This window comes from Massilia aurea (assembly GCF_040790145.1).
GTDB classification, from domain to species: domain Bacteria; phylum Pseudomonadota; class Gammaproteobacteria; order Burkholderiales; family Burkholderiaceae_D; genus Telluria; species Telluria aurea_C.
In genome coordinates, this window is sequence record NZ_JBFMMP010000001.1 from 1 (window position 1) to 56,376 (window position 56,376).

52 protein-coding genes, 1 tRNA gene and 1 pseudogene (1 of these 54 only partly in view) are annotated in these 56,376 nt (G+C 64.7%); 31 read left to right on the forward strand and 23 right to left on the reverse strand.

The features are described from left to right. Window positions 1–138: pseudogene (locus AB2N08_RS00005) on the forward strand (transposase); the annotation flags it as partial. 234 nt (window positions 139–372) lie between these two features. Here AB2N08_RS00005 and paoC read toward each other — a convergent pair. From paoC to AB2N08_RS00025, 4 genes are all read right to left on the reverse strand, one after another. Next, window positions 373–2,580, reverse strand: coding sequence for an aldehyde oxidoreductase molybdenum-binding subunit PaoC (gene paoC, locus AB2N08_RS00010; protein WP_367608577.1), 2,208 nt, complete (start codon window positions 2,578–2,580; stop codon window positions 373–375). A 3-nt stretch (window positions 2,581–2,583) separates the two neighbouring features. Then, complete coding sequence (locus AB2N08_RS00015) at window positions 2,584–3,537, reverse strand: FAD binding domain-containing protein (RefSeq protein WP_367608578.1); 954 nt, start codon at window positions 3,535–3,537, stop codon at window positions 2,584–2,586. Beyond that, window positions 3,534–4,181, reverse strand: a complete 648-nt coding sequence (gene paoA / locus AB2N08_RS00020; protein WP_367608579.1) for an aldehyde dehydrogenase iron-sulfur subunit PaoA — start codon at window positions 4,179–4,181, stop codon at window positions 3,534–3,536. Before paoA ends, AB2N08_RS00015 begins: the two co-directional genes overlap by 4 nt. A 312-nt stretch (window positions 4,182–4,493) precedes the next feature. After that, window positions 4,494–4,883, reverse strand: coding sequence for a winged helix-turn-helix transcriptional regulator (locus AB2N08_RS00025; protein ID WP_367608580.1), 390 nt, complete (start codon window positions 4,881–4,883; stop codon window positions 4,494–4,496). Between the two features lie 155 nt (window positions 4,884–5,038). Between AB2N08_RS00025 and AB2N08_RS00030 the strand changes: the two genes are divergently transcribed. The 19 genes from AB2N08_RS00030 (at window position 5,039) to AB2N08_RS00120 (ending at window position 26,077) form a co-directional block, all read left to right on the forward strand. Then, window positions 5,039–5,800: an SDR family oxidoreductase gene (locus AB2N08_RS00030; protein ID WP_367608581.1), complete on the forward strand. Its 762-nt coding sequence runs from the start codon at window positions 5,039–5,041 to the stop codon at window positions 5,798–5,800. 126 nt (window positions 5,801–5,926) lie between these two features. After that, window positions 5,927–6,011: transfer RNA gene (locus AB2N08_RS00035), tRNA-Leu, on the forward strand. 159 nt (window positions 6,012–6,170) lie between these two features. After that, the gene (locus AB2N08_RS00040; RefSeq protein ID WP_367608582.1) at window positions 6,171–6,962 is read left to right on the forward strand and encodes a hypothetical protein; all 792 of its coding nucleotides are present in this window, start codon (window positions 6,171–6,173) and stop codon (window positions 6,960–6,962) included. 31 nt (window positions 6,963–6,993) lie between these two features. Beyond that, a complete protein-coding gene (locus AB2N08_RS00045) occupies window positions 6,994–9,234 on the forward strand; it encodes a penicillin acylase family protein (RefSeq protein ID WP_367608583.1) in 2,241 nt (746 codons plus the stop codon). A 91-nt stretch (window positions 9,235–9,325) separates the two neighbouring features. Then, window positions 9,326–9,877, forward strand: a complete 552-nt coding sequence (locus tag AB2N08_RS00050; protein WP_367608584.1) for a thymidine kinase — start codon at window positions 9,326–9,328, stop codon at window positions 9,875–9,877. A 4-nt stretch (window positions 9,878–9,881) separates the two neighbouring features. Further along, complete coding sequence (locus AB2N08_RS00055) at window positions 9,882–10,472, forward strand: hypothetical protein (protein ID WP_367608585.1); 591 nt, start codon at window positions 9,882–9,884, stop codon at window positions 10,470–10,472. Window positions 10,473–10,653: 181 nt separating this feature from the next. Continuing rightward, window positions 10,654–13,014 (forward strand): carboxy terminal-processing peptidase, encoded by a 2,361-nt coding sequence (locus AB2N08_RS00060; RefSeq protein WP_367608586.1) that lies wholly within the window; start codon window positions 10,654–10,656, stop codon window positions 13,012–13,014. Window positions 13,015–13,373: 359 nt separating this feature from the next. After that, a complete protein-coding gene (locus AB2N08_RS00065) occupies window positions 13,374–14,159 on the forward strand; it encodes a PEP-CTERM sorting domain-containing protein (protein WP_367608587.1) in 786 nt (261 codons plus the stop codon). A gap of 282 nt (window positions 14,160–14,441) precedes the next feature. Further along, window positions 14,442–16,145, forward strand: a complete 1,704-nt coding sequence (locus AB2N08_RS00070) for a GspE/PulE family protein (RefSeq protein WP_367608588.1) — start codon at window positions 14,442–14,444, stop codon at window positions 16,143–16,145. Window positions 16,146–16,156: 11 nt separating this feature from the next. Then, window positions 16,157–17,395, forward strand: a complete 1,239-nt coding sequence (locus AB2N08_RS00075) for a type II secretion system F family protein (RefSeq protein ID WP_367608589.1) — start codon at window positions 16,157–16,159, stop codon at window positions 17,393–17,395. A 194-nt stretch (window positions 17,396–17,589) separates the two neighbouring features. Then, window positions 17,590–18,048 (forward strand): type II secretion system protein, encoded by a 459-nt coding sequence (locus AB2N08_RS00080; RefSeq protein ID WP_367608590.1) that lies wholly within the window; start codon window positions 17,590–17,592, stop codon window positions 18,046–18,048. Between the two features lie 219 nt (window positions 18,049–18,267). Beyond that, complete coding sequence (locus tag AB2N08_RS00085) at window positions 18,268–19,200, forward strand: agglutinin biogenesis protein MshI (protein ID WP_367608591.1); 933 nt, start codon at window positions 18,268–18,270, stop codon at window positions 19,198–19,200. Continuing rightward, a complete protein-coding gene (locus AB2N08_RS00090) occupies window positions 19,197–19,844 on the forward strand; it encodes a hypothetical protein (RefSeq protein WP_367608592.1) in 648 nt (215 codons plus the stop codon). The genes AB2N08_RS00085 and AB2N08_RS00090 overlap by 4 nt, the downstream gene beginning before the upstream one ends. Beyond that, entirely contained in the window at window positions 19,841–20,551 is a 711-nt protein-coding gene (locus AB2N08_RS00095; protein ID WP_367608593.1) for a hypothetical protein, read from the forward strand. The genes AB2N08_RS00090 and AB2N08_RS00095 overlap by 4 nt, the downstream gene beginning before the upstream one ends. Further along, the gene (locus AB2N08_RS00100; protein WP_367608594.1) at window positions 20,536–20,898 is read left to right on the forward strand and encodes a hypothetical protein; all 363 of its coding nucleotides are present in this window, start codon (window positions 20,536–20,538) and stop codon (window positions 20,896–20,898) included. Before AB2N08_RS00095 ends, AB2N08_RS00100 begins: the two co-directional genes overlap by 16 nt. 21 nt (window positions 20,899–20,919) lie before the next feature. Further along, on the forward strand, window positions 20,920–22,734 hold the full coding sequence (gene mshL / locus AB2N08_RS00105; RefSeq protein WP_367608595.1) for a pilus (MSHA type) biogenesis protein MshL: 1,815 nt from the start codon (window positions 20,920–20,922) through the stop codon (window positions 22,732–22,734). Further along, entirely contained in the window at window positions 22,734–23,624 is an 891-nt protein-coding gene (locus AB2N08_RS00110) for an ExeA family protein (RefSeq protein ID WP_367608596.1), read from the forward strand. The genes mshL and AB2N08_RS00110 overlap by 1 nt, the downstream gene beginning before the upstream one ends. Then, window positions 23,621–24,637, forward strand: coding sequence for a tetratricopeptide repeat protein (locus AB2N08_RS00115; protein WP_367608597.1), 1,017 nt, complete (start codon window positions 23,621–23,623; stop codon window positions 24,635–24,637). Before AB2N08_RS00110 ends, AB2N08_RS00115 begins: the two co-directional genes overlap by 4 nt. A gap of 108 nt (window positions 24,638–24,745) precedes the next feature. Beyond that, the gene (locus AB2N08_RS00120) at window positions 24,746–26,077 is read left to right on the forward strand and encodes a hemolysin family protein (protein ID WP_367608598.1); all 1,332 of its coding nucleotides are present in this window, start codon (window positions 24,746–24,748) and stop codon (window positions 26,075–26,077) included. Between the two features lie 7 nt (window positions 26,078–26,084). Here the strand turns inward: AB2N08_RS00120 and AB2N08_RS00125 are convergent, their stop codons facing one another. Beyond that, window positions 26,085–27,242: a pyridoxal phosphate-dependent aminotransferase gene (locus AB2N08_RS00125; protein WP_367608599.1), complete on the reverse strand. Its 1,158-nt coding sequence runs from the start codon at window positions 27,240–27,242 to the stop codon at window positions 26,085–26,087. A 29-nt stretch (window positions 27,243–27,271) separates the two neighbouring features. Next, the gene (locus AB2N08_RS00130; RefSeq protein ID WP_367608600.1) at window positions 27,272–27,727 is read right to left on the reverse strand and encodes a putative toxin-antitoxin system toxin component, PIN family; all 456 of its coding nucleotides are present in this window, start codon (window positions 27,725–27,727) and stop codon (window positions 27,272–27,274) included. Window positions 27,728–27,763: 36 nt separating this feature from the next. Here AB2N08_RS00130 and yaaA point away from each other — a divergent pair, with 36 nt between their 5' ends. Continuing rightward, window positions 27,764–28,534, forward strand: coding sequence for a peroxide stress protein YaaA (yaaA, locus tag AB2N08_RS00135; protein ID WP_367608601.1), 771 nt, complete (start codon window positions 27,764–27,766; stop codon window positions 28,532–28,534). A 73-nt stretch (window positions 28,535–28,607) separates the two neighbouring features. Here yaaA and AB2N08_RS00140 read toward each other — a convergent pair whose 3' ends face one another. After that, window positions 28,608–29,447: an outer membrane protein assembly factor BamD gene (locus AB2N08_RS00140; RefSeq protein WP_367608602.1), complete on the reverse strand. Its 840-nt coding sequence runs from the start codon at window positions 29,445–29,447 to the stop codon at window positions 28,608–28,610. 65 nt (window positions 29,448–29,512) lie between these two features. Here AB2N08_RS00140 and AB2N08_RS00145 point away from each other — a divergent pair, with 65 nt between their 5' ends. Together AB2N08_RS00145 and pgeF are read left to right on the forward strand one after the other, a co-directional pair. Then, complete coding sequence (locus AB2N08_RS00145; protein WP_367608603.1) at window positions 29,513–30,610, forward strand: RluA family pseudouridine synthase; 1,098 nt, start codon at window positions 29,513–29,515, stop codon at window positions 30,608–30,610. Beyond that, window positions 30,607–31,392 (forward strand): peptidoglycan editing factor PgeF, encoded by a 786-nt coding sequence (pgeF, locus tag AB2N08_RS00150; protein ID WP_367608604.1) that lies wholly within the window; start codon window positions 30,607–30,609, stop codon window positions 31,390–31,392. Before AB2N08_RS00145 ends, pgeF begins: the two co-directional genes overlap by 4 nt. A 23-nt stretch (window positions 31,393–31,415) precedes the next feature. Here the strand turns inward: pgeF and AB2N08_RS00155 are convergent, their stop codons facing one another. Beyond that, the gene (locus AB2N08_RS00155) at window positions 31,416–31,667 is read right to left on the reverse strand and encodes a hypothetical protein (protein WP_367608605.1); all 252 of its coding nucleotides are present in this window, start codon (window positions 31,665–31,667) and stop codon (window positions 31,416–31,418) included. A gap of 48 nt (window positions 31,668–31,715) precedes the next feature. Between AB2N08_RS00155 and phaC the strand changes: the two genes are divergently transcribed. From phaC to AB2N08_RS00175, 4 genes are all read left to right on the forward strand, one after another. Continuing rightward, window positions 31,716–33,458, forward strand: coding sequence for a class I poly(R)-hydroxyalkanoic acid synthase (gene phaC / locus AB2N08_RS00160; protein ID WP_367608606.1), 1,743 nt, complete (start codon window positions 31,716–31,718; stop codon window positions 33,456–33,458). Window positions 33,459–33,662: 204 nt separating this feature from the next. Beyond that, a complete protein-coding gene (phaR, locus tag AB2N08_RS00165; RefSeq protein WP_367608607.1) occupies window positions 33,663–34,229 on the forward strand; it encodes a polyhydroxyalkanoate synthesis repressor PhaR in 567 nt (188 codons plus the stop codon). A gap of 250 nt (window positions 34,230–34,479) precedes the next feature. Further along, window positions 34,480–35,841 carry a 30S ribosomal protein S12 methylthiotransferase RimO gene (gene rimO / locus AB2N08_RS00170; protein ID WP_367609424.1) on the forward strand — a complete coding sequence of 454 codons (1,362 nt, stop codon included), beginning with the start codon at window positions 34,480–34,482 and terminating at the stop codon, window positions 35,839–35,841. Between the two features lie 4 nt (window positions 35,842–35,845). Next, window positions 35,846–37,006, forward strand: coding sequence for a cystathionine beta-lyase (locus tag AB2N08_RS00175; RefSeq protein ID WP_367608608.1), 1,161 nt, complete (start codon window positions 35,846–35,848; stop codon window positions 37,004–37,006). A gap of 29 nt (window positions 37,007–37,035) precedes the next feature. Here AB2N08_RS00175 and AB2N08_RS00180 read toward each other — a convergent pair whose 3' ends face one another. Both AB2N08_RS00180 and trxC read right to left on the reverse strand, forming a co-directional pair. Further along, a complete protein-coding gene (locus tag AB2N08_RS00180) occupies window positions 37,036–37,398 on the reverse strand; it encodes a DUF4870 family protein (RefSeq protein ID WP_367608609.1) in 363 nt (120 codons plus the stop codon). A 77-nt stretch (window positions 37,399–37,475) separates the two neighbouring features. Next, window positions 37,476–37,916, reverse strand: a complete 441-nt coding sequence (gene trxC, locus AB2N08_RS00185) for a thioredoxin TrxC (RefSeq protein WP_367608610.1) — start codon at window positions 37,914–37,916, stop codon at window positions 37,476–37,478. Between the two features lie 130 nt (window positions 37,917–38,046). Here trxC and AB2N08_RS00190 point away from each other — a divergent pair, with 130 nt between their 5' ends. Then, window positions 38,047–38,853 (forward strand): DUF72 domain-containing protein, encoded by an 807-nt coding sequence (locus AB2N08_RS00190; protein WP_367608611.1) that lies wholly within the window; start codon window positions 38,047–38,049, stop codon window positions 38,851–38,853. Next, window positions 38,850–39,275: a hypothetical protein gene (locus tag AB2N08_RS00195; protein ID WP_367608612.1), complete on the forward strand. Its 426-nt coding sequence runs from the start codon at window positions 38,850–38,852 to the stop codon at window positions 39,273–39,275. The genes AB2N08_RS00190 and AB2N08_RS00195 overlap by 4 nt, the downstream gene beginning before the upstream one ends. A 32-nt stretch (window positions 39,276–39,307) precedes the next feature. Here AB2N08_RS00195 and AB2N08_RS00200 read toward each other — a convergent pair whose 3' ends face one another. The 4 genes from AB2N08_RS00200 to mfd form a co-directional block, all read right to left on the reverse strand. Next, the gene (locus AB2N08_RS00200; protein WP_367608613.1) at window positions 39,308–39,769 is read right to left on the reverse strand and encodes a hypothetical protein; all 462 of its coding nucleotides are present in this window, start codon (window positions 39,767–39,769) and stop codon (window positions 39,308–39,310) included. Window positions 39,770–39,872: 103 nt separating this feature from the next. Further along, window positions 39,873–41,150, reverse strand: a complete 1,278-nt coding sequence (locus tag AB2N08_RS00205; protein ID WP_367608614.1) for a GDSL-type esterase/lipase family protein — start codon at window positions 41,148–41,150, stop codon at window positions 39,873–39,875. 148 nt (window positions 41,151–41,298) lie between these two features. Beyond that, window positions 41,299–42,147, reverse strand: coding sequence for a phosphoserine phosphatase SerB (serB, locus tag AB2N08_RS00210; protein WP_367608615.1), 849 nt, complete (start codon window positions 42,145–42,147; stop codon window positions 41,299–41,301). A 3-nt stretch (window positions 42,148–42,150) separates the two neighbouring features. After that, window positions 42,151–45,597 (reverse strand): transcription-repair coupling factor, encoded by a 3,447-nt coding sequence (gene mfd, locus AB2N08_RS00215; RefSeq protein WP_367608616.1) that lies wholly within the window; start codon window positions 45,595–45,597, stop codon window positions 42,151–42,153. Between the two features lie 151 nt (window positions 45,598–45,748). On the opposite strand from mfd, the gene AB2N08_RS00220 reads away from it, so the two are divergent. Next, the gene (locus AB2N08_RS00220) at window positions 45,749–47,071 is read left to right on the forward strand and encodes a GDSL-type esterase/lipase family protein (RefSeq protein ID WP_367608617.1); all 1,323 of its coding nucleotides are present in this window, start codon (window positions 45,749–45,751) and stop codon (window positions 47,069–47,071) included. Here AB2N08_RS00220 and AB2N08_RS00225 read toward each other — a convergent pair. From AB2N08_RS00225 to AB2N08_RS00255, 7 genes are all read right to left on the reverse strand, one after another. Then, complete coding sequence (locus AB2N08_RS00225; RefSeq protein WP_367608618.1) at window positions 47,068–48,033, reverse strand: 5'-nucleotidase; 966 nt, start codon at window positions 48,031–48,033, stop codon at window positions 47,068–47,070. The two genes, AB2N08_RS00220 and AB2N08_RS00225, sit on opposite strands and share 4 nt — an antisense overlap. Next, the gene (locus AB2N08_RS00230) at window positions 48,034–49,053 is read right to left on the reverse strand and encodes an HDOD domain-containing protein (RefSeq protein ID WP_367608619.1); all 1,020 of its coding nucleotides are present in this window, start codon (window positions 49,051–49,053) and stop codon (window positions 48,034–48,036) included. 102 nt (window positions 49,054–49,155) lie between these two features. Further along, entirely contained in the window at window positions 49,156–49,410 is a 255-nt protein-coding gene (locus AB2N08_RS00235; protein WP_367608620.1) for a hypothetical protein, read from the reverse strand. A gap of 117 nt (window positions 49,411–49,527) precedes the next feature. Next, entirely contained in the window at window positions 49,528–49,791 is a 264-nt protein-coding gene (locus tag AB2N08_RS00240; RefSeq protein ID WP_367608621.1) for a hypothetical protein, read from the reverse strand. 104 nt (window positions 49,792–49,895) lie between these two features. Further along, window positions 49,896–51,674, reverse strand: a complete 1,779-nt coding sequence (locus AB2N08_RS00245) for a putative bifunctional diguanylate cyclase/phosphodiesterase (RefSeq protein ID WP_367608622.1) — start codon at window positions 51,672–51,674, stop codon at window positions 49,896–49,898. Further along, a complete protein-coding gene (locus AB2N08_RS00250) occupies window positions 51,664–53,016 on the reverse strand; it encodes a sensor domain-containing diguanylate cyclase (RefSeq protein WP_367608623.1) in 1,353 nt (450 codons plus the stop codon). Before AB2N08_RS00250 ends, AB2N08_RS00245 begins: the two co-directional genes overlap by 11 nt. Then, window positions 53,013–53,396, reverse strand: a complete 384-nt coding sequence (locus AB2N08_RS00255; protein ID WP_367608624.1) for a phosphonate transporter — start codon at window positions 53,394–53,396, stop codon at window positions 53,013–53,015. The genes AB2N08_RS00250 and AB2N08_RS00255 overlap by 4 nt, the downstream gene beginning before the upstream one ends. 193 nt (window positions 53,397–53,589) lie before the next feature. Here AB2N08_RS00255 and AB2N08_RS00260 point away from each other — a divergent pair, with 193 nt between their 5' ends. Beyond that, the gene (locus AB2N08_RS00260) at window positions 53,590–54,813 is read left to right on the forward strand and encodes an AMP-binding protein (protein WP_367608625.1); all 1,224 of its coding nucleotides are present in this window, start codon (window positions 53,590–53,592) and stop codon (window positions 54,811–54,813) included. Between the two features lie 14 nt (window positions 54,814–54,827). Here the strand turns inward: AB2N08_RS00260 and AB2N08_RS00265 are convergent, their stop codons facing one another. After that, window positions 54,828–55,187, reverse strand: a complete 360-nt coding sequence (locus tag AB2N08_RS00265; RefSeq protein ID WP_367608626.1) for a DUF1428 domain-containing protein — start codon at window positions 55,185–55,187, stop codon at window positions 54,828–54,830. 108 nt (window positions 55,188–55,295) lie between these two features. After that, on the reverse strand, window positions 55,296–56,376 hold the end of the coding sequence (locus AB2N08_RS00270; protein WP_367609425.1) for a penicillin-binding protein 1A. The gene runs 1,337 nt beyond the window's last position; the window shows 1,081 of its 2,418 coding nt (coding positions 1,338–2,418); its start codon lies beyond the right edge, outside the window; it ends in the stop codon at window positions 55,296–55,298.

Genomic DNA, 56,376 nt, shown 5'->3' on the forward strand with positions numbered 1-56,376 from the left:
GGTACAAGGAACGCTGGGGAATCGAGCTGTTCTTCAAATGGATCAAGCAACATCTGAAGATCAAACAGTTCTTGGGAAGGTCAGAAAACGCCGTCCGAATCCAGATCTTGACTGCCCTGATCACCTATCTGCTGGTGACGATCATGCATCATTCAAACAAGGTCACAACATCGCTGTGGGACTTCTTTTGCCTGATCCGTGCCACCATTTTTCAGCGCCCGGAAATCGAAGCCAACGCGCTACGAAGTCGACAGAATAGACAGGCCGAGATCAAAAATCAGGGATGTCTATTCTGATGCGACAGTCAACAAGATTATTCCGGACAGCAGTGCGCCTTCGCGGGAACGACGTCTTGGGGCTAGCTGATTACCTTCAAGCCGACAACGGCATCTTCTCGATCAGCTTGTCGAGCGTGATCGGATACTCACGCACGCGCACGCCGGTCGCGTTGTAGATCGCGTTGGCCACGGCCGCTGCCACACCGCACAGACCCAGCTCGCCAATGCCTTTGGCCTTCATCGGTGACGAGATCTCGTCTTCCTCCTTGAGGAAGATGACCTCTTGATGCGGCACGTCGGCGTGTACCGGCACCTCGTAGGTGGCCAGATCGTGGTTGGCGAAGAAGCCATGGCGCTTGTCGACCACCAGGTGCTCCATCAGTGCGCCGCCGATACCCATCGTCATGCCGCCGATGACCTGGCTGCGGGCCTGCATCGGGTTCAGGATGCGGCCGGCCGCGCACACGGCCAGCATGCGCCGCACGCGGGTTTCACCCGTGACCGAGTCCACCGCGACTTCGACGAAGTGCGCGCCGAAGGTCGACAGCTGGTTCTTCTTGTCCAGGCCACCGGTGAATTCAATGGTGTCCTCACCGACCAGCTCACCACCGGCGGCGGCCTTGGCCAGCGGCTGGCTGTTGCCGCCCACGCGCACGGTGCCGTCGACGAATTCGGCATCGGCTTCGGTCACGCCCAGCTTGGCCGCCACCTGCTCGCGCAGCTTGACGCAGGCCGCGTACACGCCCGACGTCGCGCTGTTGGCGCCCCATTGGCCGCCCGAACCGGAGGACGCCGGGAAGTCGGAGTCGCCCAGGCGCACGTCGATGCGATCAAGCGGCACGCCCAGCATTTCGGCGGTGGTCTGCGCGATAATGGTGTAGCTGCCTGTGCCGATGTCGGTCATGTCGGTCTCCACCGTCACGCGCCCATCGCTCCCCAGCTTGACGCGCGCGCCCGATTTCATCACCGGGCTGTTGCGGAAAGCGGCAGCCACGCCGTGACCGATCAGCCAGCGGCCTTCGCGGACCTGGCCTGGTTTCGGATTGCGCTTGGCCCAGCCGAATTTGTCGGCGCCCATGCGCATGCACTCGATGAAGCGGCGCTCGGAAAACTTGCGGATCGGCTTTTCCGGATCGACCTTGGTGTCGTTGAGGATGCGGAACTGGACCGGGTCCATGTTCAGCTTTTCGGCCATCTCGTCCATTGCGATTTCCAGCGCCATCATGCCGGGCGCTTCGCCCGGCGCGCGCATCGCATTGCCTTCAGGAAGATCGAGCTCGGCCACGCGGGTGGCCGTCATGCGGTCGGCGCCCGCGTACAACAGGCGCGTTTGCGCGGTCGAGACCTCGGCGCTGCCTTTTGGCAGGTTGCCGTTCCAGGTTTCATGGCCGATGGCCATGATGCGCCCGTCACGACCGGCGCCGATGCGGATGCGCTGGATCGTCGCTGGACGGTGGGTAGTGTTATTGAAAATCATATTACGCTGCAGCGCCACTTTCACCGGCCGCTTGGCCGCACGCGCACCCAGTGCCGCCAGCAGCGCATCGGCGCGCAGGAACAGCTTCGAGCCGAAACCGCCGCCGACATACGGCGAGATCACGCGCACTTTCTCTTTCGGGATGCCCAGCGTCTTGGACAGGTCGCCACGGCACCAGGCGATCATCTGGTTCGACGTGTAGACCGTCACCTTGTCGCCTTCCCAGAAAGCAGTGGAGGCGTGCGGCTCCATCATCGCGTGCGACTGGTCGGGTGTCTTGTAGGTGGCGTCGAGCTTGACCGGCGAGGTCTCGAAGCCGCGCGCGAAGTTGCCCGTCTTGGTATCCGGCGGATCCGATTCGCCTTCCGGCTTGACGGCATTGGCTTTCTCGGCGGCCAGGTCGAAGCGGCCCTTCTGGACCGTGTAGTTGACCTTGACCAGGCCGGCGGCGGCGCGCGCCTGCTCGAACGTCTCGGCCACCACCAGCGCGACGGCCTGGTGATAGTGCTGGATGTTCGGGCCGGCCAGCAGGTGGGCGACGTTCATGTCGCCCTTGCCCAGCTTGCCTGCGTTGGCGGCGGTGACCACGGCCAGCACGCCCGGCGCGCGGCGCGCGGCCTCGGTGTCGATCGATGCGATGCGGCCCTTGGCGATGCCGGAACCGACGACGAAGCCGTGGGCGGCGTTCGGCACTTCCTTGTGGTGCTCGTAGGCGTACGGCGCATTGCCGGTGGTCTTGAGCGCGCCGTCGATGCGCTTGAGCGGTTGACCGACATAGCGCAGGCGGTCGATCGGATTGGTGGTTGCGGGAGTAATGAATTTCATGGCTTAAGCTTTCTTCGCGTCTTGTATTGCTGCGGCCAAAATACGGTGCACCAGGGGAACCTTGAATGCATTGTCTTCGGTAGTGCGCGCGCCGGCCATCAGGCGATCGGCGACGGCCTTGGCGCCGGCGCCCATCTGCTGCTCGGCCGCTTCGACGCGCCATGGCTTGTGCGCCACGCCGCCGACGGCCACGCGACCGCTGCCGTCAGGCAGGATCACGGTGGCGACCGATACCAGTGCGAAGGCGTATGACGCCCGGTCACGCACTTTCTTGTAGGCGTGCACGCCGCCCAGCGGCTTTGGCAGCGTGACCGAGGTGATCAGTTCACCTGGCTCAAGCACCGTTTCGATGTGCGGGGTGTTGCCCGGCAGGCGGTGGAAGTCGGCGATCGGGATGCTGCGCATGCTGCCATCGGCGCGGACGGTCTCGACTTCGGCGTCCAGCAGGCGCATGGCAATGGCCATGTCGCTCGGATGCGTCGCGATGCAGGCGTCGCTCGTGCCGACCACGGCGTGATGGCGCGTGAAGCCGCCAATGGCCGCGCAACCGCTGCCCGGCTGGCGCTTGTTGCACTGTTGCGCGGTGTCGTAGAAGTACGGGCAGCGGGTGCGCTGCAGCAGATTGCCCGACGTGGTTGCCTTGTTGCGCAACTGGGTCGAGGCGCCGGCCAGCAGCGCGCGCGAGAGCACGGCGTAATCCTTGCGCACGCGCGCGTCCGATGCCAGGTCGGTGTTGCGCACGAGGGCGCCGATGCGCAGGCCGCCATTGGCGGTGGGCTCGATCTTGTCGAAACCCAGGCCGTTGACGTCGATCAGGGCGCCAGGCGTTTCGATCTCGAGCTTCATCAGGTCGAGCAGGTTGGTGCCGCCGGCGATAAAGCGCGAGCCCGGGGTACGGGAGACGAGCTGGGCTGCTTGTGCGGGCGTGGTGGCGCGCTGGTAAGTAAAGACCTTCATGCTTTGACCCCTCCGACTTCCTTGATCGCGTCAATGATGTTGGAGTAGGCGCCACATCGACAGATATTGCCGCTCATGCGCTCGCGGATTTCTTCCACGGTCAGTTGTGGCTTTGCATTGAGGTCGCCCGTGACGTGGCTCGGGATGCCGGCGCGAATTTCTTCGATCACCGACACGCTCGCACAGATCTGACCGGGCGTACAGTAGCCGCACTGGTAGCCGTCGTGCTTGACGAACGCGGCCTGCATCGGGTGCATCTTGTCCGGCGTGCCGAGGCCTTCGATGGTGGTGATCTTCGCGCCATCGTGCATCACGGCCAGCGACAGGCACGAGTTGATGCGGCGGCCATCCAGGATGATGGTGCAGGCGCCGCACTGGCCCTGGTCGCAGCCTTTTTTCGAGCCAGTCAGGTGCAGGTGTTCGCGCAGGGCATCGAGCAGCGTGGTGCGGGTGTCGAGCTCGAGCGTGACATCCTTGCCGTTGACGTTGAAGGTGACACCGGCCTTGACCGGTTCCGGATTGGCCGCCGGGGCGTTGGCGGCTGGTTGCGCGTTCGCGCCAGGCATCGCCACGGCGGATGCCGACACTGCGCCGGCAATCAATACATCGCGCCGGGACAGCTTGATTTCCCTGAATTGTTCCATGCTTGGAGGTTCTTTCTATACAGTACGTTGTTCGTGCGGGAGATCAGTGTCAATACGACAGCGCCGCCCGTGCGAAAAAGAGATAACGAGATGATTGAATTGATTTTATGTCAGCTCGGAGGAAGGCCGCGCTCCCTTGAAACTTGAAGGACTTTGGTGATCGTGACAGGCGGTCAGCGCGTAATGACAGCCGAGAGGATGCGCGGCGGGGCCGGCATAATCGATCGATCGGCGCGCGAAGCCCGAGTTGGCAAAGTATACAGCCTGACGGCGAGAGGCGTACGACAGCGACCTTTTTCAGTCCGCCGTTCGCTACGCCTTCAGTGCGCGCAGTGCCGGTTCATGCTGCTCAGCCCATAGCCACAAGCTGCAGAACGCAGCGCACAGACTCGTTCCCATGTCTGTCAGTTCGTATTCCACACGTGGAGGCACTTCCGCGTAGACCGTCCGTAGCACCAGTCCGTCCGCTTCCAGTTGCCTGAGCGTTTTGGTCAGCATGCGCTGGCTGATCGATCCGACCAGTTCGCCGACGCGCGTGAACCGCTGCCTGCCTTCTTGATGCAATACTTCGAGAACGCACATCGTCCATTTGTCGGCGATGCGGCCGAGGACGTCTAGAACGAGTGCATCGAGCTCAGGGCGAGGTTGCCGGGATGCGTCGTCCGCCTGGTCCGGTTCGAATATCACACGTCGTTGCGCCATCCTGGCCATCCTGTTTGTCCTGTTGGTTACCGATCGGTTCGTACCACACAAAAACGTGCCTACTTCCTGTATGAGAGTAGTAGGGTAGGCTAGCACATGTCTCCGGCGAATTGTCACTGGAAACTTGACCGAACCTGCTCATCAAAAGGAATACCATGAACACTTCTGGAAACACGATACTCATCACTGGCGGCGGTTCGGGCATTGGTCGCGCGCTGGCCGAAGCATTTCATCGTCGCGGTAATCAAGTGATCATCGCGGGGCGTCGCCAGGAGGCGCTCGATGACGTTGCCGGGGCCAACCCGGGCATCGTCACCGCCGTGCTGGACGTGACGAACGCAGCGGACATCGATCGCTTTTCGCAGCACATCGCGCGCGCGCACCCAGTCCTGAATGTCGTCATTCACAATGCCGGCATCATGCGCCCCGAAGACTGGACCGCCCACGCAGTCGATACCGCGACGGCGCATGCCACCATCGCAACGAACCTGCTTGCGCCGATCCTGCTGACGGCTGGATTGCTGCCCTTGCTGCGCCAGCAAGCGCAATCGACGATCGTGACCGTGTCATCGGGCCTGGCATTCGTACCGCTGGCCGCCACCCCGACGTATAGCGCGACCAAGGCGGCGATGCACTCATTCAGCGAATCGCTGCGCCATCAGTTAAAAGGCAGCAATGTCGATGTCATCGAAATCGCACCGCCGTACGTGCAGACAGAGCTGATGGGTGCACACCAGGCCGGCGATCCGCACGCGATGCCGCTCGCGGCGTTCATCGACGAGGTTCTCCAGATCCTCGAGACGCAGCCGGATGCCGAAGAAGTGCTGGTACAACGTGTACACCCACTGCGCTTTGTCGCTGAACAGGGCGAGGCCGGCTACAAGGAATTCTTCGGGACACTCAACGGCAAACGGTGATCGGCAAGCGGCGTTCCTGCAGCACGTCAGCTGACTGGACAGACAACTCAGTCAGCTGCTCGGTCTTCAGGCGCACGCTGCTGCCACTAGCACCCGAGTTGCTCCACGTAGTACAATCGCCGCGGCGCGGGCATGGCGAAATTGGTAGACGCATCAGACTTAAAATCTGCCGCCGTGAGGCGTGCCGGTTCAATTCCGGCTGCCCGCACCACGAATTATCTAGAGTCCCCCACTGCGCTCTTCGCCCCGCCATCCATGCAGGGCACGCGCAGGGCAGCGGCCTTGTCCGGATGGTGTAGCATGCCATCCGGCACCTCAACTACGGCGCTGCATCACGATCGCCCCCCCGTACGACAAGCAAGGACCCGAATTGAATATCACGATCAACGACGAATTGCGTTCTTTCGTCGATCCACTCAGCCCGATCGAACAAGCCGCGCTCGAGCGCAGCCTGCTCGCCGAAGGTTGCCGCGACGCGCTCGTGCTCTGGCGCGATACGCTGATCGACGGCCACAACCGCTACGACCTGTGCCAGAAGCATGGCATTCCGTTCCGCACCGTCCACAACAACAACTTCGAATCGATCGAGGACGTCATGCTGTGGATGATCGACAACCACCTGGCGCGCCGCAGCGTGTCGGACTTCCAGCGCGGCGTGCTGGCGCTCAAGAAAAAAGAGATCGTCTCGGCCCGCGTGGTCGAGCGGCCGGCGGAAGAAGAAGGCGAGACTGACGCGCCACTCGATCCTGCCTCGCCACCGTGGAACACACGGGAAGACGTCGCCCGCGCCGCGCGCGTCTCGAGCAACACCATCAGCCAGATCGAGCGCATCCAGAAAGCGGCGACGCCCGAGCTGCGCGAAGCCGTGCGCGCCGGCACCATCTCGATCAATGCCGCCGCCAACGTGGCGCAGTTGCCCGAGTCGGCGCAGATCGCGGCCGTGGCCGGCGGCCGCAAGGAGCTGCAGCAGGCCGCGCGCCAGGTGCGCGAGCAGAAGAGCGCAGCTCGCCCGCGCAAGGAGAAGGAACCGGTCGACCCGGCCGATGAGCTGGCCATGCTGCGCAGCGAACGCGCGGCGCTGAAAGACCGCCTGGCCACGCTGCTGACCGAAAACGAACGCCTCAAGCAACGTCTCGTCAACGCCGGTCTCGGCGAAGACTGAACTTAACCCAGCCCCGAAGGAGCCAGCCCAGATGCCCACGTCACGTTCGTTCACGCCGGCATTGCTCGGCTTGCTCCTGATCGCCGCCGCCGCGCCGTCGTTCGCCGTCGCGCCCAAGAAAACGCCGGTCACGGCGTCCAGCGTACAAGCTGCGCCGAGCGCGGCGACGGTGGCGCGCTGGAAGGCGGCGGCCGAGCGCGTGACGATCATGCGCGACAAATGGGGCATCCCGCACGTGTTCGGGCGCACTGACGCCGACACCGTGTTCGGCACGCTGTACGCGCAGGCCGAGGATGACTTCAACCGGATCGAGCTCAATTACATCAACGCGATGGGGCGCCTGGCCGAGGTCGAGGGCGAGGCCGAGATCTGGCGCGACCTGCGCATGAAGCTGTATGTCCAGCCGGCCGCGATGCAGGCCCGCTACGCTGCCAGTCCTGCCTGGCTGCAGAACCTGATGAAGGCCTTTGCCGATGGCCTGAACTATTACCTGTACACCCACCCCGAGGTCAAGCCGAAGCTGCTGACCCACTTCGAGCCGTGGATGGCGCTTACCTTCAGCGAAGGCAGCATCGGCGGCGATATCGAGTCGATCGAGCTGGCCGACCTGGAAGCGTTCTATGGCAAGCGGCCGGTGGTCGCGCAGCTGGACAAGCTCAAGGGGTTTGCCCCCGAACCGCGCGGCTCGAACGGCTTTGCCATCGCGCCGAAACTGAGCGCCAATGGCCGCGCGCTGTTGATGATCAACCCGCACACGTCGTTCTACTTCCGCCCCGAAGTGCACATGGTCAGCGAAGAAGGCCTGAACGCGTATGGCGCCGTGACCTGGGGCCAGTTCTTCATCTACCAGGGGTTCAACGACAAGCTGGGCTGGATGCACACGTCGGGCGGCGGCGACGTGATCGACGAATACCTGGAAACGGTAGTCGACCGTGGCGGCGAATACTTCTACAAGTACGGCAAGCACGAGGCGCCGATGCGCAAGATGGCGATCACGCTGCCCTACAAGACGCCAGGCGGCAATCTGGCCAGCCGCAATGTCACGGCCTATTTCACGCACCACGGCCCGGTCGTGCGCGCCGAGGGCGGCAAGTGGGTGTCGGTCAAGCTGATGGACGACCCGCTCAACGCGCTGACCCAGTCGTACACCCGCACCAAGGCGCGCGACTACAGCGCGTTCTACAAGGCGATGGAGCTGCGCACCAATTCGTCGAACAACACGGTGTACGCCGACGCGAAGGGCAATATCGCTTACTTCCACGGCAATTTCATTCCGAAGCGTGACCCGCGCGTGGACTGGACCCGCCCCGTGGACGGCAGCAATCCCGCCAACGAGTGGCAGCGCCTGCACGAGATCGACGAGACCATCACGCTGTTCAATCCAGCCAGCGGCTACATCCTGAATACCAATAACTGGCCGTGCACGGCCGCCGGCACGAGCAGCCCCAAGTGCGCGAACTATCCGTCGTACATGTGGTCGCTGCCCGAGAATGCGCGCGGCCGGAATGCCGAACGCGTCTTCAAGGAGGCCAAGGGGCTCGACATCGACAGCCTGATCGCGGCTTCGTACGACACGCGCCTGCAGGCATTCGAGCCGCTGGTGCCCGCCGTGATCGCCGACTACGACGCCTTGCCGCCGGAAGACCCGCGCAGGGCGGCGCTGGCCGAGCAGGTCGACGTGCTGCGCGGCTGGAACATGCGCTACGCCATTGATTCGGTGCCCACCTCGCTGGCCGTGTACTGGGGCCAGGACCTGGTGGCCCAGCATGGCGCGCGCGCCAAGCTAGAGACCATCCCGCCGGTCGACTACATTGCGCAGCGCCTGAGCCCCGCCGACCGGCTCGATGCGCTGCTGCGCGCGTCGAACAAGCTGGCGGCCGACTTCGGCGACTGGCGCACGCCGTGGGGCGAGATCAACCGCTTCCAGCGGCTCTCGGGCGCCGTCGACCAGCAATACGACGACAGCAAGCCGAGTATCCCGGTGCCGTTCACGTCGGCCAACTGGGGCTCGTTGGCATCGTTCGGCATGTCGGCCAAGCAGACCACGAAGCGCATCTACGGCGATCGCGGCAACAGCTTCGTGGCGGCGGTCGAGTTCGGTCCGAAGGTGCGCGCCAAGAGCATCCTGGCCGGCGGCCAGAGCAGCGACCCGCGTTCGCCGCACTTCAATGACCAGGCCGCGATGTATGCGCGAGGCGAGTTCAAGGATGTGCTGTTCTACAAGGAAGATATCGAGCGCAATCTCGAGCGCAAATACCATCCGGGCCAGTGATGAAAAGGATGGCGATTGACTGGTGATTCACATTGCTCACACGCTATAATCGCACCCTTCGTTGCATCGGACAGACAGGCAGGACAGGGCAGTGGCCAAACTCTATTTCAGGTACTCGGCGATGAACGCCGGCAAATCGACGGCCCTGCTGCAGGTCGCGCATAACTACGAAGAGCAGGGCCAGCAGGTCAAGCTGTATACCGCGGCCATCGACAACCGCTACGGCGTCGGCGTGATCACGTCGCGCCTCGGGGCTCAGCGCGCCGCCGAGGTATTTCATGCGGATACCAACTTCCTCGACCAGGTGGCCAACGTGGCCTGCCTGCTGGTGGACGAGTCGCAATTCCTGACGGCGGCCCAGGTCAGCCAGCTGCACCAGCTGGCCCAGTTGCGCGGCGTGCCCGTCATCTGCTACGGCTTGCGCAGCGATTTTCGCGGTGAACCGTTCCCCGGCTCGGCCTATCTGCTGGCGTTGTCCGACGACATCGAGGAAATCAAGAATATCTGCACCTGCGGCAAGAAGGCGACGATGAATATCCGGGTCGACGAAGCGGGTCGCCGCATCCGCGAAGGCGAGCAGGTCAGCATCGGCGGCAACGAAAGCTACCGCCAGGCTTGCGGGCGCTGCTTCTACGCACGCTGACACCATGTTTGGCGGCTGCAGCGCCTGGCTTCCCGCCGCCGCCTGCGCCGTGGCGGCGCCATCGCTCGACATCTTTATCTACCTGATTCCCTCGGCCGCGCTGGCCTTCCTCCTGTGGATCGGTTCGGCCGCCCACCCCGTCTTTTTCATCTTCACCGCCGCCGGCACGCTGTGCCACGAGCTGGCCCATTTCTCGGTTGGCCTTCTGACCAATGCCGAGCCGGTCGGCATGAGCGTGCTGCCGCGCCGGATCAAGCTGCGCAAGGGCAGCAAGGCCGGGGCACACAACTGGGAACTCGGCTCCGTCACCTTTGCCAACCTGCGCTGGTACAACGCGGCCCCGGCCGCGCTGGCGCCGCTGCTGGTGCTGTTCGTGCCGCTTGGCGTGGCCTGGTGGCGCACGCGCCATGGGCTGGCGTTCGAGCCGCTCGACCTGGCGCTGATGGTGTTCCTCGCGCCGCAGTTCCTGTCGTTCTGGCCATCGCCCGTCGATTGGAAGCTCGCGGCCCGTTCGTGGCCCTGGGCGCCGTTGCTGGCGCTGCTCGTCGCGCTCTGGGTTTATGGCGACACCCTGTTGAAGCTTATCAAAGGGTAAAGACAGCGCCGGAGCAGGCTTACGGCAACCTTAATTGGCCGGGTTTCGGGTGCTGCAAGCGGGTCAAGCCGCCTCTGGCGCGCCGATCTATCCTGTAGAATGGATTGAAAAGCGCGGTATGGCAGGTATGCCTTGCGCCATGCCGCAACCGCAACAGGAATCCCGTTCGGAGAATCGCAGAATGAAGAAGCACGTGCTCCTCGCCGCCATGGCCTTTGCCATGTCCGCCCATGTGGTGACCGCGCAGCCCGAGAAATCCGCTGCCATCGCAACGCCGCCGGCCCCGGCCAAGCCCGCCGATGCGGCCAAGTCCGCCAAGCCCGCCAAGCCCGCCGCCAAGTCAGCGACCCCTGCAATTCCAAGCGACATGAAGCCGATCGCCGCCCAGACCCAGGCCGCCCTGTGGGCCTCGCGCGTGCTGGGCCGTTATCACTACAGCCCGATCCCCCTTGACGACGCGATGTCGGCCAAGATCTTCGACAGCTATTTCGAAGGCCTCGACAGTGAAAAGCTGTACTTCACGCAGGTCGACCTCGACAGCTTCGCGGCCCTGCGCACGAAGATGGACGACGCCATCAACACCGAAGACCTGAGCGCGCCGTTCACCATCTATAACCTGTACCAGAAGCGCTTCGGCGAACGCATGGCGTACGCCCGTGGCCTGCTCAAGGGCAAGTTCGACTTCTCGACCGACGAGACCATGCAGCTCGACCGCGAAAAAGCAGCCTGGGCCAAGAGCGAAGACGAAGTCCACGACCTGTGGCGCAAGCGCGTCAAGAACGACTGGCTGCGCCTGAAGCTGGCCGGCAAGGACGACAAATCGATCCGCGAAACGCTCGACAAGCGCTACGAGAACTACGTCAATCGCATCGGCAAGCTGAACAACGAAGACGTGTTCCAGATGTTCATGAACGCGTATGCCACCGCAATCGAGCCGCACACCAATTATCTCGGTCCGCGCTCGGCCGACAACTTCGATATCGCGATGCGCCTGTCGCTCGAAGGCATTGGTTGCGTGCTGCAGTCGCGCGACGACTACACGATCATCCGCGAAGTCGTGCCCGGCAGCCCGGCTGAAAAGTCCGGCAAGCTCAAGGTGGGCGACCGCATTGTCGGCGTGGCGCAGGGCAATGCCCCGTTCACCGACGTGCTTGGCTGGCGCCTGGACGACGTGGTTGCGCTGGTGCGCGGCGAAAAAGGCACCACGGTGCGCCTGGACGTGATTCCTGGCGACGGCGGTGTCGATGCCAAGCACGTGAGCGTGTCGATGGTCCGCAACAAGATCAGCATGGAAGAGCAGGCCGCCAAGAAGTCGATCATCAAGGTCAAGGAAAACGGCGTCGAGCGCCGCATCGGCGTGATCGCGCTGCCGACCTTCTATCAAGACTTCGAGGGCCGCCGCAAGGGTGAAAAGGATTTCCGCAGCGCCACGCGCGACGTTGAACGCATCTTGGTCGAGCTCAAGAAAGAGAAGGTCGACAACGTCCTGATCGACTTGCGCAACAACGGTGGCGGCTCGCTCACCGAGGCGGTCGAGCTGACGGGCCTGTTCATCGACAAGGGTCCGGTCGTCATGCAGCGCACGGCCGAAGGTCGCGTTGAAGTCGAAAGCGACGTCAAGCCGGGCCTTGCCTGGGACGGTCCGATGGGCGTGATGATCAACCGCGGGTCGGCTTCAGCGTCCGAGATTTTCGCGGCGGCGATCCAGGATTATGGTCGCGGGCTGGTGATTGGCGAGCCGAGCTTCGGCAAAGGCACGGTCCAGACGCTGATCGATCTCGACCGCTTCGCACCGAACGAAAAAGCGCGCTATGGCGAGCTCAAGATGACGATCGCGCAATTCTTCCGCATCAATGGCGGCACCACGCAGCTGCGTGGCGTGACGCCCGACATCAAGCTGCCGGTGATGACCGATCTCGACAGCTTCGGCGAATCGTCGTATGACAACGCCCTGCCATGGGTGGCGATCAAGCCGGCGACCTATATGCCGCTGGGGAACCTGAAAGAACTGGTGGCCCCGCTGCAGCAACGTCACGAGGCGCGCATCGCCAAGGACAAGGACTTCCAGTTCCTGCAAGAAGACATTGCCGAGGTGCTCAAGCTGCGCAAGGAAAACGTGATTTCGCTGAATGAAGCCGTGCGCCGCAAGGAGCGCGATACGCAGGATGCCCGCTCGAAGCTGCGCGAAGCCCGCCTGGGTGGCACGTCGGTGACGCCGGACGAGCCTGCCAGCGGTCCGGGCAGCAAGGAAAAACGTGCTGAAACGCCAGACCCGACCAAGGCCGAGAAATCGGTGGTGGCCGTGCGCGGCGCACCGCGTCAGGACGATGGCCTGCAGGCTGACGAGCGCAATCTGCAGTCCGAACTGGCTGCCGAAAAAGCGGCCAAGGATGCCAAGGACGTGATGCTGCAAGAGGCGGCCAATATCTTGGCGGACGAAGTTGGCATGCTCAAGACGGATGTGCGAATGGCGTCACGCGTGATGCCGTATATGGCGGTCGTAAATCCTGCCGGCGGGGCAGTCAGCGCCAACGCCAAGTAAGCGTTCTCACGATCGGCGCGGCTGTTGCGCGCTGTATCAGTCAAGGCTGCATTCTTCCGAATGCAGCCTTTTTTCGTTCAGCTGTCGGGTTTAGGGTGTCGATGACAAAATAATATGATAATTGTCAATGATGTATCAAAATTTTCGGAATATGCGTGATGATTTGATGTCAAGTTTGATGTGGAATTTTGATATTTATTCCAATAAACGATGTTTTTGAAGAATAATTCTTACAGGAATCGCCAGGCGGGAGTAACGCACGATTTGTTTTCACCCGGCAGTTGATCTTTCTTTGCTCATGCTAGGATTACTTCGTGCTTGCAAAAAGAATCATCATTACTTTCTCAGGAGTTATTTTCATGTCAATTCGCCACCTTGTTGTTGCTTCGCTGCTCATCTCTGCCGGCGCAGCCCAGGCTGATGTTGTGTCCTCGGCCTCGCAGCCGGCGTTTCAAAGCGGCTGGACTACCGGCAACGGGTCCAGCGTGATCGGCTCCGGCGTGTTCGGTACCGGCGTCAGCCTGGTTGGTGGCATTGCTCACAACGCCAGCAGCGACCTCACCTCGGTGCTGGTCGGCAAAGCCAGTTCCAGCCTGTCGCAGGCAGATGCGCAGAAATTGTTTGTTCAGCAAGGCATCGACGCCAGCTATGTGCTCAGCGCCGGTAACGGTTTGCTGGCGGCCCGCTTCGGCAATTCGGCCGCGGTGATCAACGACGGCGACGGCGTCAAGATCGTGCAAGGCCAGACTGGCCAGAGCGGTAGCGGCGCGGCGCCAGCTGCCGGCGGTTCGGCCGGCGGTGGTGCAGCGGTCGGTGGCGGTGCGGCCGGCGGCGGTGCAGCGGTCGGCGGCGGTTCGGGCGGCGGTAGCGGTTCGGGCGGTGGGACGGGTTCGGCTGGCGGCACGACGCCGGGCGCCGGTGGCATTGGCGGCGTCGACGTCAGCCTGCCGCCCGACACCGGCGAGACCGGCGGTGGCAATGCGACGCTGCCAGTGGCTGCGCCAGGCGCGGGCGTGCCTGCCGCCGACCCGAGCGTGCTCTTGCCGGACGAGGTCAACGAAGTGCCTGAGCCAGGCACGATCGCACTGATGCTGGCCGGTCTGGCGGGCGCTGGCCTGTTCGGTCGTCGCCGCAAGGCAAACTAAGCGGTCCTGTACCGCGACGGAAGCATGGCTGAATGGCCGTGCTTGATGACATGGCGCCAGCTTTGCCTGGCGCCATATGCGTTTACCTGTTGCTCGGTGGGCCAGTCGTGGCGGGCGCCGGTTTGTCAGTCTGGAATGTGGTGGCGCCAGGTATGGGTATCGTTTCGCTAACAGCGCATCATGAAACTGACGCCAAACGGCGACACATTTAAATTCCCTGAGTCAATTTTTATTCTTTCTGGCATAGAATCTACGCTGCAAGAATTCAACTCAAGGAGCAGTATGGCAAGGCCAGAGAAGGTGCGCCTCGGCGAAGTGCTGATGCAGCAGAAGCTGTTGAGTGAAGAACAACTCCAGCAAGCACTGGCGGATCAGAAGCGCACCGGGCGCAAGCTTGGCCGCGTATTCGTCGAGAGCGGCTTCGTCACCGAGGACCAGATTTCAGGCGCACTGGCGCGCCAGCTCGACATCCCGTACATCAACCTCAAGTTCTACAACATCAACGCCGACCTGGTGCGCCTGCTGCCCGAGACGGCCGCGCGCCGTTTTCGCGCGCTGGTGCTGGAAGACCGGGGCGACGCGATGCTGGTCGGCGTGTCCGACCCGACCGACCTGTTTGCCTATGACGAGATCGCGCGCCTGATCAAGAAGAGCGTCGAGCTGGCCGTGGTCAACGAGACCGAGGTGCTCGGCGCCATCGACCGCATCTACCGCCGCACCGGCGAGATCACGGGCCTTGCGCGCGAGGTCGAGGCCGACTTGGGCGACGTCTCGATCGACTTTGGCGCGCTGGCGGCGAACCCGGGGCTGGAAGAAGCGCCGATCGTCAAGCTGCTGCAATCGGTGTTCGACGATGCGGCGCAAGTGCGCGCGTCCGACATCCACATTGAACCGCAGGACGGGCGCCTGCAGATTCGCTTCCGCATCGACGGCGTGCTGCACCTGCAGACCGAGGCCGACCTGAAGGTGGCCACGCCGCTGGCGCTGCGCCTGAAACTGATGGCCGACCTGGACATCTCCGAGAAACGTCTGCCGCAGGATGGCCGTTTCGCGGTCAAGGTGCGCAACCAGCGCATCGACGTGCGTATCTCGACGATGCCGACCCAGTACGGTGAATCGGTCGTCATGCGTCTGCTGAACCAGGGCGGCACCAATCTGCGCCTGGACGCCATTGGCATGCCGGCGCGTTTGGTCGAGCGCTTTCGCGCCATTGTCGCCCGGCCGAATGGCCTGGTGCTGGTCACCGGCCCGACCGGTAGCGGCAAGACCACGACGCTGTACAGCGCGCTGGCCGAACTGAACTCGGTCGAGAAAAAGCTGATCACGGTCGAAGATCCGGTCGAGTACCGGCTGTCGGGAATCAACCAGGTGCAGGTCAACGACAAGATCGAACTGTCGTTTGCGCGCGTGCTGCGCTCCGCACTGCGCCAGGACCCGGACATCGTCCTGGTCGGCGAGATGCGCGACCAGGAAACCGCACAGATCGGTCTGCGCGCCGCGATGACGGGTCACCTGGTGCTCTCGACGCTGCACACGAACGATGCGGCCAGTACCCCATTGCGCCTGATGGACATGGGCGTGCCGCGTTATATGGTTGGCGGCTCGCTGCAGGCCGTGCTGGCCCAGCGCCTGGTGCGCGTGATCTGCGAGAGCTGCACGGTCGACTACCAGCCGGCCGCGAACGAAGTCGAGTGGCTGCGCTCGGAGCTCAAGGAGCTGGCAGAGAGCACGCGCTTCTTCCACGGCAAGGGCTGCTCGCACTGCAACGGCACCGGCTACCGGGGCCGCACCGGCGTCTACGAGCTGCTGGAAATGACGCGCGCCGTGACCGAGGCCGTGAACCATCCCGACCCCGGCCACTTCTTGAAAGTGGCGCAGACCGAGATGCGCGGCGACACGCTGCGCCGCCACGCGGTAAGCCTTGCCGTCCAGGGCCGCTCGACGATCGCCGAGGCGATGCGGGTCAGTAACCAGTTCGACGATTGAGCCGCTAGCCGATGCCTTTCTTTGCCTATAAGGGCCGCGACGGTCGCGGTGAGTTGATGCAGGGCGTGCTCGAAGGCGCCGACAGCGGCGCCGTGGCCGACCAGCTGTTCGGCAGCGGCGTCACGCCGCTCGAGATCAACCTGACCCGCAAGCGCGCCACCGGCGCGGGCGACGCCGTCAATTGGCGCGTGCGCCTGTTCGAGAAAAAGGTCACGTCGATGGACGTGCAGCTGTTCAGCCGCCAGATCTACACGCTGCTCAAGTCCGGCGTGCCGATCATGCGCGGGCTGGCCGGACTGCAGGAGTCGGCCATCAGCACGTCGTTCGCGCGCATCATCAAGGATTTGCGCGAGTCGCTCGACGCCGGGCGCGAGCTGTCCATCGCGATGGCGCGCCATCCGGCCGTGTTCACGCCGTTCTACCTGTCGATGGTGAAGGTCGGCGAAATGACGGGGCGCCTCGAAGAAGTGTTCCTGCGCCTGTTCGATCACCTCGAGTTCGACCGCGACATGCGCGAACGGGTCAAGACGGCGCTGCGCTATCCGATGTTCGTGGTCATTGCGATGGCGATCGCGATGGTCATCGTGAATATTTTCGTGATCCCGAAGTTCGCCGCGGTGTTCCAGTCGTTTGGCGCCGAGCTGCCTTTGATGACGCGTATCCTGCTGGCGACCTCGCAGTTCACGATCGCGTGGTGGCCGGCGCTTGCCGGCGCGGTGATCGCTGCCATCGGCGGCTTCAAGTTGTGGACGCGCTCGATCAAGGGCTTGATGACCTGGGACCGCGTCAAGCTGCGCCTGCCGGTCGCCGGCAAGATCATCCATAAAGGCACGATGGCCCGCTTCGCCCGCAGTTTCGCGCTGTCGCTGCGCAGCGGCGTGCCGATCGTGCATGCGCTCACCGTGGTGTCCCAGACCGCCGATAACGCTTACCTGAGTTCACGGATCGATCAGATGCGCGATGGCGTCGAGCGCGGCGACAGCATCCTGCGCACGTCGACCGCTGCCAATGTGTTTACGCCGATCGTGCTGCAGATGATCGCTGTTGGCGAGGAAACTGGCTCGATCGACGATCTGATGGACGAGATCGCCTTGATGTACGAGCGCGAAGTCGACTACGAACTGAAAACCCTGTCGAGCCAGATCGAGCCGATCCTGATCACCTTTCTTGGTGGGATGGTGTTGATCCTGGCACTCGGCATTTTCTTGCCCATCTGGGATCTCGGGCAGGCGGCATTGCATCCGAAATAACATCAAGACGCGATGGTGTTGCGTAATAACACCATTTAACATGACGCCAGGACGAAAAGTCGCTATCCCTTGCAGAAAAACCGGCAGGTTTTCTTCTTGGATACCGAAATTTCCTCACGCCAATGTAGAATTAATCAAGCCCTCGATGATGTGTCGGAGGGATCCACATCCTTCCTATTGAATGGAGAGTAGCAATGAACAAAGGTTTCAACAAAGGCGCGCAAGGCGGTTTCACCCTGATCGAACTGATCGTCGTGATTGTCATCCTGGGCATCCTGGCGGCAACGGCGCTGCCAAAGTTTGCCAGCCTGAGCGGTGATGCGCGGGCTGCGTCGCTGCAGGGCGCTCGCGGCGCGATCAGTGCCGCCTCATCGATGTTGCACGGGAAATGGTTGATCAATCCCGCCGACACGATCAACGTTGAAGGTTCGACGATCTCGATGAACTTCGGCTACCCGACGCAAGGTACGATCGCAGTGGCGGCCGGCCTGGACCCGAAGGATTACAAAGCGGCGCCAAATGGCCAGCAGATCGTTTTCACGCCGATCAATCTGCCGGCTAACCTGGCTGGAACCTGTTTTGTTTCGTACAACGAAGCGACGGCAGCAGTTCCCGCGCCAGTGATCGCCACCAATACCAGCAAGTGCGAATAAGCGTTTCTTCGCCGGCCCTGGGAGCGCTGCCACGGCAGCGCTTTTTTTTATCGCTCCGATGCCTGTGACCGGCGTTTTTGAGCAGGGGGTGGCATGGTTGCCACACGGCTCCATCAACTTCGCCGATTCTGCGATTTTTTGTGATTTCCCTCAATCACTCTTGTCTATAATCAAGACATTGTCGATGCCGACCCATACCGCGATCAATTAGCCGCCTGCATGCGTTTGTTCAAGAAATCCAAAAAGAAAACCGGCTGGCTGGCTTTCGCCATCGCCGGCGACCGCGTGCTGGCCGCGAGTGTCGAGCGCATGCCCGACGCCAGGCCGGTCGTGCGCCTGGTCATGCCGGTGGCTGCTCCATCGGGCGCGGAGGCCATCGAGAAGGTTGGCCGCGAGGGCCAGGCCGGCCTGCGCCATTGCACCACATTGCTGACCGGCGGCGACTACCAGATCCTCAACGTCGAAGCCCCCAACGTACCGCGCGAAGAAATGAAAACGGCCGTACGCTGGCGCCTGAAGGACATCCTCGATTTCCCGGCCGCGGAAGCCACCATCGACGTGCTCGACATCGCCCTGGACGCCAATTCGCGCGCGCAGCAGTCGGTGTTCGTCGTCGCCGCGAAAAACAGCATCATCGCGCCGCGCCAGAAACTATTCCTCGACGCCAAGGTCGAACTGGCCGCGATCGATATCCCTGAGATGGCCCAGCGCAATGTATCGGCCATGCTCGAGCCGGAAGGCCGCGGCATCGCCATGCTGTCGTTCGGCGACGACGGCGGCCTGTTGACGGTGTCGTACCGCGGCGAGCTTTACCTGTCGCGTCGCTTCGACGTCACGCTGGCGCAATTGCTTGAGCCGGACCACGACCGCAAGCACGCCAGCTTCGACAAGATCACCCTCGAGCTGCAACGCTCGCTCGACCATTTCGAGCGCCAGTATTCGTTCATCAGCATCGCCAAGCTCATCCTCGGGCCATCGCCCGTGAGCGGGCTCGACGAATACCTGTCGAGCAATCTGTACACGCCAGTCGAGACGCTGGATCTGTCGAGCCTGTTCGACCTGTCGCGTACGCCCGAGCTGGCCGACCTGGCGCAGCAGCAGCGCTTCTTCCTGGCCATTGGCGCCGCCTTGCGCGACGGGGAGGGCGCATGAGCCAGCAAATCAACCTGTTCAATCCCGCATTCCAGCCGCAAAAGCACGTGCTGTCGGCGGCGCAGCTGGCGCTGGCCGCCGGCATCGTCGTCGTCGGCATCGGGGCTGCGGCGCTGGTGGGCAGCATGCGCACGGCTGAACTGCAGCAGCAGGCCAATGCCGGCGCGCTGGCGCTCGACAAACGGCAGGCGCGCCTGGCGTCGGTCAACCTCGAATTCGTGCCGCGCCAGAAGGACGCCGGCGTCGATGTCCAGATTCTCGACGTCGACCGCCAGCTGGCCGCCATGCGCCACATCTCGGGCGCGCTTGCACGCGGCGAACTGGGTGACACGAATGGCTTTGCCGGCTACTTCAAGGCGCTTGCGCGCCAGAGCATGCAAGGGCTGTGGCTGACCGGCGTGACCGTTGGCGCGGGCGGCGCGCAGATCGGCATCCGCGGGCGCGCCGTCGATCCGGCCATGGTGCCCGGTTACCTCAATCGCCTGACGAGCGAGCCGCTGATGCAGGGTAAATCGTTCAACAGCCTCCAGATCGGTGAAGCCGCGCCGCTGCCGGTGGGGGGCGCGGACGGCCAGGCGGCCACGAGGCCCGCGCCGTACGTCGAATTCAGCGTGCAGTCGGTCGCCGAGGAGGCCCGGCCATGAGTCCAACGCTGAAGCAGCGCATGATCGAACTGGCGGCGCGCATCGACGCGCTGTCGCTGCGCGAGCGCGGCATGGTGTTCGGCGCCACCGTCGCCGTGCTGGTGTTCGCCGGCCACACCTTCGTGCTGGCGCCGCAGGACGCGAAGCAGGCGGCGCTGCGCAACCAGATCGAGCAGCAGCAGAGCGCGAGCGCCGCCATCGACGGCGAGATCACGGCGCGCGTGCAGGGGTCCCGGATCGATCCCGACGCCCAGGCGCGCGCGCGCCTGAACGCGATGCAGCAAGAGATGGCGCAACTGGGCAGCCAGTTGCTGGCCCTTGAGCACGGCCTGGTGCCGCCCGAGCGCATGGGGCCACTGGTCGAAGGCATCCTGCGCGCGAACGGTCGCCTCAAGCTCGTGTCGATGCGCACGCTGCCGGCCGAGCCGCTGGCCGGCCCGGGCGCGCCTGCGGCTGCAACTCCCACAACTGCGGCGGCGACTGCGACTGCGACCGCAGCCGACACGCCTTTGCTGTACCGCCACGGCGTCGAAGTCACGGTGCGGGGCAACTACCTCGACATGGTCGACTACATGAGCGCACTCGATGCGATGCCGACCCGGATGTTCTGGGGCCGCGCACAGCTGGACGTGGAAACCTACCCGGCCGCGCGCCTGACGCTCACCCTGCATACCCTGAGCCTGGATCGACAATGGATGAAGCTGTGAAGAACCTGACCGCGACATTGCTGGCCTGCCTCGCCCTGGGCCATCTGCCGGCCCTCGCCCAACCCTTGCAGGACCCGACCCGGCCACCGGCCGGCATGGACCGCATCGCCATCGATCCGGCGGCGCAGGGGAACACCCCGCGCCTGCAATCGGTACTGATCGCGCCCCATGCGGGCGGGCGCCACGTGGCGGTGATCGACGGCGAGACGCTGCGCCTGGGCGAGAGCTACAAGGGCGCGCGTATTGCCAGCATCAAGCCCGGCGAGGTCGTCCTCGTGCGCGGTACTGAGCGCCAGGTGCTGCGCATGGATGCACCGCTGTCCGGCATGACGCCGGTTGCCCGCTAACCGATGAATCACGTACCCACCATGACACCCAAGTTTTCGACGACGCCGTGCGCGCTGGCCGTGGCGTTCGCAGCCACGATTCTGCTCGGCGGCTGCCAGAGCGCGCCGCAGAACGCCACCTATGACGCGATCACGAAAGAGATGGCCAAGGCCAGCACCCAGCAGGGGGCCAAGCCCGCCGTCGACGATGCGGTGGCCAATGCGCTGCTGCCGCCGGCGGCGACGCTGGCCAGCCAGCTGCCCAAGGCCAGGCCGGCGCTGGAAGAGCGCTTCAACGTGGCCTTCAACAACGTGCCGGCGCAGCAGTTTTTCCGCTCGATCGTGGCCGGCACCCGCTACAACATGCTGGTGCATCCGGACGTGACGGGCAATATCAGCGCGAACCTGAAGGACGTGACGCTGGTCGAAACGCTCGAAGCGGTGCGCGACATGTACGGCTACGACTACAAGATCGAGGGGGCGCGCATCTCGATTCGCCCGCTGACGATGCAGACCCGCATGTTCCATGTGAATTACCTGACCGCGCAGCGCAGCGGCACCTCGAATCTGCGTGTGTCGTCCACGTCGGTGGCCGACGCGGGCAATGGTAACAACAGCAATAACAACGGCGGCGGCAATAACAATAACAACAATAACGGCGGCCAGAACAACGGCAACCAGAACGGCAACAACGGCAACAACAACAGCAGTAACGGCCAGACGCAGACCAACAGCACCGACGTGCGCACGCGCTCGGACAACGACTTCTGGGGCGACCTCAAACTCTCGATTGCCGCCATTGTCGGTTCGACCGAAGGTGGCCGCAGCGTCGTGGTCAGCCCGCAATCGGGCGTGCTCGTGATCCGCGCCATGCCGGACGAACTGCGCAACGTGGACGCCTACCTGAAGGCCACGCAACTGTCGGTCGACCGCCAGGTGATCCTGGAAGCGAAGATCCTCGAGGTGGAGCTGAACGACAGCTTCCAGAGCGGGATCAACTGGGCCTCGTTCGCGTCGTTCCGCGGCTCGCACGCCAACCGCGTCTCGGGCGGCATCATCTCGCCCGGCGCGAACCTGGCGCCGCTGCCGTACACGGGCGGGCAACCGGCCCTGATCAACAACGGCCAGGGCCTGGCGGCCAGCACCGGCTTCTCGCTGTCGAACGCCGCCACTGCGGCCGGCTCGCTGTTCGGCTTTGCGTTCCAGACGAATAACTTCGCGGCGCTGATCACGTTCCTCGAGTCGCAGGGCAGCGTGCACGTGCTGTCGAGCCCCCGCATCGCGGCGGTGAACAACCAGAAGGCCGTGCTCAAGATCGGCACCGATGAATTCTTCGTCACCGGCGTGACCAACAACATCAGCACCGGCGACAACGGCAGCATCGTCAGCCCGAGCGTGACGGTGCAGCCGTTCTTCTCTGGCGTGGTGCTCGACGTGACGCCGCAGATCGACGCCAACGGCAACATCCTGCTGCACGTGCACCCGTCGGTCAGCCAGGTCACCACCGTCAACAAGGATGTCGACCTGGGTTCGGGCGGCACGCTGCGCCTGCCGCTGGCCGCATCGAGCACGTCGGAACTCGACAGCATCGTGCGCGGCCGCAACGGGCAGGTGGTGGCCATTGGCGGCTTGATGCGCCAGGCCTCCACCGGCGACACCGACCAGCTCCCGGGCGCCGACAAGATCCCGCTCTTGGGCAACCTGTTTCGCAACAAGAACCGGACCAACCAGAAACGCGAGCTGGTCGTGCTGATCAAGCCGACGATCGTCGAAGGCGCCAGCGACTGGAGCGACGACATGCTGGACGCCGGCCGCCGCATCGAGCAGCTCGATCCCCGTACGCGGGGGCGTGACTGATGTACGTGGCGCACTTTGGCCTGCGCGAGCTGCCGTTCGGGATCACGCCCGACACCAGCTTCTTCTTCGGCAGCCCGCGCTCGCAGGAAGCGCTCAATACGTTGCTGGTGGCGGCGCGCGGCGGCGAAGGCTTCATCAAGATCACCGGCGAAGTCGGCACCGGCAAGACGCTCCTGTGCCGCAAATTCATGGCCACGCTGGGCGAAGGCTTCGTCACGGCCTACATCCCCAATCCGTATCTCGAGCCGCGCACGCTGATGCTGGCGCTGGCCGATGAACTGGAGATCGCGCTCGAGCGCGATGTCGACCAGCACCAGCTGCTCAAGGCGATCAACCTGCGCCTGCTCGAACTGGCGGCCCAAGACCTGCGCGTGGTGCTGTGCCTCGATGAAGCGCAAGCGATCCCCGTCGATAGCCTGGAAGCCCTGCGCCTGCTGACCAACCTGGAAACCGAAAAACGCAAGCTGCTGCAGATCGTGCTGTTCGGCCAACCCGAACTGAACCGCAAGCTCGCACTGGATTCGATCCGCCAGCTGGCCCAGCGCATCACGTTCCACTATCACCTGGGGCCTTTGAACCGCGACGACATCGATTTCTATGTCGCCCACCGGCTGCGCGTGGCGGGATTTACTGGCGCGCGCCTGTTCTCGAATGCCGCGATCCGCAGCCTGTACAAGGCCAGCGGCGGCGTGCCGCGCCTGGTCAACATCATGGCGCACAAGGCCATGATGCTCAGTTACGGGCAGGGCAAGCAGCAGGTGGCGGGCGGGCATGTGGCCATCGCCGCGCGCGATACGGTGGGCGTGGGCCGCGCGATCCGCACCTGGCTGGCGGGTGGTGCGCTCGTCATCGGCGCGCTGGGCGTCGTCGCCTGGGTGGTGGCGCCATGAGCCTGATTAACAAGATGCTCAAGGACCTCGATGCGCGCGCTGGCCAGCCTGGCGCGGCGCCGCTGCCGGGCGATGTGCGGCCGGTACTGCCGCCCGAGCGGCGCGGCCCGGTGCTGCGCGTGGCGCTGGTCGGTGGCGGTTTGCTGGCGCTCGTTGCCGGTGTGACTGGCTGGAAGATGATGCAGACGGCGCCAATGCCCGCACCGAAGCCTGCCGTGCTGGCGGCTGCGCCGGTCACGGTGAATGTGCCAGCACCAGTGCCAGCACCGGCGTTGGCGCCAGTGGTCGACGTGGCGCCGGCCGCGCCATTGCCGGAGCCGGAACCAGAGCCGAAACCCGCCATCAAGCCTGCTGCGCCTGTCGACACCGCACCACCCAAGGCCAGGCTGGCGCCACGCACGGTCGTTGCGGACAAGCCTGCGCCATCGGGCGGTCGCATCGAAACGACGCCGCAGCGCGCCGAGAATGCCTACCGGCGCGCGCTCGGCGTGCTCGAAGACGGCCGCGTGACGGAAGCCATCGCCACCCTGCAGGCGGGTCTGCAGATCGATCCGCGGCACGAGGCCTCGCGCCAGACGCTGGTCGGTTTGCTGATCGAAGCCGGCCGCCCGGATGACGCGATGCGCCAGTTGCAGGCGGCGCTGGCCATCGATGCGCGCCAGCCCGCGCTGGCGATGCTGCTGGCCCGCCTGCAGCTCGAACGGGGCGGGCCGGCGATCGACACCTTGATGCGCACGCTGCCTTACGCGGCGGGCAATGGCGAATACCACGCATTCCTGGCCGGCGTGCTGCAGCGCGAAGGCCGGGCACGCGAAGCGGCCGACAACTACCAGGCGGCGCTCAAGCGCGCGCCGGGCAACGGTGTGTGGTGGATGGGTCTGGGCATCGCACTGCAGGCCGAGCGGCGCGACGCCGAGGCGGCAGCGGCGTTCGCGCAGGCGCAGGCCAGTGGGACGCTGTCGCCCGAATTGCAGGCGTTTGTCGAGCGCAGGCTGGGGCAGCTCGGTCGCTAAGGGCGCCGTGGGGCAAGGCCGGCATGGTAAAGTGCCATCCTTGCGCAGGCGTGCCTGCCATCTCCCCGGTCAGCGAGCGTGACCCAATAACAGTACCCCGGGTGTCCCATGAATTTGTTCGAACATTTGGCCTTGCTGGCCGTTTTGGTGCTTGCGGCGGGCTTTCTGTCCCTGACCGAGATTTCGTTGGCAGGCGCCCGTAAAATCAAACTGAAATTGCTGGCCGAGGCGGGCGACGAGCGCGCCCGCAAGGTCATGGCGCTGCAGGCCCATTCGGCCGATTTCTTCGCCGCCTCGCAGCTTGGCCTGAACGCGATCGCGATCCTCGGCGGTATCCTGGGCGAAGGAGCGCTGCGCCCGTTCTTCCTCGAGTGGCTGTCGATGTTCTACACGGGCCCGGGGCGCGAGAATATCGCCTTCACCCTGTCGTTCGTGTTCGTCACCACGCTGTTCGTGCTGTTCTCGGACCTGATGCCCAAGCGCCTGGCGCTGATCTCGCCCGAAACGACGGCGATGGCGGTGATCCGCCCTGTGCTGTTCGTCATTCGCCTCTTCAAACCATTTTCGTGGACGCTGAACGTGATCGCCAACGGGCTGTTCAAGCTCTTTGGCATCAATATGACGCGCGAAGACCGGATCACCTTCGACGAGATCTCGGCCGTGGTGGAAGCGGGCGCGCAGGCCGGCGTGCTGCAAAAGCAGGAGCAGCACTTCATCGAGAACGTGTTCGAGCTCGAGTCGCGCGCCGTCACGTCGACGATGACGACGCGCGAGAACATCGTGTTCTTCGACCTGACCGAACCCGAAGAAAGCGTGCGCCAGAAGATCGCCAAGCACTCGCTGTCGAAGTTCCCCGTGTGCGATGGCGTGATCGACCGCGTGGTCGGGTATGTCGATACCCGCGACATCCTGGTGCGCCTGCTGAACAACCAGTCGCACTTCCACCTGAGCGAGTCGACGATCCGCACCGTGTTGATCATCCCGGACAGCCTCACGCTGTCCGAGCTGCTCGACCGCTTCCGCTCGAGCAAGGAAACCTTCGCGGTCGTGATCAACGAGTATGCGTTTGTCGTTGGCGTGATCACGCTGTCGGACATCATGGTCACGGTGATGGGCCGCTGGGGCAGCCCGCTGGAAGCCGATCAGCAAACGATGCAGCGCGACGATGGCTCGTGGCTGATCGACGGCAGCACGCCGGTGGCGGAAATGAAGCGCGTGCTCGACCTGCAGTCGCTGCCCGAAGAAGAGCGCTATGAAACGGCGGCCGGCTTCATGATGTTCATGCTGCGCAAGGTGCCGAAGCAGACCGATAGCGTCGAATACGAAGGCATGCGCTTTGAGGTGCTTGACGTCGACCATCACCGGATCGACCAGCTGCTGGTCAAGCGTCTCGAGCCGGGACAGGCGTCGACCAAGTCGGCGACGCTGCCCGGCCAGTAATCAGGCTTTACAGCTGCGCGAGACGCGCCAGCGCAAGCTGCAGCGTCTCGTCTTTCTTGGCGAAGCAGAAGCGCACCACGCGCGACTCTTTCGGCTGGCTGTAGAACGCCGACACGGGAATCGCGGCCACCTTGATCTCGCGGGTGAGCCATATGGCAAAGTCGGCTTCGCTCAGGTCTGAAATGGCGTCGTAGCGCACGCACTGGAAGTACGTGCCGTCCGATGGCAGCAGCGTGAAGCGCGAATCGGCCAGGCCGGCGCGGAACAGGTCGCGCTTGGCCTGGTAGAACGCCGGCAGGTCGCGCCACGGCGCCGCATCGTGCAGATAGGCGGCGATCGCGTGCTGCATCGGCGCGTTGACGCAAAAGACGTTGTACTGGTGGACCTTGCGAAACTCCACCATCAAAGCGGCCGGCGCGGCGACGTAGCCGATTTTCCAGCCCGTGACGTGGAAGGTCTTGCCGAAGCTCGAGACGACGAACGCCCGTTCGGCCAGCACAGGATGGCGCGCCACCGATGCATGCGGCTCGCCATCGAACACCATGTGTTCATACACTTCGTCCGACAGCACCAGGATCTGCGTGTCCTGCACGATCGCGGCCAGCGCGTCCAGATCGCCCTGGCGCAGGATGGTACCGGTCGGGTTGTGCGGCGTGTTCACCACGATCATGCGGGTGCGCGGCGTGATGGCGGCCCGCACGTCGGCCCAGTCGACGCGGTAGCCTGCGGCATCGAGGACCATCGTCACCGGCACCACGCTGCCACCGGCCAGCACCACTGCCGGTGCGTAGCAATCGTAGGCCGGCTCGATGACGATCACCTCGTCGCCCGGGTGTACGACGGCCAGGATCGCCGACTGGATCGCCTGGCTGGCGCCGGCGGTGACGGTGATTTCGGTGTTGGCGTCGTAGCGATGGCCGTAGGTGGCTTCGATCTTGGCCGCGATCGCCTGGCGCAGCGCCGGCAGGCCGGTCATCGGGGGATACTGGTTATGCCCGGCGCGCATCGCCTCGGCGACCAGCTCGACCAGTTGCGGATCGCAGGCAAAATCCGGAAAGCCCTGGCCCAGGTTGACGGCGCCGTGATCGACGGCCAGTTGCGACATCTGTGTGAACACGGTGGTGCCGACGTGCGGCAGGCGGGAGACCAGGGTAGGGATGCTCATGGGTGCGCTCGTGATCGAAAAAGAAAAGTTTATTCTAGCGTGCCTTCAAGCCTGGCCTTGAGCCACGCTTCCGGCAGCATGATGCGAAACAGCCCGGCCTGCGCCGTCTTGCGCCCCAGCTTGAGCAGCGCCTTGTCCTTGCTGATCAGGATCGATGCGCCGGCATCGCGTGCCAGTTCCATGAATTTCTGGTCGTCGCGGTCGGTGCACACCGGCAGGCGAATTGCCTTCGAATCGACGGCCACCAGGCGCAGCAGGGCGTCGAAGCGCGCCGCGGCAGCGAGCCGGTTGTCGTCGTCCAGCGGCAGGTGCTTGTAATGCAGCACGGCCAGGTATTCGTCGCGGCAGTCGGCGCGCGTGATGGCGTCGATCTCGCGCGCTTCGATGGCGGCGAGCAGGTCGGCCCAGCGCGGATCGTGGAACACGAACAGGTCGAGCAGCACATTGGTGTCGATGACGATGGGTTTGGCTGGAGCGGTTATCATGTCGGTTGTTTATTTGTGGAAAAGTTTCGTACGGCCATGCTGATTGTCCTGTCTCCTGCCAAGTCCCTCGATCTCGAATCGCCCCTCACCACCCAGCATCAGAGTACGCCCGACTTCATCGCCCATGCAGGTGAGCTGATCGATGTATTGCGCGGCCATTCACCTGCCTCGATCAGCGAGTTGATGGACCTGTCCGACGCGCTGTCGATGCTCAACGTCGGGCGCTATGCCCACTGGGACGCCAATCATACCGAAGCGCGGCCGGCCATCATGTCGTTCAATGGCGACGTGTACACCGGGTTCGATGCGCGCACGCTCGATGCCAATGGCGTGATGTTCGCCCAGCGCCACGTGCGTATCCTGTCGGGCCTGTACGGCTTGCTGCGCCCGCTCGACCAGATGCATCCATATCGCCTGGAAATGGGCACGAAGCTGGCAACGCCGCGCGGCAAGGACCTGTATGCGTTCTGGGGCGCGACGATCACCGAGGCCCTGAACCGCCAACTGGCCGAGACTGGCTCGACCGCGCTGGTGAACCTGGCCTCGACCGAGTACTTCAAGTCGGTCAAGCCCAAGCTGCTGGACGCGCCCGTGATCGAGCCGGTGTTCCAGGACTGGAAGAACGGCAAGTACAAGATCATTTCATTCTTCGCCAAGCGCGCGCGCGGGATGATGGCGCGCTATGCGGCGCAGAACGGCATTACCGATCCTGAGGGGCTCAAGGAATTTGATGTTGACGGGTATGCGTTCGAGCCGGGGGCGTCGAGTGGGAATGCGTGGGTGTTCAGGCGGCGAGTTGAAGGGTGACGTAGCGGCTACGCTGCTGACTTGGGTTCCCGCGAAGGCGGGAACCCAAGTCCTCCGAGCAGCCATCAACCTATTACTGCACCGCATCCTTCGGCGCCGCCTTCGCACCACCCTTCGACCAGAATTTCCACCACGGCGCATCGCCGCGTGCACCTGGGTTCAGGAAATAGCTGTCTGGATAGTTCAGCGCAAACACACGCTGGGTGTCGTCGCGCAGCAGCGGCATGCCGAGCTTGTCATAGGCGCGGATCATGATGAACAGCGCTTCTTCGCGGGCCGGGGCGTCCGTGTAGTTGGTCACCGCGTCCTGCGCACGATTGAGCGCCGCCAGGTACGAGCCGCGGCGATAGTAGTAATTCGCCACGTGCACTTCGTACTGCGCCATCGCATTGATCAGATAGCTCATGCGCTCGGTCGAGTCGGCCGCGTACTTGCTGTTCGGGTACTTGTCGACGAGCGCCTTGAACGCCGCGAACGCTTCACGCGTGGCGCGCGGATCGCGCTCGGTCGGGTCTTGCGAATACACGAAGCTGAAGAACCCGAGCTGATCGTTGAAATTGATCAGACCACGCAGGTAGTACATATAGTCGACCTGGGGGTGGTTCGGGTGCAGCTTGATGAAGCGCTCGACCGCTGCCAGCGCTTGCGCCTGGTCAGCCGACTTGTAGTAGGCGTAAGCCACTTCCATCTGCGCCTGTGTTGCGTAGACGCCGAACGGGAAATTGGTTTCAAGACGCTGGAACAACGGGATTGCGGCTTCGTAGTGAGCGCCTGCCATCTCTTCGCGCGCCTCAGCGTATAATTTCTCCGCCGACCAGTTTTTGGACTCGTCGGTGGTCTTCGGCAGCATACTGCATGCCGACAGACCGACGAGGGCGCAAGTGGCGACCAACACAGACAATTTTTTTTGCATAGCTTTGCGCAAGAAATGTTTTACCTAGATTCAACGAACGGCTGATTATAGCCGATGGGACTGACGTGATATTAACTCCTGCGCCGAATCCGGCGGATTTACCTATTGACCCTGACTTTGACGATGAGCTCGAGATCGGGTTCGTACCCCTTCCAGGCACCGACCTGTCGCCAATCACCCTGGCGCTGCAAGAAGAACACTGCGGCCAGCGCCTCGACAAGGTGGTTGCTGGCCTGGTGCCCCAATTCTCGCGCAGCCGCCTGCAGCAATGGTTTGAAAGCGGCCACATCACGGTTGATGGTAAGCCGGCCCGGGGCAAGGACACGGCCTATGGCGACGAAGCCATTGTCGTCGTGCCACAAGCCGCGCCCGAAGACACGGCGTTCGCGCCGGAGCCCATGGCTCTGAACATTGTTCATGAAGACGACGACATCATGGTCGTCAACAAGCCGGCCGGCCTGGTCGTGCACCCGGGTTCGGGCAACTGGACCGGCACGTTGCTCAACGGCTTGCTGCATCACTGCCCGCAACTGGTTGGCGTGCCGCGCGCCGGCATCGTCCACCGTCTCGACAAGGATACCAGTGGCCTGATGGTGGTGGGCAAGACGCTCGCCGCCCAGACCGACCTCGTGCGCCAGCTACAGGCGCGCACCGTCAAGCGCGAATACTTCGCGCTGGTGTGGGGCACGCCGCGCCTGTCGGGCACGATCGACAGCCCGATGGGCCGCGACGCGAAAGACCGCGTCAAGATGGCTGTTTCGAGCAGCCCGTTCGCCAAGCCGGCGATCACCCATTACGAGCGCGTCATTTCGGGCGAACTCGACCGGCGTCCGGTGACACTGGTGCGCTGCCGCCTCGAAACCGGCCGCACCCACCAGATCCGCGTGCACATGCAGTCGCTGGGCTTTTCGCTCGTCGGCGACGCCGTCTACGGCAAGCGTCACCTGACGCCGGTGTTCCCGCGCCAGGCGCTGCAGGCGCGTCGCCTGGGCCTGGTGCATCCGGCCGCCGGTGAGCAATGCGAATGGACCGTGCCGCTGGCCGACGATTTCGCCGAACTGATCGCGCGTGCGGGCATCGAAGAGCCTGAACTGGGCGAGTTCGGCACGGGCATCGAAGAAGCGGCGGACGACGACAACGGCGTCGTCACCTACCGCGTATGATCCCGCTGTCCCGGTCGGCCCTGGTCTGGCCTGACTGGCCGGACCTGCCGGTATCGGTCGGCGCGCTGGCGACCAGCCGCGATGGCGGCGTGTCCGTGGGTCCGTATGCCGACGGCAAGGGTGGCGGTGGCCTCAATCTGGGGCTGCACGTGAACGACGCGCCGGATGCCGTCGCCGCCAACCGCGCCGCATTGCAGGCGTGGTTGCCGGGCCGGCCGGCCTGGATCGCCCAGGTGCATGGCGCGGCCGTGGTCGACGCGGCCACGGTCGGCCCAGGCCAGCCGGTGCGCACCGGCGACGCCAGCATTTCCACGGCGCCCGGCGTCGTGTGCGCGATCCTGACCGCCGATTGCCTGCCGGTGCTGTTTGCCGATCTGGACGGCAAAGTGGTGGGCGCCGCCCATGCCGGCTGGCGCGGGCTGGCTGGTGGCGTGCTGGGCGAAACCGTGCGCGCAATGCGTACGGCCGGTGCGGGGGAAATCACGGCGTGGATGGGGCCGGCAATCGGTCCCGAGGCGTTCGAGGTCGGCGCCGACGTGGTGGCCGCGTTCGTGGAAGCGCTACCGGGGGAGGCGACACGCGCCTGCTTCACCGATCTTCACGCTCGGCCGGGCAAGTACCTCGCAGATATGTTCACCCTGGCGCGCCTGATGCTGGCGCGTGACGGCGTCGAGCGCGTGCATGGCGGCGGGCTGTGTACGGCCAGCGCGCCGGAGCGTTTCTATTCCTATCGCCGCGATGGCGTGACGGGTCGCCAGGCCAGCTTGATCTGGCTAAAGTAGCAGCGCAGGTTGGGGGCGACGGCTCAGTCGCCGTCGCCGTCCGCAGCGCCATCGCCATCCCACTCCCGCCCCGGCGCGTTGCCCGCTTTCCTGTCACCCGGTCGCTGCGCCGTCTGCCTGCGCAGCCGGCGCCGTCTTGCGCCAGTGATGTAAAAAAGTATGGATAATGGCAAGGCACAATAAAACAGGAAGGTCATGACGCCGCCCACGGCGGTCGGCTCGGTCGCTGCCATGAGCACCACGACGTATATCCAGGCAATGGCGACGATCCACATGATGTACTTTCTGGTTGACGAGACGCGATTCTAACAACGGATGCCCACATGAACATGCCTGACCCGCAAGCGCTTGCTGCCACCTGGTTGTCCCAATTTACCGATCCTGCCGCCTGGCAAAGCTGGATGGCGATGCCGCCTGGCATGCCAGCCCCGGGCGGCGTGAGCCCCATCGCCGGCCTGCTCAACAATGTCGGCGCCGGCATCGACACGGCGCGCATGGAAGCGATCCGCGACGATTATCTCAAGAAAGCCACCCAGTTGTGGCAAGACGCGATGCTTGGCAAGACGCCGGCGTTGCAGGACCGGCGCTTCGCGGCGGCCGAATGGACCAGCAACCCGGTGTCCGCGTTCTCGGCCGCTTCGTACCTGCTCAACGCCGAATGCCTGATGGCGATGGCCGATGCGGTCGAGCTCGAGCCGCGCGAGCGCCAGCGGCTGCGTTTCTCGATACAGCAAATGGTCGACGCCATGTCGCCCGCCAACTTCTTCGCGACCAATCCCGAGGCCCAGCAGAAAATGCTCGAGACCAAGGGCGAGAGCCTGACCAAGGGCTTGGCCAATATGCTGGCCGACCTGCAGAAGGGCCGCATTTCGCAGTCGGACGAAGCTGCCTTCGAAGTGGGCCGCAATGTCGGCAACACGGCCGGCCAAGTCGTATTTGAAAACGATTTGTTCCAGCTGATCCAGTACACGCCGGTCACGCCGAACGTGCGCAGCGTGCCGCTGGTGATGATCCCGCCGTGCATCAACAAGTTCTACATCCTCGACCTGCAGCCGGACAATTCTCTGGTGCGCTACGTGGTGGAGCAGGGCAATACCGTGTTCATGGTCTCGTGGCGCAATCCCGATCGCAGCCAGTCGCATCTGCGGTGGGACGATTACGTCGAAGATGGCGCGATCCGCGCCCTTGACGTCGTGGCCGAAATCACCGGGCAAGAAAAGGCGCACGTGTTCGGCTTCTGCGTCGGCGGCACCATCGCGTCCACGGCGCTGGCCGTGCTGGCCGCGCGCGGGCGCCAGCCGGCCGCCAGCCTGTCCCTGCTGACTACCTTGCTCGATTTCTCCGATACCGGCGTGCTCGAAGTTTTCATCGACGAAACCCAGGTGGCGCTGCGCGAGCAAAAGCTGGCTGCCGGCGGCCTGATGCCGGGGCGCGACCTGGCGACCACATTCTCGTCGCTGCGCCCGAACGACCTGGTCTGGAACTATGTCCAGCAAAATTACCTCAAGGGCAAGGAGCCGCCGGCCTTCGATCTGCTGTACTGGAACGCCGACAGCACCAATTTGCCGGGGCCAATGTTTTGCTATTACCTGCGCAATATGTACCTGGAAAACAAGCTGCGCAAACCCGGCACGCTGACCGTCTGCGGCGTGCCGGTCGACCTGGGCGCAATCGACGCGCCGGTGTTCGTGTACGGCTCGAAGGAAGACCATATCGTGCCGTGGTCGGCGGCGTTCGCCTCGATGCAGCTGCTTAATCCCAAGAACCCGAAGGCGAACCGCTTCGTGCTGGGTGCGTCTGGCCATATTGCCGGCGTGATCAATCCGGCCTCGAAAAACAAGCGCAGCTACTGGGTCAACGACAAGAATGGCAAATCGCGGCCAAAGACCGACAGCGTTTGGTTCGAGAGTGCTGCGGAGCACAAAGGTAGTTGGTGGCCCGAATGGGCGAAGTTTTTGGCCGAGCATGGCGGCCCGCAGGTGCCGGCGCCGACCGCCCCCGGCAATGCGCAATACCTGCCATCCGAGCCAGCGCCAGGGCGCTATGTGCGGGTGCGGGGCGACTAGTCGTCATTGGTGAGTATTGACAGAAAAGCCAGACGCGTGATGATTCTGGTAATTGCTGCAACTGCCACAATTGCGTGGTAAGGTGTCTGGTGCCCATCCATGGTCGACCTGGCCGTGGATGGGCCGGAGACGAGCCGGCCACGCCGGCGAGAATAATCATAAGTGCGCGGCTCACGAAGCGGCGCCGCAAACCATGGACGAGAGATGAGCAGTGTGAAGAAAAGTGCGGAACGCCTGATCAAGAAATACCCGAACCGTCGCCTGTACGACACGCAGACCAGTTCCTACATCACGCTGTCCGACGTCAAGCAGCTGGTGCTCGATGCCGACGAATTCACGGTGGTCGACGCCAAGAGCAGCGAAGACCTGACCCGCGCGATCCTGCTCCAGATCATCCTGGAAGAAGAAGCGAACGGCGCGCCGATGTTCTCGAGCTCGGTGCTGGCGCAGATCATCCGCTACTACGGCCACGCCATGCAGGGCATGATGGGCTCGTACCTGGAAAAGAATGTCCAGGCGTTCACCGATATCCAGACCAAACTCACCAGCAACGCCGCCGGCGCCATCGAGGGCAAGCCGTTCAGCCCCGAGATGTGGACCCAGTTCATGAACGTCCAGGGCCCGATGATGCAGGGCATGATGAACAACTACATCGACCAGAGCAAGAACCTGTTCATCCAGATGCAAGAGCAGATGCAAAGCCAGAGCAAGGCGATGTTCGGCGTGTTTCCGTTTCCGGGCATGACGCCGCCGCCGACGGACAAGAAGTAAGCTGTGTAGCGCGCAGGTTGCGCTGTGCTGCCAGCTTGATAAGTGTTTGCCAGTTCGCGTCGTTCCAGCCTCCGCTGGAACGACGTTGGACGGTCACAGGCCCTACCAACTACCCCCGGTTCAGGTACAATCGCGGATTGCCCAAATCTTTTGCCGCCCGCCCATGCCTGAACTTCGTCGTACTCCTTCCGCCAACTCAAGCAGCCTGGCTGCCGCAGCCAAGGCGCCAGCCGTCATCATTCCGGCCGCGATGCCGGGCGTGGTCGCGCCGAAGGTCGGCTTTGTTTCGCTTGGCTGCCCGAAAGCGCTGGTCGATTCCGAGCAGATTCTGACCCAGTTGCGCGCCGAAGGTTACCAGACCGCCAACTCGTACGACGGTGCCGATCTGGTGATCGTCAACACCTGCGGCTTCATCGACGCCGCCGTGCAAGAGTCGCTCGACGCCATCGGCGAAGCGCTGGCCGAAAACGGCAAGGTCATCGTCACCGGCTGCCTTGGCGCCAAGAAGGATGCCGCAGGCGACGACATCATCACCAAGGTGCACCCGAAGGTGCTGGCCGTGACCGGCCCGCACGCGCTGGCCGAAGTGATGGACTCGGTCCACCTGCACCTGCCGAAGCCGCACGATCCGTTCATCGACCTGGTGCCGGACCACGGCGTCAAGCTCACGCCGAAGCACTACGCCTACCTGAAGATTTCCGAAGGCTGCAACCACCGCTGCAGCTTCTGCATCATCCCGTCGATGCGGGGCGACCTGGTGTCGCGCCGCATCGACGAAGTGCTGGTCGAAGCCGAGAACCTGTTCAAGTCGGGCGTCAAGGAACTGCTCGTGATTTCGCAGGACACCAGCGCCTATGGCGTGGACGTCAAGTTCCGCACCGGCTTCTGGAATGGCCGCCCGATCAAGACGCACATGACGCAGCTGGTCGAAGCGCTGGGCCAGCTGGCGCGCCAGTACGATGCCTGGGTGCGCCTGCACTACGTCTATCCGTACCCGCACGTCGACCATGCGATCCCGTTCATGGGCGATGGCCACGTGCTGCCGTACCTCGACATTCCGATGCAGCACGCGCACCCGGATGTTCTCAAGCGCATGAAGCGCCCGGCCAGCGGCGAGAAAAACCTCGAGCGCATCCTGAAATGGCGCTCGATGAATCCTGACCTGACGATCCGTTCGACCTTCATCGCCGGCTTCCCGGGCGAGACCGAGGCCGAATTCGACTACCTGCTCGACTTCTTGAAAGAAGCGCAGATCGACCGCCTGGGGTGCTTTGCCTATTCACCGGTCGAAGGCGCCACCGCCAACCTGCTCGACAACCCGGTGCCGGAAGAGGTGCGCGAAGAGCGCCGTGCGCGCGTGATGCTGCTGCAAGAAGAGATCTCGGCCAAGCGTCTGCAGGCCAAGGTCGGAAAGACCCTGCGCGTGCTGATCGATGAAGTCGGCGCCCGCGAAGCGATCGGCCGCTCGAGCGCCGATGCGCCGGAAATCGACGGCGTGGTGCACATCAAGCGCCCGCTCGTGCCGGGCAAGAGCAAGCTGGTCGTGGGCCAGTTCGCCGATGTCGTCATCACCAAGGCCGACGCGCACGACCTGTGGGCCAATCCCGCTTGATGCCATGAGCAGCAAGTCGATCCAGACCACGCTGGTGCATAGCGACTATGTCGCACCATCGGGGTTCGACGCCTTCCCGCCGGCGACGCACCGCGCGTCGACGGTGCTGTTCGCGAACACCGCCGCAATGCGGTCGAGCCAGTGGAAGGACAAGAGCGCCTATACCTACGGCCTGCATGGCACGCCAACCACGTTCACGCTCGAGGGCAAGCTGGCCGAGATCGAGGGCGGCAACCACTGCCTGCTCACGCCCTCGGGCCTGGCGGCCATCGCCATGGTCGACTTCGCGCTGCTCAAAAGCGGCGACGACGTGCTGTTGCCCGAGAACGTGTACAACCCGAACCGCGAGCTGGGTCGCTGGCTGAGCGCCGATTTCGGCGTCACCGCGCGCTACTACGATCCGATGATCGGCGCCGGCATCGCCGACCTGATTCAACCGAGTACCAAGCTGCTGTGGACCGAGGCGCCGGGCTCGGTGTCGATGGAAGTGCCGGACTTGCCGGCGCTGTGCCGCGCGGCCCATGAACGCGGCGTGCTGGTGGCGCTCGATAACACGTGGTCGGCCGGCCTGGCGCTGCGCGGGTTCGATCTTGGCGCCGACATCGTCATGCACGCGCTGACCAAGTACCAGTCGGGCGGCGCCGACCTGTTGATGGGCGCCGTGATCACGCGCGACCGCGCGCTGAACGATCGCCTCGCGCAAGCCCATATGCGCCTGGGGATGGGCGTGAGCCCCGATGACGCGTACCTGGTGCAGCGCGGCCTGCCGACGATGAAGCTGCGCTTCGAGCGGCACGACGCCAGCGCGCGCGTGCTGGCGGCCTGGTTCAAGGCGCGGCCCGAGATCGCCAGGGTGCTGCATCCGGCCTTCGAGGATTGTCCTGGCCACGCCTTCTGGCAGCGCGATTTTACCGGCGCCGGCGGCCTGTTCTCGGTGGTGTTCGATACGCGCTTCGACGAGGCCCAGGTCGACCGCATGGTCGATGCGTTGACGCTGTTCGGCATCGGCTACAGCTGGGGCGGGCCGAACAGCCTCGTGATGCCGTACCGGATTCAGAGTATGCGGGACCGGTGGGATGGCGGGGTGCTGGTGCGCTTCAACGTCGGCCTGGAAGACCCGGCTGACCTGATCGCCGACCTGGAGCGGGCCTTCAGTCAGTTATGAACAATGGGGCCATCGGCCCCATTCGTTTTTTATACCGGCATCGCGCGGTTGTTGTTCAGGTCAATGAAGCCGCGAATCAGGCGATACGCTTTCCAGACCCACACCACCAGCCACAGCACCCACGCGAACGGGATGCCGATGATCGTGGCGAACAGCACGCCACCGACGGCCATCCACACCACGTACCACCAGAACGAACGGATCATCCACGTGTGGTGGCTGTAGACCAGTGTGCCGGCCGTTTCCGGGCGTTTCATGTAGTTGACGATCACCGGGATGATCGACAGCATGCCGAGCGAGAAGAAGAAGGTCAGGGCATGGATCACATACAGGATGCGCGCCCAGTGCTTGCTGTCTTCGACGCCTCGTTCCAGAATCAGTTCTTGCGACATTATCAGGCTCCTCAAACGGGGAACATCCCCCTGTGTTGCGATTGTAGCATCACCATCGGCCGCCCCTGCCGCAAAGCTCAGCCCATGTGCTGGCGCACCCAGGCGGTCAGGCGCACCGCATCCATCGCGCCGGCCTGGCGTGCGACTTCGCGCCCGCCCCGGAACAGCGCCAGTGTCGGGATGCTGCGGATCGCAAAGCGCGCCGCCAGGTCTTGCGCGCGTTCGGTATCGACCTTCAGCAGGCGCACTGCGGGCTCGAGCTGGCCGGCTGCCTGCGCGTAGCTTGGGGCCATCATCTTGCACGGGCCGCACCATTCGGCCCAGAAGTCGACCAGCACCGGGATATCGTTGCGGCCGATATGGCGCTCGAAGCGGGCGCTGTCGACGTCGTGCGGGCGGCCCGTAAACAACAGCTGCGCGCACTTGCCGCAGGTGGGCGCATCGTGCAGCCGCGACTGCGGCATGCGGTTGACGGCGTCGCAGTGCGGGCAGACGACGTGGGTTGGCTCGACACTCATGATATTTCTCCAGTCAAAACAATGCCGACATTGTAAGCGCGGCGCGCCCAGAACGTCGCCGGTCCAGCCATGCGCCGCGCGCCGTCGCCGCCCGCTAGAATGGTTGTAATAACAACCACGAGACGATCCCATGCCAGTCCAGGACTTGCCCGGCAGCCTGCTCGTCGGCTGCGCCGGCTGGAGCCTTGCGACGAAGGACTTCGCCGCGTTTCCGGCGGACGGCAGCCACCTCGAACGCTACGCCGCCGTGTTCCCCGCGGTTGAAATCAATTCGTCGTTCTACCGGCCGCACAAGCCGGAGACTTACGCGCGCTGGGCTGCCAGCGTGCCGGATGCCTTCCGTTTTTCGGTCAAGGTGCCGCGTGCGATCACGCATGACGCGCGGCTGCAGGATGTCGATGCCTTGCTCGACCGGTTCCAGGGTGAAGCCGGCATGCTGGGCGAGAAGCTGGGTTGCCTGCTGGTCCAGCTTCCGCCGCGCTTCGGCTTCGACGATACGCTGGCGCCTGCGTTTTTTGCGCAGCTGCGCCAGCGGTTCGCGTGCAGCATCGCGTTCGAAGCACGTCATGCGAGCTGGTTCTCAAGCGCCGCCAGCGCGACCCTGCGCGAGTGCGGCGTGATTCGGGTCATCGCCGACCCGGCCGCCGGTCAGCCTGGCGAGCACGAGCCGACGAACGACACCGAAGTCTACGTGCGCCTGCACGGCGCGCCGCGCATCTACTATTCACCCTATTCGGGCGCGGAGATCGCCCGCTGGCGCGTTCAATTCGCACGCGACGTCGCACAAGGCCGCAGGGTATGGTGCATCTTCGATAATACGGCCGAGGGCGCGGCGGTGCCCAATGCGCTTGAACTGATCGGGCGAGATCTCGACGCAGTCGGCGCGCAGGTCGGGGTAGAATCACCAGGTTCAAAGGTCACATCGTCCACCGCGTGAATTCATCGATTGCCGTCCATACCGAGCCGGGCTTGCCCTTGCGGGTCGAGTGCCCGCCGGGCGCCTGCGTGTGCGATCGCACACGGGTCCTGGCCGATCCGGCGCTGGATCAGCGCCCGCTGCTGATCACGCGCCAGCAAGAGCAACGGCTGATCGAGCGTATCGAACGCATCGACAGTTATGCCGACTTGCAGCACGTGCAGAACCTGATTCACAAGAATACCGGCGCGACGCTGCACATCGCGCCGGGCCCGAACGAAGTGCGCACCGTGCGCGGCATCGTGATCGTGCTCGAGGACCGGCCCGGTCTGTGCAAGAAAGTGCGGCAATCGGTGCCGGCGGCGGTGCGGCGTTGCCTGAACTTGCGGCCCGAGATCGCCTGGGCGATTCTCGACGCGCACGATCTGTTTGGCGAGACATGAAAAAAGCCGGCATCGGCCGGCTTCATGAGGGGTTACCTGCGGTACGGGAAGTGCGTCCCGATATTCCCGCCCCAGCCGCGACCGCGATGGCCGCGCCAGCTGCTGCGGCCGAAATCGAAGCCCAGGCCGATCGAAATTGGCGGATACCAGTAGTTTGGCTGCTCGACATAGACCGGCTGCGGCACGTAGACCGGTTGCTGCTGGACATACACTGGCTGCTGCTGGACATAGACCGGCTGCTGTTGGGTGTAGATCGGTGTCGAGTAAGTCGAATTTGAATACGTTGTCGCAGGCAGAGGCGTCGACGTGATGGTGCTTTCACCAGACGACGCCACGCGCGCACCGGTACCGATGGGCACTGGCGTCACGGACACAACACGCCACTGGCTGGGATCTGACGGTTGTGCGTAGCCTTGCTGGCTGTAATAGGGGCCTGGCGCTGCGCAGCCGGCGAGCGCGCCCAGAGACACGATAATGATGGCAAGATTTTTCATGGCGCTCCTCCTGATGCAGCCATCATACGAGCTTGAGCGCAAACAGGCGCGCGGTTTTACAGCCTGTTACAGCCGGCACTGCTCAGCCCGATTGCTAGCCACTTCACGAGAGCAGCAACGCCAGTTGTCCCAAGGGCACGGCGCCCGCCAGCGCCTGGTATCCGGTGTCATTGGGATGCACATGGTCGCCGCTGTCGTACGCTGATCGCAAGCGCTGCGGCGCTGCCGGATCGCGCAGCGCCAGGTCGGCGTCAAGCAGCAGGTCAAAGGCCGCGCTGCTGCGCATCCATGCATTGACTGCCTGGCGCACGGCTTCGCGCGGCGGCGTCGAGTACACAAAACCACTCATCGGTGGCAGTGTCGCCCCCATGACCGCAATGCCGCGCACATGGGCCCGCTCGATCAATTGCTGGTAGCCAGCGATCATGATTTCGGGGCGGATTGGCGCCGATGGCGGGCTGTAGACGATATCGTTGATGCCGATGAGTATGGCCACGACCCCCACGCTCGATGTGGCCAGGACGTCGCGGTCGAAGCGTTCGAGCAGGGCGCGGCCCGCGATCAATGTGTCGGGGGTGTCGGCCAGCATGCGGTTGGCGCTGATGCCGCGGTTGACGACGCCGACGCGGTTCGGGCCGAGCTCGGTGTGGAAGCGCCGCGCCAGCCAGTCGGTCCAGCGCCGGTTGGCGCTGGACGTGCTGCCCACGCCATCGGTGATCGAATCGCCTGCGGCCACCAGCACCGGTACGCCGGCAGCGATATCGACCTCGGTCAGGAACGGCCACGACGCGAACGCTCGCCCGACCGGCAGCGACGCGCTGGCAGCGTGGTTGCCCGGTGTCGACACATAATTGGCCTGGTACGCCGCGTTATGGAGCGTGCTGGCCGGCGTCCTGCCCGGCAGGTACAGGCTGATGGCCAGGTCGGCGAATGGGGCCACGGTGAGTGCAACCGGGTCGGAGAAGGCGGGCGCCCCGGCGGGGATGGTAATGTCGGGCCGGCCGCCGAAGCGCAGCTGCCGGCTGCTGCCGGGCACGAGCACCGCACCGCTGCGGCGCAAGCCGATACCTGCGCTGCCGATCTCGAGGCTGCTGCTGCCCATCTCGTTGGATACCCTGACGCGTACGCTGCCCCCGCCGATGCTGGCGCGCACGATCAGGAGCAGCGTCTGGTTGGCGAACGTCTGCAACTGCGCAGGGCGGGGTGGACCTGCCGGCGCGCAGCCCCAGGCCGCGCTCCAGCGGTTGGCGGGCAATTGCGCATGGGCTTCAGGCACGAGCAGCGCGCCTGCCAGCGCCGGCCCGCCCAGCAGCAGGCGCCTTCGCGCCCTATCGACCGTTGACGAAAGGATGGGGGATGCGTGTATGGCAGGCAGGGACATGGCGATCTGCTGTTGTGATGGCGCGCCCGATCGGTCGCATCACCACGATAGTTCACACCACCTGCGCACGATTCAGCGCGCGCGCACGGTTTGCGCGCGATCATCCTCGATTTATAGCGGCAAATGCGCCGCGGCTATTGCCTGCGCGTCAGGCGAGAATTGTCAGCAAGCCATCCAGCCCAGAGAAATTGAGCGCCACATCGGCCTGGGCCCGTACCACCGGCTTGGCGCGAAACGCCACCGACAGCCCGGCAATGCCCATCATCTGAAGATCGTTGGCGCCGTCGCCCATCACGACCGCCTGCGATGGCGAAATGCCCAGTTCGTTACACACGCGCTCGACGGTGCGCTTCTTTTCTTCGGCGTCGACGATCCCGCCGACCACGCGGCCGGTGAGCTTGCCATCCATGACCTCGAGCACGTTGGCGTGCGTGTAATTCAGACCGAGGCGCGCACCAAGCCGCTCGGTGAAAAAGGTAAATCCGCCCGACACCAGCAGCGTCTTGATGCCGGCCGCCTGCACCGCTTTGAGCATTGTTTCGCCGCCCGGCGAGATGCGCAGGCGCTCGTCGTAGACGCGCTGCAAGGCGCTGGCATCGAGCCCTTCGAGCAGGGCCACGCGGCGCTTGAGGCTTTCCGAGAAATCGAGTTCGCCGCGCATCGCCGCTTCGGTGATCTCGGACACCTGGGGTTTGAGCCCCTGCATGTCGGCGATCTCGTCGATGCACTCGATCGTGATCAGGGTCGAGTCCATGTCCATCGCCACCAGGCGCACGTCGGCCAGCGAGCGGCCCGGGGCGATGAAGGTCGCATCCACGCCGGCCTCGAACGCGGCGGCGTCGATCTGCTCTTTCAACCCGGCGCTGACGACAATGCCTTCGCAGCGCAGTGCATGCGCGCCAACGGCGGTGGTTGTCTGCGGATTGGCCAGTTGCGCCAGGCGCGCGAGCGTGGCTTGATCGGCCTGCGGCCCCTGTAGCACCAGATTCATGGTCATGATTTAAGCGAGCAGTTGTTTGATGGTCTGTTTGATCTGGTTCACGCGCGCCGTCAGGTCGGGCATGCTGGCCGTGATACGCAGCTTGTCCTGGCCCGCCAGCTTGACGTGGCGGTTCTTCTGGATCAGCGTGATGATCCTGATCGGATCGATCGGCGGCTTTTCCATGAACTGCAGGCTGGCCGCCTCGCCATGGGCGTCGATCTTGACGATGCCCACCGTCTTGGCCGCGATGCGGAGGCGGTGCGTCTCGACCAGCGCCTTTACCGGCTCGGGCAGCTTGCCGAAGCGGTCGATCAGTTCCTCTTGCATGCTGTCGATACGATCAAGCGTCTCGCAATTGGCCAGGCGCTTGTAGATCGACAGGCGCTCGTGCACGTCGCCGCAGTAGTCGGCCGGCAGCAGGGCCGGCACGTGCAGGTTGATCTCGGTGGTCGACGACAGCGGCGCGGCCAGGTCGGGTTCCTTGCCGGCCTTGAGCGAACGCACCGCCTCGTTGAGCATGTCCGAATACAGCTGGAAGCCGATTTCGAGCATTTCGCCGGATTGATTCTCGCCCAGCACTTCACCGGCGCCGCGGATTTCCAGGTCGTGCATCGCGAGGTAAAAGCCGCTGCCCAGTTCTTCCATCTGCTGGATGGCGTCCAGGCGCCGTTGCGATTGTTTGGTCAGGTTCTGCACGTCGCTCACCAGGAGGTAGGCATACGCCTGGTGGTGCGAGCGGCCGACGCGCCCGCGCAACTGGTGCAGCTGCGCCAGGCCGAACTTGTCGGCGCGGTGCATGATGATCGTGTTCGCGGTCGGCACGTCGATGCCGGTCTCGATGATGGTCGTGCACAGCAGAATATTGAAGCGCTGGGCCACGAAATCGCGCATGACTTTCTCGAGGTCGCGCTCGTGCATCTGGCCGTGGGCCACGCCGATGCGGGCCTCGGGCAGCAGCTCTTCGAGCATCGCGCGGCGGTTCTCGATGGTGTCGACTTCGTTGTGCAGGAAGTAGATCTGGCCGCCGCGTTTGAGTTCGCGCAGGCAGGCTTCGCGGATGATCGAGCCGTCTTCGCTGCGCACGAAGGTCTTGATCGCCAGGCGTTTTTGCGGCGCGGTGGCGATGATCGAAAAGTCGCGCAAGCCTTCCAGCGCCATGCCCAGCGTGCGCGGGATCGGCGTGGCCGTCAGCGTGAGCACGTCGACTTCGGCGCGCAGCGACTTGAGCGCTTCTTTCTGGCGCACGCCGAAGCGGTGTTCTTCGTCGATGATCACCAGGCCCAGGCGCGTAAACTTCACGTCGGGCGAGAGCAGCTTGTGGGTGCCGATGACGATGTCGAGCGTGCCGTCGGCCATGCCCTTGATCGCGTTGTTGATCTCTTTGCCGGTCCTGAAACGCGACAGCTCGGCGATTTTCACGGGCCAGTCGGCGAAGCGGTCGGCAAAGGTTTGCGCGTGCTGCTCGGCCAATAGCGTCGTCGGCGCCAGGATCGCGACCTGCTTGCCGCCCATGACGGCGATGAACGCCGCGCGCAGCGCCACCTCGGTCTTGCCGAAGCCGACGTCGCCGCACACCAGCCGGTCCATCGGCCGGCCCGACGTCATGTCCTTGATGACGTTGTGGATTGCTTCGGCCTGGTCGGGCGTCTCTTCGAAACCGAAGCTTTGCGCGAAGTTTTCGTAGTCGACGTTCGAATATTCGAACGAATGACCCTGGCGCAGCGCACGCCGCGCGTACAGGTTCAGAAGTTCGGCGGCGGTGTCGCGCACCTGCTCGGCCGCCTTGCGCTTGGCTTTCTCCCACTGGCCCGAACCGAGCGAGTGCAGCGGCGCGTCTTCGGCCGCCGTGCCCGAGTAACGCGCGATCACGTGCAGCTGCGACACCGGCACGTACAGCTTCGTGTCCTTGGCGTATTCGAGGTGCAGGAACTCGGTCTCGCCTTCGCCCAGGTCCATGCTGATCAAGCCCATGTAGCGCCCGATGCCGTGGTTGATGTGCACCACCGGGTCGCCGATCTTGAGCTCGGACAGGTCGCGCACCATCGATTCGACCTGGCTCGTCGCTTCCTGTTTCTTCTTGCCGGCGCGCCGGCCCGAACCCGCATACAGCTCGGTCTCGGTGATGAACACCAGGTGGCCGGCGCCCGCATCGAGCAGCTCGAAACCCGCCTGCAGCGGCGCCACGCCCAATGCCAGTCGGGCATCGCTCGTGCGGAAGCCCTCGAAGCCTTCGACCGGCGTGAGGTCCAGTTTGTATTCGCTGAAGTACTGCTGCAGCGTTTCGCGCCGGCCGGCCGAATCGGCGCAAATCATCACGCGTGTGTCGCCCCGTTCGAGGTAGGCACGCAGGCTGACGAGCGGATCGTCGAGACGGCGGTTGACGGCGACGTCGGGAATCGGCGCCGACAGTTCGGACGCCGGCGCTAGCGGGTCGCGTGCAATATTCCAGCGCCCGTGCGGCTTGATGCAGGTGAAGAACTGCTCGGCGCTCAGGAACAACTCAGTCGGCTCGAGGATCGGGCGTTCGCGGTCGCTTTTCAGGAAACGATGGCGCGACTCGGTGTCCGTCCAGAAGCGGCCGATGGCGGCTTCGATATCGCCGACCAGGGCCAGCGGCGTGCCTTGCGGCAGATAGTCGAACAGCGTCGAGGTCTGGTCGAAGAACAGCGGCAGGTAGTATTCGATACCGGCCGAGGCGATGCCGCTGCCGATGTCGCGGTACACCGGCGAGCGTGACGGGTCGCCCTCGAAGCGCTCGCGCCAGCGGCCGCGAAAGGCCGTGCGCGCCGTTTCGTCCATCGGGAACTCGCGGCCCGGCAGCAGGCGCACTTCGCGCACCGGATACAGCGAGCGCTGGGTATCGGCGTCGAAGGTGCGGATCGATTCGATTTCGTCGCCGAACAGGTCGAGGCGGTAGGGCAGGGCGGAGCCCATCGGGAACAGGTCGATCAAGCCGCCGCGCACCGAATATTCGCCCGGCGACATCACCTGCGACACGTGCGTGTAGCCGGCCAGCGTCAGCTGCGCCTTGAGGCGCGCTTCGTCGAGGCGCTCGCCCTGGCGGAAGAAGAAGGTGTAGGCCGCCAGGAACGACGGCGGCGCCAGGCGCACCAGCGCGGTCGTCGCCGGCACCATCAGCACATCGCACTGGCCGTTGCGGATCTCGTGCAGCGTGGCCAGGCGCTCGGACACCAGGTCCTGGTGCGGCGAGAACGCATCGTACGGCAGCGTTTCCCAGTCCGGCAGCAGGTGGCAGGCCAGCTTGCCCTCGGCGAACCACGGGATTTCATCGAGCAGGCGCTGGCCGTCGCTGGCATTGGCCACGACGACGGTGAGCATCTGGCCCTGCGCCTTGAGCGCCAGGGCCGCCACCGCCAGCGCATAGGCGTCGGACGAACCGTGAAGGAGCGGCAGGACGAAACGGTGGCCTGGCTTGGGGAGGTGTTTCTCGAGATCGAAAGGCATGCCGCGTGCTTGAGGTATCCGTGAAAAATACGCCGAAAAGTGGAGGTCAATTATAGTCGAACGCGCCCGGCCTCGCCGCGCAGCAGCGGCGAGTTGCCCCCATGGCCGATCACGGGCATGATTGCGCTATCATAAAAAAACCGGAGACATGATGCGCCCAGCATCCATCGGCCTGCCCCTGCTGTTTTCATCCATGCTGAGTACAATGGCGAGCGCCGCCCCACCGCCGGCCCCATTGGTCCTGTTGGACGATGCGCCCCGACCGGGCGTTCAGATCCTGGCGCTGGCACCCGATACGACGCACATGCTGGCAGGCGAATCGGTGTCGGCGGACGCGGCGCTGCGCCCGGCATTCCCCGGCAGCGCCATCGAGCTGGCGCGCAGCAAGCGCGCTGACGGCGGCGCTGCGCTGGCGCTGCAATGGCGCAAGATCTGGAAAAGCGGCGTGGCGTTGCAGACGACGCCACAAGACCTGCGGCCTTTCCTGGCGCATGGCACGCTGGCGTTCGACCTGAAGGTCGATGCGCTCGCTGCCGGTGGCCTGGTGGTGAAGGTCGGCTGCGGCCCGGATTGCGAACGCCAGGTGCCCTATGTGCTGCCCGGCCGCGCGGCCGAAGGCAAGGGCTGGCAGCGCGTGGTGCTGGCAATGTCATGCTTCGCGCGCGACGGCGACGATTTCTCGCAGGTCGCCAAGCCGTTCACGCTGGAAGGCACTGGCAGCGGCCAGGTCAGCATCGCCAACGTGGTCATCTCGCCCGCCGGGAAGCCCAACACGACCTGTCCCGACTGGCGCACGGTGGCCGTCACGCCGGCCAGGCTCGACGAAGCCTGGTCGATCGACTGGTGGCTGCCCCGTCATCGCCAGAAGCTGCAAGACGCGAAGCGCATGGTGGCCGAGGGCCACAGCCCGCAACTGGTCTTCATCGGCGACTCGATCACGCAGGGCTGGGAAAAAGAGGGTGCGCCCGTCTGGCAGACGCACTATGCACGCCATGATGCGCTGGGGCTCGGCTTCGGCGGCGATCGCACCGAGAACGTGCTGTGGCGCCTGCAGCATGGCGCCGTTGACGGGCTGGATCCGAAGGTGGCGATCTTGATGATCGGGACCAACAACACGGGCCTGCGCGGCGACTTCCCGGCCATCACGCTGGCCGGCATCCGCCGCAATCTCGGCGAACTGCAGCAACGCCTGCCGCGCACGCGCATCCTGCTGGTGGCGATCTTCCCGCGCGATGCAACGCCCGATGGCCCGCTGCGACGCATCAACGACGCCATCAACGCGGGGTTGCCGGCGCTGGCGGACGGCAAACGGATCGTGTTCCTGGACGTGAACCGTGCTTTTCTGGCGCCGGATGGCACGCTGTCGAAAGACATCATGCCGGATCTGCTGCATCCGAACGAAGCTGGGTACGTTATTTGGGCCAGGGCGATGCAGCCGGAGCTGGATCGTTTGATGGCGTTGCCGCGACTCTAGGCAGGCTGCACGTCGGTGCTGGTATCAACGCTACGCCGGTTCGCGATCCCGAACGGCACGTGCACCATCGGGATCGTGCCGCCGGGGCCGGATTTGAGGTGCGTGAGCTGGTCGTCGAAGAAAATGTGCGGCTTGAATACCGACAGCACCCGGGCCTTGTCCATACCGCCCAAAAAGAATGTCTCGTCGGCCGACACGCCCCAGCTGCCCAGCGTGGTCACGACGCGCTCGTGCGCCGGCGCGCTGCGCGCCGTGATGATGGCGATGCGTACGATGCGGCGGTAGTCCGGGTCGGCGCGCTCGGCGTCCTGTTCCAGCTGCTGCAGCATGGCGAGCTTGCGAAACATCCCGGCCAGCGGGCCTGGCTGGTGCGGGCGCGCCATGTGCAGGGTTTCATGGGCGTGGAATTCGCCGAGGTCGTTGTTGCGCTTGTAGACCGTCTCGGATTCGTCATCGGCGATCACGCCGTCAAAGTCGAAGGCCACGCGCAGTTCGATGTCGTCTTCTTCGTCGGCGATGCGCGATGGCAGCACCAGGCCGGCCGGATAATCGACGGCGATCGCGCTCTTGACGTCTTCTTCGTTTGCGCTCAGGAACAGCGACGTGTTGAACGCTGGCAGATACGGGTACGGTGATTTGCCGCTCATGAACACGGCGCGCGAGATATCGAGGCCGTAGTGCGCGATCGAGCGCATCACGCGCAAGCCGGTCTCGGGCGAATTGCGCGAAAAGAGAACCACTTCCACAGGCGCCTGCTGCGCAAAGCACCGGTTGATGCTCAGGAAGCGCCGGATGAACGGGAACGCGACGCCGCGCGCGAGGATCACGTCGCGCTGGCGCTCCTGGTGGTTACGATAGGCTTCCTGGCCGTGCTCCAGATAGACCTGGTGCGAGTCGGACAGGTCGAACAGCGCGCTGGACGCGACGCCGATCACGAGTTTTTCTTCGATGGGAAAGGGCATTCAGGCGTCCTGTTGGTCGGCGGTGTCATCAGATTTGTCGCCAATTTTTTCATAGATCCGGTGTAGATCCGCAGGTAACGCCGCCACGGCCCCAACGAACACGGGCTGGCCGCCACGCGCCAGCATGTGCAGCTTGGCCAGGCGGTCGGCCTCGCCCAGCGTCGCGGGCAGCGGCGCAGGATCGCCGGCATGGGCGATGGCGTGACCGATTGCCGGCGGCAGTTCCCACTGGCCGGCGATGCCGGCCGAAATCAGGCGCGCCGTGTGCACCAGCCGATGGCCGAACGTGTCGCTGTCGGGCAGGCCGCCGGTGGGCACCAGGCCGTCGATGACGCGCAGCGCCACCACCAGGCCGATATTGTGCATCAGCCCCGCCAGATATGCCTCGAACGGATCGGCCCCGTGGCGTGCCGCCAGCAGGCTGGCGGCCTGCGCGCATTTCTCGGACTGGCTCCACAGCTGCGGCGCGACCAGCCGCGCCAGGCGGCTGGTCTGCAGGCTGATAATCCGGCGAAACGCCACGCGCGCGAGCAGCATGCGCAAGCCGTTCTGGCCAAGCAGCAGCAACGCGCCTTCCAGATTGCGTACCGAGGCGCCCTGCTGGGAAGACTGGCTGTAGTACGGGCTGTTGACTTCGCGGATCACTTCGGCGACCAGCACCGCGTCCTGCGCCACCTGGCGCGCCAGGTCGGCGGACGAGCCGCCTTCGTCGCGCAGACTGCGCAACACCTGTGGAATGACGGCAGGTACGCGCGGCACGAGGTTGCTGGCCGCCTGCGGATCACGCGCCAGGCGCGCCAGCTCATCGAGCACGAGAGATTCGGCGCCGGATGCACCCGCAATATGCGGTCCCGCCAGCCAGTGAAAGAACGCGAGATCGAGGTCGAGCGGGGGATGATCGTCAGCGGGGGGCACGGCCACGGCCACGGGGCCGGCTTGCTGAGTACCGGATGCGGCAGGTGAGCGGTCCACGGGCGATGCCGGCGCCGCGCCGAACAGGCGTGCTAGCCAGCGCTTCATGGCAGGGGATTGGCGTTACTGATGTACATGGCGCGATTTTACCGCGCCGATGCGGCGCACGCCCGGATGACCAGGCGCGCGTGTTCGGTATTGCTTCACCAATTACTGTTTCGTATCCGAACTGGTGGTGGTGTGACCGGTATTGGTCGGCGTGCTGGCATTGCCGGTCGCGGTCGGTGCGCCGTCAGTCGGCGTGATGCCCATCTGCGCGTCCACGGTCGGATTGCCGGTGGAGCCGGCCGCAGTCGTACCCATCGAGGACGAGCCGCTGGTGGTGCCCATGGTATCGGTGGTGTTGCAGCCGGCGAGGGCGAGGGCCATGACACCGCCAACGAGGACAGTCTGAATAGTTTTCATCGCAATGCTCCTTGAGAGTTGAATGAGACGATCAGACTCGGTCGCCCGAAGCGGGCGACCGGCTGATTGGGTCAGCATGCAGCTGCATGCGTGCGACCCTGGCAGGTTGGTTGTCGATCAGCGACCGGTTGCCGAGTTGGTGACTGGCTCGTTGTTGCTGGTGGTGCCCGAAGCGCTGTTCACGCCGGTGGCACCGGTGGCGCCCGAATTCCAGCTGCCCTGGCCGGCGGTGGTGCTCGGCGTTTGCACCGAGCTGCCGGTGGTCGACGTGGCGCTGCTCGAGCCGGTCATGGTGTCGGTGGTGGTGCCAGGGGTGTTGCAGGCGGCCAGGCCGAATGCCATCATGGCGGCGATGAGTGCAGATCCGATTGTGCGTGTCATGGTAGTCTCCCTGATGATTAAGTTGTTTTATCATCAAGCAACCGCAGGTGCACAAGAATAGGAACAGAGAGTCCATCCTTGTAGGACGGCGCGCCTCAGCCGCGTCAGTGCAGCACCGCCTCATGGCTGGCCAGCCACGTCAGGAGCTCGGCGGCAGGCAGTGGCCGGCTGTAGAAATAACCCTGCACCTTGTCGCACAGGTGATTGCGTACCACATCGAGCTGCGACTGGGTCTCGATGCCCTCGGCCACGGTGGTCATCCCCAGGCTGCGCGCGACCTTGACGGTGGCCTCGATCAGCACGCGGTGGTGGGCGCTGGTGTCGGCCTGGCACACGAACGAGCGGTCGATCTTGACCGTGTCCACGGGCAGCAGGTGCAGACTCGACAGCGACGAATAGCCGGTGCCGAAATCGTCGAGCGCCAGCTTGATGCCCAGCGCTTTCAGGTCGTGCAGGCGCTGCTGGATGACCTGGTCCTGCGCGGCCAGGCTTTCGGTCACTTCGAGCTGCAGGCAGCCGGGTGGCATGCCGGTATCGTGCAGGATGCGGCGCACGCCGTCGATCCAGCCCGGTTGCGCGAGCTGCGCGCGCGACAGGTTCACCGCCATCAGGCCGGGCGCGCGCTTGCCCAGGCGCGCGCGCCAGTCCAGGAAATCGCGGCAGGCGCGTTCGAGCACGAAGTCGCCGAGCATGCCAATCAGGCCGCATTCTTCGGCCACTTCGATGAAGTCGATCGGCGGCACGATGCCGCGCACCGGATGGCGCCAGCGCACCAGCGCCTCGACCCCGGCCGCATGATCGACGCCGCCGCGCGGCAGCAGGCGCACTACCGGCTGGTACACGACGAACAGCTGTTCTTCGACCAGTGCCTGGCGCAGCTCGGCCTCGATGCCGGCGCGGCGCGCGGCGCGTTCACGCATGCTCGGTGCGAACACCACGTGACGGTTGCCGCCGGCCCGCTTGGCCTCGACCATGGCGATGCCGGCGTCGCGCAGCACGTCGTCCGGTTCGCGCTGCCCGATGTCCGGATCATCCAGGCTCCACGCGAGGCCAGCGCTGGCGCCGCAGACGATGTCGTGGCCGTCGACCAGGTACGGGTGGGCAAGCGCGTCGAGCAGGCGCAGCGCGATGCGTTCGGCGTCGGCACGCCCGCGCAGGCCGTCGAGCACGACGACGAATTCGTCGCTCCCGGTACGCGCGGCCAGTTGCCCGCTTTGCGTGCCCGGTTCGAACCGCCCCAGGGGCGGGCGCAGCGCGCCGCGCAGGCGATCGGCCATGTGCATCAGCAGATGGTCGCCGACGCCCTGGCCCAGGCTGTCGTTAATCTGGCGGAAGCGGTCGCAATTGAGGGTCAGCACGGCGAAGCCGATGTCGGACACCGGCTGCGCCAGCAGGGTTTTCAGGGTGTCGCGCACCGCTTCGCGGTTGGGCATGCGGGTCAGGCTGTCGGTGCGCGCGGCGCTGCGCAGGCGGCGCGACAGCACCTCTTGCTCGCGCTGCACTTCGAACGTCGCGTCGGCCACGGTGGCCATCAGGCGTTCGGGGTCGAGCTTCATCAGGTTCAGCGCCAGCACCTGCAGGCTGCCGCTGGCGGTGTGCGGCACACCCACCGGCAGGCGCAAGCCTTCGCAGATCATGCCGGACGGTTCGATGAACGCCTCGACCATCGCCGCCAGGTGCGGGGCCACCGGCGCCAGCACGTCGAACAGGTTGTCCAGGCCCTGCGCGGTCGCCAGCGGCATCAGAAGCTTCGATGCCATCGGGTTGAGCATCTCCACCGTGCCGTCGAGCGAGGTCTGGGCCAGGCCGATCGGCGCGCGGTACAGGAACTGCACCAGTGCCTCGTAGGCGTCCACCGCATCTTGCTGCGCCTTAGACTCCATCGATCACCTCCTGGACCGGCGCGTCGACGGACTCGGGCTGCCAGGCCAGGGCGCGGTTGCGCCCGGCGCGCTTGGCCGCGTACAGGGCCTGGTCGGCCTGCTTGAGCAGCAGGTCAACGCCGCCATCGCCGTCGACGGCAACGGCCACGCCGGCACTGATCGTGCACAAGATGGCCTGGCCATCGAAGGCCGTTGCCTCCCGCGCGACGCGCGCGCACAGGCGCTCGGCCAGGTCCAGGGCATGTGCGAGGTCGGTCGACGGCAGCAGCACGGCGAACTCTTCGCCGCCGATGCGCGCCACGACATCGACGTCGCGGAAGGCGTCGAGCAGGGTCGCAGCCAGGTGCTGCAGCACGGCGTCGCCGCCGGGGTGCCCGTGCTGGTCGTTGATGGCCTTGAAGTGGTCGGCATCGATGACGATCATCGCGCTGGGCCGCGGCGCCGCGCGGCTGCGTGCGAGTTCCTGGCTGGTCGCTTCGAACAGCGCGCGGCGGTTGGCCAGGCCGGTCAGGTGGTCGCTGAACGCTTCGCGGCGGCGCCGCTCGGCGATGTCGCGCTTGTCGGTGACGTCGCGCAGGATCAGGCAGTAGGCGGCGCCGTCGCCGCAGGCCGCATGGTCGGCCTCGCGCCCGGCTTCGGGCAGCGGCGCGATCATCACGCTGCCCCAGAATGCACTGCCGTCGGCGCGCAGCAGGCGGCTCTCGTCCAGCGCCCAGCCATCGGCGTCGGCTTCGCGCAGACGGTCGAGCGCGTGTTCGGGCGTGATCGCGTCGGTCGGATAGAACATCGCGTAGGTCTGGCCCTGGGCTTCCGGGCCGAAGCCGGTCACGCGCCCGATACTCGGATTCCATTCGCACAGCCGGCCTTCTGCATCCAGGCTGGCCAGCGCGTAATCGGTGATGCCGGTCAGGACCGCGTTGAGCCAGGCGTCGTTCTGGCGCTGGCGGCATTCGCGGCGTACTTGCTCGGTAATGTCGTCGAGAACGGCCATGATCCGGCTGGCATCGAGCTTGAGCAGGGTGACCGACAGTATCTGCGGCATCCGTTTTGCGCCACCGCTGCCGGCGTGCAGGTGGACGTGCATGCCGTCGCAGATCTTGCCGCTGGACGCGGTGTACTGCCGGCACTGGCTGCGCAGGTCGGGCGCCACGTCTTCCAGCGCGACGAACAGGTTATCCAGCCCGCCATCGCGCGAGTGTGGCATCAACAGTTGCGCCGCGATCGGATTGATCATGGCGATCTCGCCGTCGGCATCGAGCTGCACCAGCCCGACCGGCGCCAGGTACAGAAACTGTATCAGCGCCTCGTACTCGGCGCTGAGCTGGGCCAGGCTGTCGCTCATTTCGGTTGGCGCTTGACCAGCACGTAGCGCGTGGTGCCGCCGGGGCTGGACAGCAGGCGCAGGGCAACCTTCACCGGGCGCATGCGCAGGGTGAGGACGTAGTCGATGGTTTCGTCGAGGACGGTGTTGTCGTCCTGCGCGTCTTCAAATCGCTGCGCGACCATGAAGTTATTCATGCAGGGCGCGACGTTCGTAAACAACGGCTGGCCCAGGACGCGCTGCGGCGACAGGCCCGCCGCTTGCGATTCGAACGCGTTGTACACGTTCACATTGGTGTCCGGGCCAAAACCGATGACACCGAAATCGAGTTGATCGAGTTCTTCGGGGGAGCAGCCGCCCAGTCGGGTCGACAGGTCGGGGAGGTCAAAGGCAATCGTCATGAGTAAACGCCGACGGGCGGCTGGTGATTGTTGGTAATTAATCTTGGCATGCGAAATCACATTGTGTCAATTTCTCACATGCAATGAAACAATATTTTACAGGGAGAAAGTATGTTCGCAACGCATGCTGTCGTAATTTGACATCACGTCGTTGCAAAGTCACCATGCCGGTCTTTGTATGCTCTCATATTCCATGAAAAAAATACCGGATCACGCGGCGCGCTGGTGGCGCGATGGGCCAGGCTTGCAGCGCGTGGTTGCCGACTTGCTGGCGTGGGAACTGGCGGCGCTACGTCCCGGACGCCAGATTCAAGCACCGTCGTGGCCGTCGTCGCTCGACCTGCGCCACGATCTGGCCGCCGATTCGCTCGAATTGATGGGGCTGGCGACGGCGCTGGCGACGCAACTCCATCTGCAGCAAGCGCTGGAGGCGCCACTACTGGTGCGCACGCGGCTGGCGGACTGGCTCGACGCCGCGCGTACCGGGCTGGATGCCGACGGCAGCGCGCTGACCTTTCGCACATCCGGCAGCAGCGGTGCGCCGAAGCCCTGCACCCATCCGCTGGCCTGGCTGTGGCAAGAAGTCGAGGCGCTCGCGACCTTGCTGCCAGGCCGGCGCCGCGTCGTCAGCCTGGTGCCGTCGCATCATATCTATGGATTCCTGTTCACAGTGTTGTTGCCGCGTCGTCTGGGCATCGCCACCGTGTGCGACCTGCGCGGGCATGCGCCGGCAACGCTCGCGGCGCATTTGCAATCGGGCGACCTCGTCATCGGGCATCCCGACCTGTGGCGTGCATTCGGGCAGGGCGCCGGGCTGCTGCCACCGGACGTCGTCGGCGTCACCTCGACGGCGCCGTGCCCGCTCGACGTCGCGCATGCGGTGCTCGCCAGGGGCCTGGCGCGCTTGCTGCAGGTATATGGCAGTTCCGAGACGGCTGGCGTCGGCTGGCGTGACGATCCGTCAGGCGATTACACGCTGTTGCCCTATTGGGCGCACGATGAACAGTCCGACGGACTGGTGCGTCAGTGCCCGGATGGCACGCGTCAATCCAGCGCGTTGCAGGACAGGCTGCGCTGGCGCGACGAACGGCATTTTTTGCCGGACGGCCGCATCGACCAGGCGGTGCAAGTCGGCGGCGTCAATGTGTTTCCGGGTTACGTTGCCGAGGTCTTGCGGCTGCATCCCGCGGTGCTGGACGCGAGCGTGCGCCGCATGCGGCCAGACGAAGGCGGGCGGCTCAAGGCGTTCATCGTGCCGCGCGACGGCGCCGCTGCCGATCTGCAGGCAGCCCTGCACGACTGGCTACGCGAGCGGTTGTCGGCAGCCGAATGCCCGGCCGCCTATACATTCGGGCCCCGCTTGCCGCGCGGTGCGAGCGGCAAGCTGACCGACTGGATCATCGACAGCGACGCCTAGGCGTTCGTGCAAGCTTACAGGGGAACGAAGGGTGCGAACCCGCCGAAGAACATGCGCTTGCCGTCGAACGGCACGCCGCCAGGTTTCATCATGTCGGCCAGGCGCGGGTCGTTCATGATTTTTTCGTTGGCTTCGTCACGATGGGCGCGCGATTCGAACACGGCCCAGGCCAGGATGACCGTCTCGCCTTCTTCGAGCTTCACGCTCTGCGGGAACGAGGTGTGCTCGCCAGGCTGCACGTCGTCGGCGATCCATTCGCGGTACTCGAGGGCGCCATGGTCGCGCCAGACGGCGGCAGCCAGTTGCGCCTGGGCGCGATACTCTTCGATTTTCGACTTGGGAAGCGGAAGGACAAAACCATCGACATATGCCATGTGGATCTCCCTGGACAGTTGGACGCGCGGACCGCGTCTGTGACTGACCAGCACACGGGCCACAAGGTTCCCGACAACGTTGTCGGGAAGTTCAGACTACCCCTCAGACTACCATAGGCTGTTGTCGGGCGGTGGCGCTTGCGGGGGCTGTTGCGGCGGTTGCTGCATCGGCGGCTGCACCGGTGCTGGCGGCGGCGCGATGTGCGGCAGGGCCTCGATCGGCGGCGGTTCTTTGAGCGGAGCGTCGTCGAGCGGCTGCTGCAGCTCGTCCTCCGGCGCCGGCGGGGGCGCCAGCTCGATGTCGATGGTGCGGGTTTCTGGCGCATCGGCATATTCGGGATAGACCCAGTCCGTGCCATCATTGGTCAGGTCGTCCGGCGGCGTGCGTTCGTATGGCGGCGCCTTGCCCAGCGCCACGCGCATGTAGTCGACCCAGATCGGCATCGCCAGCGTCGAACCGAACTCGCGCCCGCCCAGCGAACGCGGCTCGTCATAACCCATCCACGACACCGCCACCACCTTGCCAGCGTAGCCGGCGAACCAGCCGTCGATGGCATCGTTCGTGGTGCCCGTCTTGCCGGCCAGGTCGGTGCGGCCGAGCTGCTTGGCCGAGCCGGCGGCGGTGCCGAAGCGGGCCACGTCGCGCAGCATGCTGTCGACCACGAAGGCGTTGCGCGCCGTGATGACGCGGTTCGCTTCCTGCGGGCCGGTCGGCGGCGCCGCTTCGGCGATGACGTTGCCGTTGCCGTCGACGATGCGCGCGATGAGATACGGCTTGACGCGGTAGCCGCCGTTGGCGAACACCGAATAGGCGCCGGCCAGCTGCAGCGGCGTGACCGCGCCCGTGCCCAGCGCCATCGTGTAGTTGCGCGGATGGCGCGCCAGGTCGAAGCCGAAGTGTTCGAGATACTGGTGCGCGAAATCGACCGACACCGCGCGCAGCACGCGCACCGTCGGCACGTTCTTCGATTTGACGAGCGCCTGGCGCAGCGTGACTTCGCCGTCGAACACGCCGTCGTCGTTCTGCGGCATCCACGGCTTGTCTTCGCTGGCGCCGGGCAGCTCGATCGGTGCATCGAGAATGCGGGTGGTGGGCGAATAGCCTTTTTCAAGCGCGGCCGAATACACGAACGGCTTGATGCTCGATCCCGGCTGGCGCCACGCCTGCGTCACGTGGTTGAACTTTTGC

Excerpts from the sequence above, each read along its gene's own strand:
- paoC (WP_367608577.1), bottom strand. The coding sequence starts at position 2,580 with ATGAAATTCATTACTCCCGCAACCACCAATCCGATCGACCGCCTGCGC.
- AB2N08_RS00015 (WP_367608578.1), bottom strand. The coding sequence starts at position 3,537 with ATGAAGGTCTTTACTTACCAGCGCGCCACCACGCCCGCACAAGCAGCC.
- paoA (WP_367608579.1), bottom strand. The coding sequence starts at position 4,181 with ATGGAACAATTCAGGGAAATCAAGCTGTCCCGGCGCGATGTATTGATT.
- AB2N08_RS00025 (WP_367608580.1), bottom strand. The coding sequence starts at position 4,883 with ATGGCGCAACGACGTGTGATATTCGAACCGGACCAGGCGGACGACGCA.
- AB2N08_RS00030 (WP_367608581.1), top strand. The coding sequence starts at position 5,039 with ATGAACACTTCTGGAAACACGATACTCATCACTGGCGGCGGTTCGGGC.
- AB2N08_RS00045 (WP_367608583.1), top strand. The coding sequence starts at position 6,994 with ATGCCCACGTCACGTTCGTTCACGCCGGCATTGCTCGGCTTGCTCCTG.
- AB2N08_RS00055 (WP_367608585.1), top strand. The coding sequence starts at position 9,882 with ATGTTTGGCGGCTGCAGCGCCTGGCTTCCCGCCGCCGCCTGCGCCGTG.
- AB2N08_RS00060 (WP_367608586.1), top strand. The coding sequence starts at position 10,654 with ATGAAGAAGCACGTGCTCCTCGCCGCCATGGCCTTTGCCATGTCCGCC.
- AB2N08_RS00065 (WP_367608587.1), top strand. The coding sequence starts at position 13,374 with ATGTCAATTCGCCACCTTGTTGTTGCTTCGCTGCTCATCTCTGCCGGC.
- AB2N08_RS00070 (WP_367608588.1), top strand. The coding sequence starts at position 14,442 with ATGGCAAGGCCAGAGAAGGTGCGCCTCGGCGAAGTGCTGATGCAGCAG.
- AB2N08_RS00075 (WP_367608589.1), top strand. The coding sequence starts at position 16,157 with ATGCCTTTCTTTGCCTATAAGGGCCGCGACGGTCGCGGTGAGTTGATG.
- AB2N08_RS00080 (WP_367608590.1), top strand. The coding sequence starts at position 17,590 with ATGAACAAAGGTTTCAACAAAGGCGCGCAAGGCGGTTTCACCCTGATC.
- AB2N08_RS00085 (WP_367608591.1), top strand. The coding sequence starts at position 18,268 with ATGCGTTTGTTCAAGAAATCCAAAAAGAAAACCGGCTGGCTGGCTTTC.
- AB2N08_RS00090 (WP_367608592.1), top strand. The coding sequence starts at position 19,197 with ATGAGCCAGCAAATCAACCTGTTCAATCCCGCATTCCAGCCGCAAAAG.
- AB2N08_RS00095 (WP_367608593.1), top strand. The coding sequence starts at position 19,841 with ATGAGTCCAACGCTGAAGCAGCGCATGATCGAACTGGCGGCGCGCATC.
- AB2N08_RS00100 (WP_367608594.1), top strand. The coding sequence starts at position 20,536 with ATGGATGAAGCTGTGAAGAACCTGACCGCGACATTGCTGGCCTGCCTC.
- mshL (WP_367608595.1), top strand. The coding sequence starts at position 20,920 with ATGACACCCAAGTTTTCGACGACGCCGTGCGCGCTGGCCGTGGCGTTC.
- AB2N08_RS00110 (WP_367608596.1), top strand. The coding sequence starts at position 22,734 with ATGTACGTGGCGCACTTTGGCCTGCGCGAGCTGCCGTTCGGGATCACG.
- AB2N08_RS00115 (WP_367608597.1), top strand. The coding sequence starts at position 23,621 with ATGAGCCTGATTAACAAGATGCTCAAGGACCTCGATGCGCGCGCTGGC.
- AB2N08_RS00120 (WP_367608598.1), top strand. The coding sequence starts at position 24,746 with ATGAATTTGTTCGAACATTTGGCCTTGCTGGCCGTTTTGGTGCTTGCG.
- AB2N08_RS00125 (WP_367608599.1), bottom strand. The coding sequence starts at position 27,242 with ATGAGCATCCCTACCCTGGTCTCCCGCCTGCCGCACGTCGGCACCACC.
- AB2N08_RS00130 (WP_367608600.1), bottom strand. The coding sequence starts at position 27,727 with ATGATAACCGCTCCAGCCAAACCCATCGTCATCGACACCAATGTGCTG.
- yaaA (WP_367608601.1), top strand. The coding sequence starts at position 27,764 with ATGCTGATTGTCCTGTCTCCTGCCAAGTCCCTCGATCTCGAATCGCCC.
- AB2N08_RS00140 (WP_367608602.1), bottom strand. The coding sequence starts at position 29,447 with ATGCAAAAAAAATTGTCTGTGTTGGTCGCCACTTGCGCCCTCGTCGGT.
- pgeF (WP_367608604.1), top strand. The coding sequence starts at position 30,607 with ATGATCCCGCTGTCCCGGTCGGCCCTGGTCTGGCCTGACTGGCCGGAC.
- AB2N08_RS00155 (WP_367608605.1), bottom strand. The coding sequence starts at position 31,667 with ATGTGGATCGTCGCCATTGCCTGGATATACGTCGTGGTGCTCATGGCA.
- phaC (WP_367608606.1), top strand. The coding sequence starts at position 31,716 with ATGAACATGCCTGACCCGCAAGCGCTTGCTGCCACCTGGTTGTCCCAA.
- phaR (WP_367608607.1), top strand. The coding sequence starts at position 33,663 with ATGAGCAGTGTGAAGAAAAGTGCGGAACGCCTGATCAAGAAATACCCG.
- rimO (WP_367609424.1), top strand. The coding sequence starts at position 34,480 with ATGCCGGGCGTGGTCGCGCCGAAGGTCGGCTTTGTTTCGCTTGGCTGC.
- AB2N08_RS00175 (WP_367608608.1), top strand. The coding sequence starts at position 35,846 with ATGAGCAGCAAGTCGATCCAGACCACGCTGGTGCATAGCGACTATGTC.
- AB2N08_RS00180 (WP_367608609.1), bottom strand. The coding sequence starts at position 37,398 with ATGTCGCAAGAACTGATTCTGGAACGAGGCGTCGAAGACAGCAAGCAC.
- trxC (WP_367608610.1), bottom strand. The coding sequence starts at position 37,916 with ATGAGTGTCGAGCCAACCCACGTCGTCTGCCCGCACTGCGACGCCGTC.
- AB2N08_RS00190 (WP_367608611.1), top strand. The coding sequence starts at position 38,047 with ATGCCAGTCCAGGACTTGCCCGGCAGCCTGCTCGTCGGCTGCGCCGGC.
- AB2N08_RS00200 (WP_367608613.1), bottom strand. The coding sequence starts at position 39,769 with ATGAAAAATCTTGCCATCATTATCGTGTCTCTGGGCGCGCTCGCCGGC.
- AB2N08_RS00205 (WP_367608614.1), bottom strand. The coding sequence starts at position 41,150 with ATGTCCCTGCCTGCCATACACGCATCCCCCATCCTTTCGTCAACGGTC.
- serB (WP_367608615.1), bottom strand. The coding sequence starts at position 42,147 with ATGACCATGAATCTGGTGCTACAGGGGCCGCAGGCCGATCAAGCCACG.
- mfd (WP_367608616.1), bottom strand. The coding sequence starts at position 45,597 with ATGCCTTTCGATCTCGAGAAACACCTCCCCAAGCCAGGCCACCGTTTC.
- AB2N08_RS00220 (WP_367608617.1), top strand. The coding sequence starts at position 45,749 with ATGCGCCCAGCATCCATCGGCCTGCCCCTGCTGTTTTCATCCATGCTG.
- AB2N08_RS00225 (WP_367608618.1), bottom strand. The coding sequence starts at position 48,033 with ATGCCCTTTCCCATCGAAGAAAAACTCGTGATCGGCGTCGCGTCCAGC.
- AB2N08_RS00230 (WP_367608619.1), bottom strand. The coding sequence starts at position 49,053 with ATGAAGCGCTGGCTAGCACGCCTGTTCGGCGCGGCGCCGGCATCGCCC.
- AB2N08_RS00235 (WP_367608620.1), bottom strand. The coding sequence starts at position 49,410 with ATGAAAACTATTCAGACTGTCCTCGTTGGCGGTGTCATGGCCCTCGCC.
- AB2N08_RS00240 (WP_367608621.1), bottom strand. The coding sequence starts at position 49,791 with ATGACACGCACAATCGGATCTGCACTCATCGCCGCCATGATGGCATTC.
- AB2N08_RS00245 (WP_367608622.1), bottom strand. The coding sequence starts at position 51,674 with ATGGAGTCTAAGGCGCAGCAAGATGCGGTGGACGCCTACGAGGCACTG.
- AB2N08_RS00250 (WP_367608623.1), bottom strand. The coding sequence starts at position 53,016 with ATGAGCGACAGCCTGGCCCAGCTCAGCGCCGAGTACGAGGCGCTGATA.
- AB2N08_RS00255 (WP_367608624.1), bottom strand. The coding sequence starts at position 53,396 with ATGACGATTGCCTTTGACCTCCCCGACCTGTCGACCCGACTGGGCGGC.
- AB2N08_RS00260 (WP_367608625.1), top strand. The coding sequence starts at position 53,590 with ATGAAAAAAATACCGGATCACGCGGCGCGCTGGTGGCGCGATGGGCCA.
- AB2N08_RS00265 (WP_367608626.1), bottom strand. The coding sequence starts at position 55,187 with ATGGCATATGTCGATGGTTTTGTCCTTCCGCTTCCCAAGTCGAAAATC.